General features: G+C 65.4%; 51 protein-coding genes and 1 pseudogene (2 of these 52 running past the window's edge). 23 read left to right on the top strand and 29 right to left on the bottom strand.

Going from position 1 to position 57,671, the window contains the following annotated elements:
• Positions 1-2,742, bottom strand: the 5' portion of a protein-coding gene (locus tag MB901379_RS06085) for a UPF0182 family protein (RefSeq protein ID WP_158015809.1). The gene continues 249 nt to the left of window position 1, outside the view; the window shows 2,742 of its 2,991 coding nt (coding positions 1-2,742); its start codon is at positions 2,740-2,742; its stop codon lies beyond the left edge, outside the window.
• A gap of 121 nt (positions 2,743-2,863) precedes the next feature.
• On the bottom strand, positions 2,864-3,886 hold the full coding sequence (locus MB901379_RS06080; RefSeq protein WP_158015808.1) for a YlbL family protein: 1,023 nt from the start codon (positions 3,884-3,886) through the stop codon (positions 2,864-2,866).
• A 78-nt stretch (positions 3,887-3,964) separates the two neighbouring features.
• On the opposite strand from MB901379_RS06080, the gene MB901379_RS06075 reads away from it, so the two are divergent.
• Entirely contained in the window at positions 3,965-5,383 is a 1,419-nt protein-coding gene (locus MB901379_RS06075) for a zinc-dependent metalloprotease (protein ID WP_158015807.1), read from the top strand.
• Between the two features lie 38 nt (positions 5,384-5,421).
• Positions 5,422-6,276: a cyclodehydratase gene (locus MB901379_RS06070; RefSeq protein ID WP_197717867.1), complete on the top strand. Its 855-nt coding sequence runs from the start codon at positions 5,422-5,424 to the stop codon at positions 6,274-6,276.
• A 19-nt stretch (positions 6,277-6,295) separates the two neighbouring features.
• On the opposite strand, the gene MB901379_RS06065 is transcribed toward MB901379_RS06070, so the two are convergent.
• On the bottom strand, positions 6,296-6,469 hold the full coding sequence (locus tag MB901379_RS06065; RefSeq protein WP_158015805.1) for a hypothetical protein: 174 nt from the start codon (positions 6,467-6,469) through the stop codon (positions 6,296-6,298).
• Between the two features lie 178 nt (positions 6,470-6,647).
• A complete protein-coding gene (locus tag MB901379_RS06060; protein WP_158015804.1) occupies positions 6,648-11,603 on the bottom strand; it encodes a PE family protein in 4,956 nt (1,651 codons plus the stop codon).
• Positions 11,604-11,884: 281 nt separating this feature from the next.
• Here MB901379_RS06060 and MB901379_RS06055 point away from each other — a divergent pair, with 281 nt between their 5' ends.
• Complete coding sequence (locus MB901379_RS06055; RefSeq protein ID WP_158018982.1) at positions 11,885-13,228, top strand: macrolide-binding ATPase MABP-1; 1,344 nt, start codon at positions 11,885-11,887, stop codon at positions 13,226-13,228.
• 88 nt (positions 13,229-13,316) lie between these two features.
• On the opposite strand, the gene MB901379_RS06050 is transcribed toward MB901379_RS06055, so the two are convergent.
• The 3 genes and pseudogenes from MB901379_RS06050 to MB901379_RS06045 form a co-directional block, all read right to left on the bottom strand.
• Positions 13,317-13,580 carry a WhiB family transcriptional regulator gene (locus tag MB901379_RS06050; RefSeq protein ID WP_158018981.1) on the bottom strand — a complete coding sequence of 88 codons (264 nt, stop codon included), beginning with the start codon at positions 13,578-13,580 and terminating at the stop codon, positions 13,317-13,319.
• A gap of 3 nt (positions 13,581-13,583) precedes the next feature.
• Positions 13,584-13,878 (bottom strand): annotated as a pseudogene (locus MB901379_RS25260) (hypothetical protein); the annotation flags it as partial.
• Positions 13,879-14,016: 138 nt separating this feature from the next.
• Entirely contained in the window at positions 14,017-16,116 is a 2,100-nt protein-coding gene (locus MB901379_RS06045) for an ATP-dependent DNA helicase UvrD2 (protein WP_162334332.1), read from the bottom strand.
• A 143-nt stretch (positions 16,117-16,259) separates the two neighbouring features.
• Here MB901379_RS06045 and mrx1 point away from each other — a divergent pair, with 143 nt between their 5' ends.
• Together mrx1 and MB901379_RS06035 are read left to right on the top strand one after the other, a co-directional pair.
• Positions 16,260-16,514 (top strand): mycoredoxin Mrx1, encoded by a 255-nt coding sequence (gene mrx1, locus MB901379_RS06040; RefSeq protein WP_158015802.1) that lies wholly within the window; start codon positions 16,260-16,262, stop codon positions 16,512-16,514.
• A gap of 205 nt (positions 16,515-16,719) precedes the next feature.
• Complete coding sequence (locus tag MB901379_RS06035) at positions 16,720-17,385, top strand: sensor domain-containing protein (RefSeq protein WP_232021998.1); 666 nt, start codon at positions 16,720-16,722, stop codon at positions 17,383-17,385.
• A gap of 16 nt (positions 17,386-17,401) precedes the next feature.
• Here the strand turns inward: MB901379_RS06035 and nudC are convergent, their stop codons facing one another.
• The 5 genes from nudC to MB901379_RS06010 form a co-directional block, all read right to left on the bottom strand.
• The gene (gene nudC, locus MB901379_RS06030) at positions 17,402-18,325 is read right to left on the bottom strand and encodes an NAD(+) diphosphatase (protein ID WP_158015800.1); all 924 of its coding nucleotides are present in this window, start codon (positions 18,323-18,325) and stop codon (positions 17,402-17,404) included.
• Positions 18,326-18,443: 118 nt separating this feature from the next.
• Complete coding sequence (locus tag MB901379_RS06025; RefSeq protein ID WP_158015799.1) at positions 18,444-19,514, bottom strand: potassium channel family protein; 1,071 nt, start codon at positions 19,512-19,514, stop codon at positions 18,444-18,446.
• Between the two features lie 61 nt (positions 19,515-19,575).
• Positions 19,576-22,866, bottom strand: coding sequence for an ATP-dependent helicase (locus MB901379_RS06020; RefSeq protein ID WP_162334449.1), 3,291 nt, complete (start codon positions 22,864-22,866; stop codon positions 19,576-19,578).
• An 11-nt stretch (positions 22,867-22,877) separates the two neighbouring features.
• The gene (locus tag MB901379_RS06015; RefSeq protein WP_158015798.1) at positions 22,878-26,039 is read right to left on the bottom strand and encodes an ATP-dependent helicase; all 3,162 of its coding nucleotides are present in this window, start codon (positions 26,037-26,039) and stop codon (positions 22,878-22,880) included.
• 118 nt (positions 26,040-26,157) lie between these two features.
• A complete protein-coding gene (locus MB901379_RS06010; RefSeq protein WP_158015797.1) occupies positions 26,158-27,003 on the bottom strand; it encodes a DUF6159 family protein in 846 nt (281 codons plus the stop codon).
• 324 nt (positions 27,004-27,327) lie between these two features.
• Here MB901379_RS06010 and MB901379_RS06005 point away from each other — a divergent pair, with 324 nt between their 5' ends.
• From MB901379_RS06005 to MB901379_RS05995, 3 genes are read left to right on the top strand one after another with little or no spacing between them, the layout of a single operon-like run.
• Positions 27,328-27,537, top strand: coding sequence for a hypothetical protein (locus tag MB901379_RS06005; protein WP_158015796.1), 210 nt, complete (start codon positions 27,328-27,330; stop codon positions 27,535-27,537).
• A gap of 56 nt (positions 27,538-27,593) precedes the next feature.
• Positions 27,594-28,379, top strand: a complete 786-nt coding sequence (locus MB901379_RS06000) for an alpha/beta fold hydrolase (protein ID WP_158015795.1) — start codon at positions 27,594-27,596, stop codon at positions 28,377-28,379.
• Between the two features lie 2 nt (positions 28,380-28,381).
• Entirely contained in the window at positions 28,382-28,690 is a 309-nt protein-coding gene (locus tag MB901379_RS05995; RefSeq protein WP_158015794.1) for an MGMT family protein, read from the top strand.
• Here the strand turns inward: MB901379_RS05995 and MB901379_RS05990 are convergent.
• The 3 genes from MB901379_RS05990 to MB901379_RS05980 form a co-directional block, all read right to left on the bottom strand.
• Positions 28,687-29,541, bottom strand: coding sequence for a TIGR02569 family protein (locus tag MB901379_RS05990; RefSeq protein ID WP_197717866.1), 855 nt, complete (start codon positions 29,539-29,541; stop codon positions 28,687-28,689). The two genes, MB901379_RS05995 and MB901379_RS05990, sit on opposite strands and share 4 nt — an antisense overlap.
• A gap of 50 nt (positions 29,542-29,591) precedes the next feature.
• A complete protein-coding gene (gene moeZ / locus MB901379_RS05985) occupies positions 29,592-30,770 on the bottom strand; it encodes an adenylyltransferase/sulfurtransferase MoeZ (protein WP_158015792.1) in 1,179 nt (392 codons plus the stop codon).
• A gap of 226 nt (positions 30,771-30,996) precedes the next feature.
• The gene (locus MB901379_RS05980; protein ID WP_158015791.1) at positions 30,997-32,022 is read right to left on the bottom strand and encodes a DUF3152 domain-containing protein; all 1,026 of its coding nucleotides are present in this window, start codon (positions 32,020-32,022) and stop codon (positions 30,997-30,999) included.
• A 208-nt stretch (positions 32,023-32,230) separates the two neighbouring features.
• On the opposite strand from MB901379_RS05980, the gene MB901379_RS05975 reads away from it, so the two are divergent.
• A complete protein-coding gene (locus MB901379_RS05975; protein WP_158015790.1) occupies positions 32,231-32,914 on the top strand; it encodes a TetR/AcrR family transcriptional regulator in 684 nt (227 codons plus the stop codon).
• Here the strand turns inward: MB901379_RS05975 and MB901379_RS05970 are convergent.
• Positions 32,911-33,153, bottom strand: a complete 243-nt coding sequence (locus tag MB901379_RS05970) for a DUF3107 domain-containing protein (protein ID WP_158015789.1) — start codon at positions 33,151-33,153, stop codon at positions 32,911-32,913. The genes MB901379_RS05975 and MB901379_RS05970 overlap by 4 nt on opposite strands.
• Positions 33,154-33,368: 215 nt before the next feature.
• On the opposite strand from MB901379_RS05970, the gene MB901379_RS05965 reads away from it, so the two are divergent.
• Positions 33,369-34,091, top strand: a complete 723-nt coding sequence (locus MB901379_RS05965) for a hypothetical protein (protein ID WP_158018979.1) — start codon at positions 33,369-33,371, stop codon at positions 34,089-34,091.
• 12 nt (positions 34,092-34,103) lie between these two features.
• Here the strand turns inward: MB901379_RS05965 and MB901379_RS05960 are convergent, their stop codons facing one another.
• A complete protein-coding gene (locus MB901379_RS05960) occupies positions 34,104-34,799 on the bottom strand; it encodes a ferritin-like fold-containing protein (protein WP_158015788.1) in 696 nt (231 codons plus the stop codon).
• Positions 34,800-35,059: 260 nt separating this feature from the next.
• On the opposite strand from MB901379_RS05960, the gene MB901379_RS05955 reads away from it, so the two are divergent.
• Both MB901379_RS05955 and MB901379_RS05950 read left to right on the top strand, forming a co-directional pair.
• A complete protein-coding gene (locus MB901379_RS05955) occupies positions 35,060-36,598 on the top strand; it encodes a DEAD/DEAH box helicase (RefSeq protein ID WP_158015787.1) in 1,539 nt (512 codons plus the stop codon).
• 14 nt (positions 36,599-36,612) lie between these two features.
• Positions 36,613-37,827: an Rv3212 family protein gene (locus MB901379_RS05950; RefSeq protein ID WP_158015786.1), complete on the top strand. Its 1,215-nt coding sequence runs from the start codon at positions 36,613-36,615 to the stop codon at positions 37,825-37,827.
• A gap of 51 nt (positions 37,828-37,878) precedes the next feature.
• On the opposite strand, the gene MB901379_RS05945 is transcribed toward MB901379_RS05950, so the two are convergent.
• Positions 37,879-38,679 carry a ParA family protein gene (locus tag MB901379_RS05945; RefSeq protein ID WP_158015785.1) on the bottom strand — a complete coding sequence of 267 codons (801 nt, stop codon included), beginning with the start codon at positions 38,677-38,679 and terminating at the stop codon, positions 37,879-37,881.
• A gap of 76 nt (positions 38,680-38,755) precedes the next feature.
• Here MB901379_RS05945 and MB901379_RS05940 point away from each other — a divergent pair, with 76 nt between their 5' ends.
• From MB901379_RS05940 to MB901379_RS05930, 3 genes are read left to right on the top strand one after another with little or no spacing between them, the layout of a single operon-like run.
• Complete coding sequence (locus MB901379_RS05940; RefSeq protein ID WP_158015784.1) at positions 38,756-39,355, top strand: acid phosphatase; 600 nt, start codon at positions 38,756-38,758, stop codon at positions 39,353-39,355.
• Positions 39,352-40,452, top strand: a complete 1,101-nt coding sequence (locus tag MB901379_RS05935) for an isochorismate synthase (protein WP_158015783.1) — start codon at positions 39,352-39,354, stop codon at positions 40,450-40,452. The genes MB901379_RS05940 and MB901379_RS05935 overlap by 4 nt, the downstream gene beginning before the upstream one ends.
• A complete protein-coding gene (locus MB901379_RS05930; RefSeq protein ID WP_158015782.1) occupies positions 40,449-40,931 on the top strand; it encodes a GNAT family N-acetyltransferase in 483 nt (160 codons plus the stop codon). Before MB901379_RS05935 ends, MB901379_RS05930 begins: the two co-directional genes overlap by 4 nt.
• On the opposite strand, the gene MB901379_RS05925 is transcribed toward MB901379_RS05930, so the two are convergent.
• Positions 40,883-41,314 (bottom strand): hypothetical protein, encoded by a 432-nt coding sequence (locus MB901379_RS05925; RefSeq protein ID WP_158015781.1) that lies wholly within the window; start codon positions 41,312-41,314, stop codon positions 40,883-40,885. The genes MB901379_RS05930 and MB901379_RS05925 overlap by 49 nt on opposite strands.
• A 374-nt stretch (positions 41,315-41,688) precedes the next feature.
• Here MB901379_RS05925 and MB901379_RS05920 point away from each other — a divergent pair, with 374 nt between their 5' ends.
• Entirely contained in the window at positions 41,689-42,654 is a 966-nt protein-coding gene (locus MB901379_RS05920) for a diacylglycerol/lipid kinase family protein (protein WP_158015780.1), read from the top strand.
• Positions 42,655-42,936: 282 nt separating this feature from the next.
• Entirely contained in the window at positions 42,937-43,191 is a 255-nt protein-coding gene (whiB1, locus tag MB901379_RS05915; RefSeq protein ID WP_003874607.1) for a transcriptional regulator WhiB1, read from the top strand.
• Positions 43,192-43,252: 61 nt separating this feature from the next.
• On the opposite strand, the gene MB901379_RS05910 is transcribed toward whiB1, so the two are convergent.
• Complete coding sequence (locus MB901379_RS05910) at positions 43,253-44,755, bottom strand: sensor histidine kinase (protein WP_158015779.1); 1,503 nt, start codon at positions 44,753-44,755, stop codon at positions 43,253-43,255.
• A gap of 49 nt (positions 44,756-44,804) precedes the next feature.
• On the bottom strand, positions 44,805-45,020 hold the full coding sequence (locus tag MB901379_RS05905; RefSeq protein WP_158018978.1) for a biotin/lipoyl-binding carrier protein: 216 nt from the start codon (positions 45,018-45,020) through the stop codon (positions 44,805-44,807).
• A gap of 205 nt (positions 45,021-45,225) precedes the next feature.
• Here MB901379_RS05905 and MB901379_RS25255 point away from each other — a divergent pair, with 205 nt between their 5' ends.
• On the top strand, positions 45,226-45,300 hold the full coding sequence (locus tag MB901379_RS25255; RefSeq protein WP_011728008.1) for a 50S ribosomal protein bL37: 75 nt from the start codon (positions 45,226-45,228) through the stop codon (positions 45,298-45,300).
• A 7-nt stretch (positions 45,301-45,307) separates the two neighbouring features.
• On the opposite strand, the gene rsrA is transcribed toward MB901379_RS25255, so the two are convergent.
• Both rsrA and MB901379_RS05890 read right to left on the bottom strand, forming a co-directional pair.
• Complete coding sequence (rsrA, locus tag MB901379_RS05895; protein ID WP_158015778.1) at positions 45,308-45,613, bottom strand: mycothiol system anti-sigma-R factor; 306 nt, start codon at positions 45,611-45,613, stop codon at positions 45,308-45,310.
• Entirely contained in the window at positions 45,610-46,263 is a 654-nt protein-coding gene (locus MB901379_RS05890; RefSeq protein ID WP_162334445.1) for a sigma-70 family RNA polymerase sigma factor, read from the bottom strand. Before MB901379_RS05890 ends, rsrA begins: the two co-directional genes overlap by 4 nt.
• 295 nt (positions 46,264-46,558) lie before the next feature.
• Here MB901379_RS05890 and MB901379_RS05885 point away from each other — a divergent pair, with 295 nt between their 5' ends.
• Positions 46,559-47,407: an SDR family oxidoreductase gene (locus MB901379_RS05885; protein ID WP_158015776.1), complete on the top strand. Its 849-nt coding sequence runs from the start codon at positions 46,559-46,561 to the stop codon at positions 47,405-47,407.
• A gap of 27 nt (positions 47,408-47,434) precedes the next feature.
• Here MB901379_RS05885 and MB901379_RS05880 read toward each other — a convergent pair whose 3' ends face one another.
• Positions 47,435-48,946 (bottom strand): long-chain-fatty-acid--CoA ligase, encoded by a 1,512-nt coding sequence (locus tag MB901379_RS05880; RefSeq protein ID WP_158015775.1) that lies wholly within the window; start codon positions 48,944-48,946, stop codon positions 47,435-47,437.
• 3 nt (positions 48,947-48,949) lie between these two features.
• Between MB901379_RS05880 and MB901379_RS05875 the strand changes: the two genes are divergently transcribed.
• The gene (locus MB901379_RS05875; protein ID WP_232021997.1) at positions 48,950-49,342 is read left to right on the top strand and encodes a hypothetical protein; all 393 of its coding nucleotides are present in this window, start codon (positions 48,950-48,952) and stop codon (positions 49,340-49,342) included.
• Positions 49,343-49,381: 39 nt separating this feature from the next.
• Here the strand turns inward: MB901379_RS05875 and MB901379_RS05870 are convergent, their stop codons facing one another.
• A complete protein-coding gene (locus tag MB901379_RS05870; RefSeq protein ID WP_174236992.1) occupies positions 49,382-50,146 on the bottom strand; it encodes an SOS response-associated peptidase in 765 nt (254 codons plus the stop codon).
• Between the two features lie 63 nt (positions 50,147-50,209).
• Between MB901379_RS05870 and aroA the strand changes: the two genes are divergently transcribed.
• Positions 50,210-51,493, top strand: coding sequence for a 3-phosphoshikimate 1-carboxyvinyltransferase (gene aroA / locus MB901379_RS05865; protein WP_158018977.1), 1,284 nt, complete (start codon positions 50,210-50,212; stop codon positions 51,491-51,493).
• Entirely contained in the window at positions 51,490-52,482 is a 993-nt protein-coding gene (gene rsgA / locus MB901379_RS05860) for a ribosome small subunit-dependent GTPase A (RefSeq protein WP_158015772.1), read from the top strand. Before aroA ends, rsgA begins: the two co-directional genes overlap by 4 nt.
• Here rsgA and MB901379_RS05855 read toward each other — a convergent pair.
• Positions 52,469-52,942, bottom strand: a complete 474-nt coding sequence (locus tag MB901379_RS05855) for a winged helix-turn-helix transcriptional regulator (protein WP_158015771.1) — start codon at positions 52,940-52,942, stop codon at positions 52,469-52,471. The two genes, rsgA and MB901379_RS05855, sit on opposite strands and share 14 nt — an antisense overlap.
• An 88-nt stretch (positions 52,943-53,030) precedes the next feature.
• On the opposite strand from MB901379_RS05855, the gene MB901379_RS05850 reads away from it, so the two are divergent.
• Positions 53,031-54,212, top strand: a complete 1,182-nt coding sequence (locus MB901379_RS05850; protein ID WP_158015770.1) for a thiolase family protein — start codon at positions 53,031-53,033, stop codon at positions 54,210-54,212.
• Between the two features lie 38 nt (positions 54,213-54,250).
• On the opposite strand, the gene MB901379_RS05845 is transcribed toward MB901379_RS05850, so the two are convergent.
• From MB901379_RS05845 to MB901379_RS05835, 3 genes are all read right to left on the bottom strand, one after another.
• A complete protein-coding gene (locus MB901379_RS05845) occupies positions 54,251-55,513 on the bottom strand; it encodes a fatty acid desaturase family protein (RefSeq protein WP_158015769.1) in 1,263 nt (420 codons plus the stop codon).
• Between the two features lie 245 nt (positions 55,514-55,758).
• On the bottom strand, positions 55,759-57,045 hold the full coding sequence (locus MB901379_RS05840; RefSeq protein ID WP_158015768.1) for a fatty acid desaturase family protein: 1,287 nt from the start codon (positions 57,043-57,045) through the stop codon (positions 55,759-55,761).
• An 88-nt stretch (positions 57,046-57,133) separates the two neighbouring features.
• Positions 57,134-57,671, bottom strand: partial view of a ferredoxin reductase gene (locus MB901379_RS05835; protein WP_158015767.1) — the final stretch only. 620 nt of this gene lie beyond the right edge of the window; the window shows 538 of its 1,158 coding nt (coding positions 621-1,158); its start codon lies off the right edge, out of view — the gene reads right to left on this strand; it ends in the stop codon at positions 57,134-57,136.

The raw sequence follows: 57,671 nt of genomic DNA, 5'->3' as shown, positions 1-57,671 counted from the left end.
GTTCTGCGGCGCCCCACCCTCGGTGGGTTGGATGCCGGTCGCGGCGTCACCCGCACCGGGCCCGAACAACCCGTTGAGCGCGTCGCGTACGGTCGGGCCGTATCCGACCTTGTCGTTGTACATCATTGCCACGCGGATCAGCCTCGGGTACGACGAGGCGGCGTCGCTGGCCCCCGGGGAGGCATAAACGGGTTCGACGTAGAGCAATCCCGCCTGACCCACCGGCAGCGTCAGCAAGTTGCCCCACCGGATGCGGTTTTGGTTGTCTCGTCCGATCACACCGAGGTCCTGGGATACCGCGGGATCGGTGGTGATGGCGTTGTTGGCCAGCTTGGGTCCGTTGACCTGTCCGGGAATAGTCAGCACCGTGATCCTGCCGTAGGTCGCCGGGTCCGAGCTGGCGCTGATGTAGGCGGCCAGATAGTCGCGCTTGAACCTGTTCATCGCGCTGATCAACTGGTATGACGCCGAATTATCGTTCTTAGCAATGTTTTTCGCGACGATGTAATACGGCGGCTGATAGCTGCTGGCGGTCGGATTCGGGTCTAGCGGCACGTCCCAGAAATCGGAGGTGGAGAAGAACGTCACCGGGTCGTTGACGTGATATTTGGCCAGCAGCATGCGCTGGACCTTGAACAGATCCTCCGGATAGCGCAAATGTTCGGCGAGTTCGGGGGTGATGTCGCTCTTGGGTTTGACCGTCCCGGGGAAGACCTGCATCCAGGCACGCAGGACCGGATCCTGCTCGTCCTGCTGGTAGAGCGTGACGGTGCCGTCGTAGGCATCCACCGTGGCCTTGACCGAATTGCGAATGTAGGAGACCTGCTTGTCGGGCGCCAGCTTGTTGAACGCCACCTCGTTGGAGTCGGCGGTCGCCGACGACAGCGAGGTCAGCTGGGAGTAGGGGTAGTTGTCCAACGTGGTATAGCCGTCGAGAATCCACACTAGACGCTTGTTCACGATCGCCGGGTAGACCGCGCTGTCGGTTGTCAGCCACGGCGCCACCGCCTCTACTCGCTGCGCCGGGTCACGGTTGAACAGGATCTTGCTGTTGGAACCAATAACGTTGGAGAACAAAAAGTTTCGCTCGGCGAACTTCGCCGCAAACACTGAGCGGGAAATCCAGCTGCCGATCGGCACTCCGCCGCTGCCGGTGTAGGTGTAATTCTTGGTTTCGGTGCTGGTCTCATAATCATATTCCCGGTCGGCACCGTTGCGCCCGACGATCGCGTAGTCGGCCGCCGTGTCAGAGATGACAGGTCCGTAGTAGATCCGCGGCTGATCCAACTGTGCCGGCCCGTCGGATACCACGGTGCCGTTGGCACCCACGACGTTGACCAGAAACTCCGGGTAGCCACCGTTTTGGTTGGGGTCGTTGGCGATACCCCGCACGGTATTGGCCGGCGAGGCAATGAACCCGTTGCCGTGGGTGTATACGGTGTGCCGGTTGATCCAATCTCGCTGGTTGTCGATCAGCCGGTCGGGGTTGAGTTCACGCGCCGCCACGACGTAGTCGCGCAGGTTACCGCCGCGGTCTAGGTAGCGGTCGATGGACAACTGGTCGGGGAAGTAGTAGAAGTTCTTCCCCTGCTGAAACTGGGTGAATGCCGGGCTGACAATCGTGGGGTCAAGCAGCCGAATGTTGGAGGTCGTCGCGCGGTCGGAAGCGACCTGCTGCGCGGTGGCCTGGCCATCACCGGCGTAGTTGCGATATGTCACCACGTCCGATGTCAAACCGTAGGCCGCCCTCGTCGCGGTGATGCTTCGGCTGATGTATTCGCTTTCCTTTTGCGCGGCATTGGGTTTGACGCTGATCTGCTCAACGATCATTGGCCAGGCGGCGCCGACGATCAGCGACGACAACAACAGCAACACCAGTCCGATGGCGGGAATCCGCAAGTCGCGCAGAACGATAGCGGAGAACACCGCGGCGGCGCAGATCAACGCGATGGCCATCAGGATCAGCTTCGCCGGCAGCACCGCATTGATGTCGGTATACCCGGCGCCGGTAAATGGCTTGCCACCGCGAGTGTGCGACAGCAGCTCGTAGCGGTCGAACCAATAGGCGACGGCCTTAAGTACCACCAGTAAACCGACCAGGCTGACCAATTGGATGCGGGCCGACCGGCTCAGCGCACCGCTGCGCCCCGACAACCGGATGCCACCGAACAGGTAGTGCGCCACCAGATTTGCCACGAACGCCAGAAAGACCGCCACGAACAGGTAGCTGAGCAATAGCCGGTAGAACGGCAGCTCGAACGCGTAGAAACCCAGGTCCTTGCCGAACTGCGGATCCCGTAGCCCGAAATCGCCACCGTGCAAAAACAGCTGAATTCGAACCCAGTAGCTCTGCGCGACGATGCCAGCGAGCAGACCGATGGCGACCGGGATGCCGATGCCCACCAGCCGCAGCCGGCTAACCACGACGGCGCGATAGCGCGCCACGGGGTCGTTCTCGCTGTTCGGCACGAAAACCGGGCGGGTGCGGTAAGCCAGCGCCAGCCCAGCGAACACGATGCCGCCGACCAAGAAGCCCGCCACTAAAAACACTAGGAACCGGGTCACCAGCACGGTGGTGAACACCGACCGATAACCCAGCTCGCCGAACCACAGCCAGTCGACGTACGCGTCGATCAGGCGTGGACCGGCAAGCAGGACAACGATCACCGCCAATGCGATCAAGATCAGAACCCGGCTTCGCCGAGTCAGCTTCGGCATCCTTGCGGTGGGCCGCATCCCCACTAGCTACGCTCCCTGCTCAGTTTGGCTAGCACCGTTTGGCCCACGGCCGTTCCACAGGACGTTTCCCGATCGGCTGCTAGCGATCTGTCTAGACGATCCCAACTTTACGCATCTCACGGCGCTAGCAACTCGGCGTTGGCGCCCCCGATGTCATCGCGTGCAACGCGTCCACCGCTTGGCTGAGCGTTTCGACCTTGACCAGGCGCAAGCCACTCGGGGTATCGGAGGCCGCCTCGTAACAGTTCTTGGCAGGCACCAGGAACACCGTGGCGCCGGCGGCCCGGGCGGCGGCCATCTTGTGGGTGATGCCCCCAATGGGGCCGACCTTCCCGTCCACACCGATGGTTCCGGTCCCCGCAATAAACCGCGACCCAGTCAAATCACCGGTGGTCAGCTTGTCCACAACGGCCAAACTGAACATCAGTCCGGCTGACGGGCCACCCACGTTGGCCAGGTGGAAGTTGACGACGAACGGCGCCCACGGCGCATCGAGCACCGCGACTCCCATGAAGCCGTAGTCGCGATCCTTGTTGGAACCGAGAGTGATCTGCGCAACACCGGCCGGCTCATTCTTGCGACGGTAGTCGATGACGACCACTTGGCCGGGCTTGGTGTTCTTCAGCACCGCCGTGAACTGCTCCACGTTGGCTACCGCGGCGCCGTTGACCGCGTCGATGGCGTCTCCGGCCTGCAGCTTGCCCGCCGACGGTCCGGGATCGGTGACCTTGGCAACTGTCACCGCCTCCGGATACTTCAGATAGCCCAGGGCTGCGTACTCCGCGTCCTCTTCGGAGTTCTTGAAGTCGGCATTGTTGGCTTTGTCGACCTCCTCACGCGATTTGCCCGGCGGGTAAACCAGGTCACGCGGCACCAGCTGTTCTTGCCCCGACAGCCATAGCGTCATGGCTTCGCCCAAGGTCAGAGCGTCACGCTGAGACACCGTCGTCATATTGAGGTGACCCGAGGTCGGGTGGGTTTGAGTTCCCACAATCTGGACTACCTGCTGGCCGTCGACCTCGCCGAGGGTGTCGAAGGTGGGGCCCGGCCCCAGTGACACAAACGGCACCGTCACCACCGCGAGCAACACCCCGAACACCACGATGGGCACCAGCGCGACCATCAAGGTCAAAATCCGCCTGTTCACGCCGCATACACTAGACGGGTCCGGCCGCGGGCAATTCAGCTGCAAGCATGACGGCGGATCGCGCTTTCTATTCCCCCGATGGGTACGGTTGACCCTATGGGTGACGTGCCGTTCGGCTTCTCGTCCGGAGACGACTCCCCGGAAGATCGATCTGGGGGCGACAAGCGCAGGAGCAACGAACCCGATTTCGGATCGGGTGGCAACCCGCTGGGCCCGTTCGGCATCAGCGGGGATTTCGGCATGGCCGACCTGGGGCAGATCTTCACCCGACTGGGCGAGATGTTCGGCGGCGTGGGCAGCGCGATGGCCGCCGGAAAGAGCTCAGGACCGGTGAATTACGAGCTGGCCCGCCAGGTCGCGGCCAGCTCGCTCGGTTTCGTTGCGCCCATCCCCGACACGACAAACTCAGCGATAGCCGATGCAGTCCACCTGGCCGATACGTGGCTGAACGGTGCGACCTCGCTGCCCGCCGGCACCACCAAGGCGGTGGGGTGGAGCCCCACCGACTGGGTCGACAACACCTTGGAGGTCTGGAAGCGCCTGTGCGATCCAATGGCCCAGCAGATCTCGTCGGTGTGGGCCTCCTCGCTGCCCGACGAGGCCAAAAGCATGGCGGGCCCGCTGCTATCGATGATGTCGCAGATGGGCGGTATCGCGTTCGGTTCGCAGTTAGGCCAGGCCCTGGGCCGGCTCTCGCGCGAGGTGTTGACCTCCACCGATATCGGTCTGCCGCTGGGGCCCAAAGGTTTGGCCGCGATCCTGCCCGACGCTGTCGAATCATTTGCCTCGGGGCTCGAGCAGCCCCGCAGCGAGATCATGACGTTTCTGGCCGCCCGGGAAGCTGCACACCATCGCCTGTTCAGCCATGTTCCCTGGCTGGCCAGCCAGCTGTTGGGCGCAGTCGAGGCCTATGCCATGGGCATGAAGATCGACATGACCGGCATCGAGGAACTAGCACGCGATTTCAATCCGGCGACACTGGCCGATCCCGCCGCCATGGAGCAGCTGCTGAGCCAGGGGGTGTTCGAGCCCAAGGCAACGCCGGCGCAAACCCAGGCGCTGGAACGTCTCGAGACGCTGCTCGCCCTGATCGAGGGCTGGGTCCAGACCGTGGTGACCGACGCGTTGGGCGAACGGATTCCGGGGACCGCGGCTCTCAGCGAGACCCTGCGCCGGCGTCGGGCCAGCGGCGGGCCCGCCGAACAGACCTTCGCGACGCTGGTGGGGTTGGAGCTGCGGCCGCGCAAACTGCGTGAGGCCGGCGCCTTGTGGGACCGTCTGACGCAAGCAGGCGGTGTGGACGCCCGCGACGGGGTTTGGCAACACCCGGACCTGCTGCCGGTGGCCGAGGATCTCGACGACCCGGCCGCGTTCATCGACCGAGTCATCGGCGGTGACACCAGCGGGATCGATGAAGCCCTTTCCGACTTGAAAGCCGAACTCGACCGCGACATCCGCAACACCGAGGGCCCCGATTCCGGATCTGTGGATAACTGAGCGAGGTGTCCACGCCCGGCGTGGCACATTCTCAGGTCATGCCCCAGACCGCGCTCACCTTGTTTTCGTTGGATCCGGCGATGCCAGTGCTATTGCGTCCCGACGGCGCCGTGCAAGTGGGATGGGCCCCGGGCCGGGCCGTGCTGGTTCATCCACCGAACGGCCTGGCCGCGACGGCCTTGGCGGCGCTGCTGCGGAGCATGCGATCACCAATGGCGCTCACCGAACTGCAGCGCCACGCCGCCGACCGCGGGTTGGCGGATGGGAGCAAAGTCGCTGGCCTCATCAGGCAGTTGCTCAGCGCGGGCGTCGCGACTCGCGAATGTCGCCCGGCCAAGGGCCGCACACCATCGATCCGAGTGCACGGTCGCGGACCGCTGTCGGACCTACTGGTGCAGGCGTTGCGCTGCTCGGGTGCCCGCGTTAGGCAGAGCAGCCAACTGCATGCGGGGGCGACCCCCGCGGCCGCGGATTTGGTGGTGTTGTCCGACTACCTGGTCGCCGATCCGCGGCTGGTGCGCGATCTGCAAGGCGAGGGTGTTCCTCACCTTCCCGTTCGGGTGCGCGACGGCACCGGGTTGGTGGGACCGCTGGTCATCCCGGGGGTGACCAGCTGCCTCGGGTGCGCTGATCTGCACCGCACCGACCGGGACGCCGCGTGGCCGGCCATCGCTGCACAGCTGCGCGACGCCGTCGGGGTGGCTGATCGGGGAACGCTGCTGGCGACGACGGCGCTAGCGCTCAGTCAGGTCAACGGGGTGATCGCCGCGGTGCGCGGACAGCAGACCCCTCCCGAACCACCCTCGGCGCTGAACGCGACTTTGGAGTTCGACCTGAAAGCCGGCTCCATCGTGGCGCGGCACTGGACCCGGCACCCGTTGTGCTCGTGTTGACGCCGGCCCCTAGGCCCGCCTAGCCCAGCCGGCCCTGCTCCGGGACGTTTGTCGAGATCGACGCATACGCTCTGGCCAAGTCGTCCAACACCCCCTCGGTCAGACTGCCCTCTTTGCGGTGCTTGTCCAACGTCTCGATGATCGCCCGGAACAGGGCGTCGGCGGCGTCGTGTTGCGTTTGTTTTGCTGCCATAGCTTTCTGCGCTCCACCCTTCGAACGTGAGTTGCGACGAGTCATCGGGACCCGCAAGACATTACATAGTGCATGCATTGCGCGTTCGCCGGTGCCGCGACGAGGCGACACGCCACGCCCACGAGCGGTTGGGCCCGACTCGTCCTGCGTGATTTGACGGGCGCACACGAGCTGGACGCTACGGTGACGGCACCCCGCCGGGGCCGCCGGAACCACCCGAACCACCGGAACCACCGCCAGAGCCAACCGTGCTTGGACTGCCGGCCTGACCCAAACCCCCGGCACCTCCAAGTTTCGTCGAAATCCCGTTGCTGCCCTTACCGCCGGTGCCACCGGTGCCACCGGTACCGCCGGTACCACCCGACCCGATGCTGCCGGTGCCACCCGAACCGCCATTGCCGCCGCTGCCGCCGGTGCCGCCGTTGCCAAGGGCGGCATCGCCTCCGTTGCCGCCGTTGCCGCCGTGTCCACCGAAGCCGCCGTCGCCGCCTAAGGCGTACCCCGGGCCACCGATGCCGCCGTTACCGCCGGCACCGCCCGCACCACCGGCGATGCCCTGCCCAATGCTGGTGCCGCCATTGCCACCCGCACCACCGGGCCCGCCGGCACCGGCAGCGCCGGTGAATGCCGCGCCGCCGCCGTTACCCCCGTTGCCGCCCACGCCGCCGACGCCGCCGGTGGAACCTGGGCCGCCGCTGCCGCCGTTGCCGCCGTAACCGCCTGGGTTACCCCAGTTACCGTCGCCGCCGTTACCGCCGTTACCGCCGGCCCCGCCGAGACCGGCGGCCCCGTCGCCAGCGCCGCTGTGGCCGCCTAGGCCGCCGCTGCCGCCGTTGCCGCCGTTGCCGCCGGTGAAGCCGTCGACCTGACCGTCGCCGCCGTCGCCGCCCTTGCCGCCGTTCCCGCCGGTGCCAGCGGCGCCGTCGCCGAGCGAGCTGTGGCCAGCGTCGCCGCCGTTGCCGCCGCTACCGCCGTTGCCGCCCGCGGTGCCCGTACCGTCTTCGCCGTAGTCGCCCTTCCCGCCATTGCCGCCGTTGCCGCCGTTGCCGGCGGCGCCGTCGGCGATGGTGCCGTGGCCCCCGTTGCCGCCATTGCCGCCATAGCCGCCGGCGCCGCCGTCGAAGCCCGCACCACTGTCAATGTGGCCGGCGTTGCCGCCGGTACCGCCGTTGCCGCCGGCGCCGCCGATAGCACCGTTGCCGCCGTTACCGCCACGACCACCATCGCCCCGGAAGCCAGTAAGTACGTCACCGTCGCGATCACCGCCGTCGCCGCCGTTGCCGCCGTTGCCGCCGTTGCCGCCGGTACCGGTAATGGTGCCGGTGTCGCCGGTCTTGCCGGTGCTCGAGCCGGTGCCGCCATGGCCGCCGGCCCCGCCAGCGCCGGCGTGACCGCCATCGCCACCATTGCCGCCGTCGCCCGTGAGCCCGGCCACCAGGTGAATTCCATTGCCGCCGTCGCCACCGTCACCGCCGTTGCCACCGTGGCCGCCGTTACCGCCGTCGCCACCGGCGCCCATGGTGCCGTTGTGTCCACCCGGTGAGCGGGCGCTTCCGGCGGCCCCGCCGTTACCGCCGTTGCCGCCCGCGCCGCCGGTGACCCCGTTGGCCCCGTTGCCTCCGGACTCACCGCGGGCGGTATCAGCGCTATCCGTGCGGGTGCCGTCGGCGCCGTTGGCGCCGGCCGCGCCGGCACCGCTGGTGCCGCCGGTGCCGCCCTTACCGCCGTCACCACCGTTACCGCCGTCACCGCCGAGCAATCCGCTAGCCCCGCCGGCCCCGCCGACCCCACCGGTACCACCGGTACCCCCGACCCCGCCGACCTGGGCGTTGTCCGAACCCATCGAGCCATTCCCGCCGGCACCCCCGTGACCGCCGTTACCCCAGTCACCGCCATCGCCGCCGTTCCCGCCGCCACCACCAGAAATACCGTTAAGACCCGTGGTGCCCCCGGGAGCGATGGCATCGGCGCCGCGCCCCCCGTTACCGCCGTTACCACCGCTGTGTGGGCTAAGACCGTCGCCGCCGGTCTGACCGGGAGTGGCACCGCTACCGCCCTGCCCGCCGGCTCCACCAAAACCGGGGTTACCGCCGTCACCACCATCCCCGCCTTTACCGCCGTTGACGGCCATCTCGCCAGCCGAGCCGTTCCCACCGTCACCAGCGATCCCGCCGGCACCACCGTTGCCGCCATCCCCACCGACACCCGTGGCGCCGGCCTTACCGCCAGTGATGGTGTTAGCACTGCCCCCAGCCCCACCGTTACCACCGACCCCACCGGCCCCACCGCGACCACCGTCCCCACCGGAGCTGCCATCTGAACCCGCAAAAGCACCGTCGGCCCCGACATGACCGGCGCCACCGGTGCCGCCATCACCGCCGGCGCCGCCCTTACCGCCGGCCCCGCCATCACCGTGGAAGGCGCCGCCGTTGCCACCTTTACCGCCGTTACCACCTGCAGAACCATCACCGCCGGTGCCGCCGTTATCACCCGGATTTGGCCCAGCCGACCCGTCGGTGCCGGTAGCGCCATGACCACCATTACCCCCGGCCCCACCATTGCCGTCGAACCCACCATTGCCGCCGTCACCGCCATGACCCCCGGCCACACCCGCCGAGAAGCTATCCGCGCCATTCCCGCCGGCCCCACCATTGCCCCCGCTGGTCGGAGTGGCGCCGCTAGCGCCCTGCCCCCCGGTCCCCGCAGCACCGACTCCGCCGGCCCCGCCACCACCACCGGCACCCCGATTACCGCCATCGCCGCCATCACCACCGGCGCCCTGGTTCACACCGAGACTGCCCTGCCCACCAGCCCCCCCATCGCCAGCAACCCCGCCGCCCCCACCAGCACCGCCAACGCCACCCACACCATGAGCGGCGTCCCCGCCGGCACCGCCAACCCCGCCCCTACCGCCGTTACCACCATCCCCGCCATCGGCCCCCGCCGCCGTCATACCGCTTCCACCGGCCCCACCTTTAGCCCCAGCCCCGCCGTTACCGCCGTCCCCACCATCACCGGCGTCGACCCCACCAGATCCGCCGTCCCCACCGGCCCCGCCATTACCGCCGTTAACCCCGTGCCCACCCACGCCCCCCGGCACGGCATCACTACCGGCCATCCCGGCCATGCCGCTCCCGCCATCCCCACCACGCCCACCATCACCGACACGCCCGCCATCTCCACCACGCCCACCAGCCCCACCAGCGCCACCCGCGGTGGTGGCATCCGCACCCGCCCCACCACGACCGCCATCACCGCCACTGGTCGGACTACTGCCCTCAGCACCATGGGCACCCGCGGTGGAGCCCGCACCACCAGCCCCGCCCGCACCCCCCGCACCGGGATCACCGCCAGCCCCGCCGGCCCCGCCGGTCCCAAAACCCGCCCCCGGATCGACCAGCATGTTGCCGTGCCCACCGGTGCCCCCATTACCGGCCACCCCGCCAGCACCACCCTGACCGCCAGCCCCACCAGCGCCTTGACCACCCCCGACATACCCCGCCGCCAACGCCGCACCGCCCTGGCCGCCATCACCACCGTCACCGCCAGACCCGCCCGCAGCGCCGTTACCCCCATGCCCACCAACCCCACCAGCAACATGCGACAACGAACCGTTGGCGCCGTTACCGCCATCACCCCCGTTGCCGCCAGACCCCCCAGCCCCACCAGCCCCACCGTTACCGGCCTCGACCCCACCCGCGCCGCCGTCCCCGCCGTGCCCGCCAGCCCCACCGCCGGTACCGCCTTGACCATCAGCACCCGAGGTGACACCCGACTCACCGTCGGTCCCGGCCAAACCGTTACCGCCGTCCCCACCACGACCACCATCACCGAAGCGCCCGCCATCCCCACCACGCCCACCAGCCCCACCATTGCCGCCTGCGGTGATGGCGTCCGCGCCCATGCCGCCAGCACCGCCGTGCCCACCACCACCGTCAACACCACCAGCCCCGGTCGCCCCCGTAACCGACCCGAACCCCCCAGCGCCACCAACCCCGCCTACCCCGGCATTACCGCCTTGACCACCAGCCCCGCCAGCACCAAACCCGCCCCCCGTGACCGGGCTAACCGCCATATCACCGTGCCCACCATCACCACCATCACCAGCAAACCCACCAGCCCCGCCCGCACCACCGGCCCCGCCCACCCCCGCAACACCAGCACGACCAAACACGCTGCCCGCCGTACCACCAGCACCACCATTACCCCCAGCACCACCAGCCGCCCCGGACCCGCCGTCACCACCAGAACCCCCACTGCCACCCGCCACACTCGACGTCAATCCGCTAGCACCGGCCCCACCATCACCACCAGCACCACCCACACCACCCGCACCACCGACCCCACCGCTACCGCACACCACCCCGCCACGCCCCCCAGCCCCACCATGGCCCGCATCCCCACCAGCCGCACCCGCAGTACCCGAACCCCCCGCAACCAGACTTGACACACCCGCACCACCAGCCCTACCGACACCCCCAGCACCCCCCACACCGCCATCACCAAACCACCCCGCATCCCCACCAGCCCCACCATTTCCGCCGACCCCACCCGCACCGCCCGCACCCCCATTACCGAACAACCACCCCCCAGCACCCCCAACACCGCCCGCAGCGCCCACCCCACCCGCGCCCCCAACCCCACCCGAACCGATCAACCCCGCAGCCCCACCAGCGCCACCAGCTTGGCCCGCCGCACCCGACCCGCCAGCTCCCCCATTACCGAACAACAACCCACCAGCGCCACCAACGGCCCCACTCCCCGGCGCCCCACTAACCCCATCACCGATCAACGGACGCCCCACCAACGCCAACGTCGGCGCATTCACCACACCCCACACAACACGCTCCACATTGGCCACCTCAGCCTGCACATAGGCACCCACACCCCCGCTCAAGACCTGCACAAACCGGTCATTGAACGCCGCCATCTCAGCACTAATCGCCTGATACTCCCGACCAAACGTGCCGAACAACCCCGCAATCGCCGCCGACACCTCGTCCCCGGCCGCCGGCAACACCAACGACGTCGACACCGCCGCCGACGCATCCGCCACCCCAACCGAGGCCCCAATACCAGCCACCCGAGCGGCCGCATCCGCCACCAACTCCGGCACCACCGTCACAAAAGACACACCGCACCTCCTGGCCGTACAACCCCCGGCTAACAACTACCGACGAAACGATCCGACAGCGATGCGAAAAACCCGCCACGCCACCCCCACAGCGGACACACACCCCACCATCTCCCGACCCCAACCCCCCACCCAACGGCAAAACAACCAGTCACACCATGCACACTGCACAAACACCCACCAGCACGATCACCGACGCCGCAAACCCCGCCCACCCACACCCGCACGGCTCGCCATCGACCCAGTTGTGGCCGGATCGACACCCCGACAACTCAACCGTCATGGATGATGGGTACGTGTCAGAGATCAAGCGCGGCCGTGCCGCGCGCAACGCCAAGCTGGCCAGTATTCCGGTCGGCTTTGCTGGTAGGGCAGCGTTAGGGTTCGGCAAGCGGTTGACGGGCAAGTCGAAAGACGAGGTCAACGCCGAGCTGATGGAGAAGGCCGCCAACCAATTGTTCACGGTCTTGGGCGAGCTCAAGGGCGGCGCAATGAAAGTCGGCCAGGCGTTGTCGGTGATGGAAGCGGCCATCCCCGAGCAATTCGGAGAGCCGTACCGGGAAGCCCTGACCAAGCTGCAAAAGGACGCACCACCACTGCCCGCCGCCAAGGTTCACCGGGTACTGGACGCGCAACTGGGCACCAAATGGCGGGAGCGGTTCAGTTCGTTCGACGACACTCCCATCGCCTCGGCCAGCATCGGACAGGTGCACAAGGCGGTGTGGTCTGATGGCCGCGAAGTCGCGGTCAAGATCCAATACCCGGGTGCCGATGAAGCCTTACGGGCCGACCTCAAGACCATGCAACGGATGGTCGGCGTCCTCAAACAACTGTCACCGGGCGCCGACGTCCAAGGAGTCGTCGACGAACTGATCGAACGCACCGAGATGGAACTTGACTACCGCTTGGAGGCACAGAATCAACGCCTGTTCGCCAAGGCGTACGCCGGTCACCCGCGCTTGCTGGTACCACATGTGGTGGCAAGCTCGCCGAAAGTGGTGATTCAAGAGTGGATCGACGGTGTGCCGATGGCGCACATCATTCGCCACGGGACGCAAGAACAGCGCGACCTCATCGGCACGCTGCTCCTCGAACTCACCTTCGATGCGCCGCGCCGGGTGGAGATGCTGCACGGCGATGCCCACCCGGGAAATTTCATGCTGTTGCCCGACGACCGGATGGCCGTCATCGATTTCGGCGCCGTAGCACCACTGCCCGGCGGCTATCCCATCGAGCTGGGGATGACGATCCGGCTGGCGCGCGACAAAAATTATGACCTGCTGTTGCCCACCATGGAGAAGGCCGGGTTCATCCAGCGTGGACAACAGGTCTCGGTGCTCGAGATCGATGAGATGCTGCGCCAATACGTCGAGCCCATCGAGGTCGACGTCTTCCACTACACACGAAAGTGGCTGCAGCGCATGACCGTCAGTCAGTTTGACCGATCGGTTGCGCAGATCAAGACGGCGCGGCAAATGGACCTACCGCCCAAGCTGGCCATACCGATGCGGGTCATCGCGTCGGTGGCCGCGATCCTGTGCCAGCTGGATGCCCACGTGCCGATCAAGGCCCTCTCCGAGGAACTGATTCCCGGCTTCGCCGAGCCGGATACCGCTGCAGTCTGATCGTCAGCAAAGCGCGACCACCGACACCGTCGCTCACGGTCGAGAACCGTTGCAGTGGTCGCACTTTCACCGCGATCTCCAGCATCCGCTAAGCAGCAACCTTGCGAGGACGCCCACGCGGACGCTTGCGACTGACGACCTCGCCTCGCTCGAATATCTCCCCGCCCCAAACTCCCCATGGCTCGGCCCGTTCCAGCGCCGCAGCCAGGCACTGACGCCGGATCGGGCAGTTCGCACACAGCGTCTTGGCACGCTCGAGATCGGCGGGCGTATCGGCGAACCATAAGTCGGGGTTACCGACATGACATGGCAACACCGGCAACTTCTGTCTGGGGACTGTCAGTGCCGACATGTCCTTCCTCACCTGCTTCCTGGTCTGGGACTGTCCTTTGAAGGTGATCCGGACCAGGTTGCGGGGCGGCAGACCCAAAAACTTGGCCACGGATCCTTGTGACTCGGGTCCGTGGCCTGTTGACGAAAATCGGGCTGCTACGTAGTACCTACGTTGGGCTCCGATCCACGGACGCGTAAGTCGCGGCGGCGGCGGCGACACGATGCTTGCCCGCTGCCGCCGACGGGGCGGTGCGAGCGGCAGGGGGGGTTCCAGCGGTCAACACCGGGTCCGCCACGCCTACACCGAACGCATTCATGTTCTTCACCGTGACTACCCTCCTCTCGTACCGCGCGTGCCGAAGCCAGCATCCAGCGCCAGCATCAGAAGACTTGTTAGAGGGTAAACGGTAGCAGCCGGCACTAACAACCTATTTTTGACCTGGGGGTTTGCCCAGTCAACGAGCTTGTCGAACCAGCTCCAGCACGTCGGCCCCGTACTGTTCGAGTTTTCGGGCGCCGATACCCGGTATCGCGATCAGAGCCGACTCATCGTCAGGTAGCAGCTCGGCAATCGCAATCAGGGTGTTATCACTGAAAACGATGTAGGCGGGCACGTTCTGCTCCTTAGCGACATTTAGCCGCCAGGACTTGAGCTGCAACAGCAAGCCCTCGTTGACGTCTCCGGCGCAGGTTTCGCATCTTCGCAACATGACAGCCGCCGGAGTGGTCAGCTCCTTGTTGCACACCCGGCAACGCGTCGCAACCCGGTTGCGACGCGGCTTGCTCGGCCCCGGATCGACCCGCGTTTGCGGCGCAATGCCGTTCAGGAAACGCGACGGCTTGCGGCTCTGGCGCCCACCTGCAGCGCGAGCCAGCGCCCAGCTGAGCGTCAAATGTACTCGCGCCCTGGTAATTCCGACGTAGAGCAGTCGACGCTCTTCCTCGACAGGTTCGCTCTGGGGACCGTGCGCCAACGCGTGTGAAATGGGAAGCGTGCCGTCAACCAATCCGACCAGGAACACCGCATCCCATTCGAGGCCCTTGGCCGCATGCAGGGAGGCAAGCGTGACGCCTTGCACTACCGGTGGATGGCGTGCGTCGGCGCGGGTCCGGAGCTCGGCCAGCAGTCCCGGAAGCTGCAGTTGGGGACGCTGCGCCACCTCATCGTCGACCAGTTCAGCCAAAGCGGTCAGGCCCTCCCAACGCTCCCGGGCGCGGGTGCCGACGGGCTCTTCGGCCGTCAATCCCAACGGTTCCAGGATTGCGCGAACCACGTCGGGCACCGCCCCCTCGACACCGCGGTCGGCGGCTCGCTGCAACGCCACCACCGCCTGCTTGATCTCCTGGCGGTTGAAAAATCCCTCGCCACCACGAACCTGGTAGGCGATTCCGGCCTCGGTCAAGGCTTCCTCGTAAACCTCGGACTGCGCGTTGACGCGGTACAAGATGGCGATCTCGGATGGAGACACACCGGATTCGGTCAGCCGAGCGATCGACGCCGCCGCCGCGGCCGCTTCTGCTGCCTCGTCAGGATACTCGTGAAACGACGGGGCCGGACCGGGTTCACGCTGACCGGACAGCTGCAGCTTGCTGCCAGCGACACGGCCCCTGGCGGCGGCGATCACCCGATTGGCCAGCGACACCACCTGCGGGGTGGACCGGTAGTCACGCTCGAGACGCACGACGGTGGCGTCAGGAAACCTGCGCGAGAAGTCAAGCAGGAAACGCGGCGAGGCGCCGGTGAACGAGTAGATGGTCTGGTTGGCATCCCCCACCACCGTCAAGTCGTCGCGGTCCCCCAACCACGCCGAAAGAACCCGCTGCTGCAGTGGGGTAACGTCCTGGTACTCATCGACCACGAAACAGCGGTAGCGATCCCGGAACTCCTCGGCCACCGCGGCATCATTTTCGATAGCGGCCGCGGTGTGCAAAAGCAGATCGTCGAAATCCAGTAGCGTCACGCTTTCATCGCGAACTTTCAACGACTCGTATTCGGAGTAGACGACCGCGATTCGCCCGGCATCCAAAGGCGTGTCTCGGCCCGCCGCCGCCACCGCGGTCGGGTACTCCTCGGGACCGATCAACGATGCCTTGGCCCACTCAATCTCGCCCGCAAGGTCACGGACGTCATCGGTGCTGGCGTTCATCCTGGCACGGCTGGCAGCGCGCGCCACGATCGCGAACTTGCTGTCCAATAGTTGCCAGCCGATATCGCCCACCACCCGTGGCCAGAAATACCGCAGTTGCCGGTGGGCGGCCGCGTGAAAGGTCAGCGCCTGCACAGAGCCCACACCAGAGCCGGTCTGGGCGGCAGCATCCAGCGCTCGCAGCCGAGAACGCATCTCCCCCGCCGCACGCTGAGTAAAGGTCACTGCCAGCACCTGACCGGCGGCGACATGACCACCGGCGACAAGCTGGGCGATCCGGTGCGTGATCGTGCGCGTCTTTCCGGTCCCGGCGCCTGCCAGCACGCAGACCGGTCCACGTGCAGCCAGCACGGCTTCGCGCTGTTCGTCGTCCAGCTTGGCGGTCATTGAGTCTGCGACCATCAGCATGGTGTCCATCTTGGCAGCGGTGGCCGACAAACCGGGCGTTTCGCCACGCCGCGGGCGGCATCGTCGCAGGGCTCGACCACATCGCCCAGCTCCTCACCGCCCGCCACGCGGGCGGCATCGTCGCAGGGCTACCTTTACCACCTATGACCAACGCTGCGCTCACCATCTACACGACGTCATGGTGTGGCTACTGCCTTCGGCTCAAGACCGCGCTCAATGCCGAGGGGATCTCCTACCACGAGGTCGATATCGAACGAGACCCGGCAGCTGGAGAATTCGTCAGCTCGGTCAACCGCGGCAACAAAACCGTTCCGACGGTGAAGTTCGGCGACGGGTCGACGCTGACCAACCCGAGCGTTGGTGAGGTCAAAGCGAAAATGACACAGCACAGCGGCTAAATTCGCGCCGCCGCCCACCGCCTGCGCGCCGACACGACGAGCCAGCCGCGCCATTGGCACCCGGCAGGGGGCGACTCGCCGGTAGCATGGCGCCAACACCAACCGCGGACGGGTGGTCCGCAGAAAACGGCTATCGACGATGGGGCCCAGAGGCGCAAAGCACGAAATCGGAAGATCCGCAACGAGCTGGTTCAAGCGGCGACCGGTGATCATTGGCACCACCTTTGTCGGCGCGATCAGATCAGTCGTTGTCGTCTGCGCTGCGCTGGCCGCAATCGCGGCTTGTTCTCATCACGGGACATCAGCCAAGCCGAGTACCACCACCACGCAGCCCAAGGGCGTCGATGCACTGATCGTCAGCGTCGAAGAGGTGCGAAGGATCGCCGATTTTGAGGAACTCACCGCACATGAGCGTGCCGACGTGCGCAATCCGCCGCCAGGTGACCTGAGTGCTCCCGGTCCGTGCCGGGCGGCGGGGACCAGTGATCTCACTTTCGCCAGTGGATGGCTGGAATTCCGCAGCGCGGGCTACAGCGGGGTTACCGACGACATAGCCCCCGGTGGCCGGGCCCTGGTCGATTCCGTAAGCCAGGCCGTCGCGATCTACCCCGATACCCATGCGGCCCGCAACGCGCTCGATCAACTGGGGAACTCGCTGAAGGCCTGCATGGCACTGCAGGACCCGGCCTACAACTTCAAGGTGGATAGGCCGGACGCCACAACATTGCGGATCACCGACGAAGGATGGAGCCACCTGTATCGCGCGCAGGATGCGGTGCTGATATCCGTCGGGGTGCTGGGTATCGAGCCGGCTGAGCGGATCGCGACTACGGTTCTTGACATCATCACCGACCGCATCAAGCAGCAGTAGCGCAATTCGGACCAGCTCAGCAGCGCGCCGCCCAGGATTCGATGATCACGCGGGCGATCGAAACCGAGCCCGGGAGTAGCAATTTTGACTTCGACGCGGTTGTCCAGTCGCCGGCGTCCAGCGCTGCACGTACCTCACCGCGGGTGAACCAAGCGGCCTCCGCAATCTCTCCGTCGTTGAACGAAAATGCTTGATCAGGGTCACCCAGGGCATGAAAACCGACCATTAGCGAACGCGGGAACGGCCAGGGCTGACTGCCCAGATAACGTACATCGCGGACGGTCAGTCCGATCTCCTCACGAATCTCGCGCGCGACGCACACTTCGAACGACTCGCCGGCCTCAACGAACCCAGCGAGCAGCGAGAACATCCCGTCCGGCCATACCGCCTGGCGGGCCAACACGGCGCGGTCACCACCATCGTGGACCAGCACGATCACCGCCGCATCGATACGTGGGAACTCCTCATGGCCGGTAAGCACGTTGACCCGCGACCATCCACTCCTGGCCGGCTTCGTCGGGCTGCCATCCAACGGACTGAAGCGCGAACTGTCATGCCAGTTCAACAACGCCATCGCCGACGCCACCAACTGGCTGCTGGTGTCGTCGATGATCCTGCCAAGCCTGCGCAAGTCCACCACCTCGGCGTGCACGCTCGGGTCTGCGGGCGGCACAAGCGCATCCCGGATCGCCCAGACGTGTCGACCGCTGGCAATGCGACCCAGGAACACCGCCTCCGGCGGCGGCGCATCTGCCAGCGCAGCTGCCGCACCCAGCACTACCTGGCCATTTGCGACCAGCACCTGATTGCGCGAATCCACCCGCAGCAGCGCGGCGTCGGCCCATCCCCTAGCCGCCGCCTCGATGTCCGTCCGCAAGTGGTCGGCCCGGTCGGCACCAACCCGCGAAAGCAGCGGCACGTCCCGCAACTGGAAGTCCACCCTAGGTCCTAACGTCCCGGTAGCGACCCGCCGCACTCGGACGCGCCGAGCTCGCGATCGCCACTAGTGCCCCGGTGGCGACCCGCCGCACTCGGACGCGCCGAGCTCGCGATCGCCACTAGTGCCCCGTATTGCGTATGTAGAGCAGACGGTCGTTGGCCTCGATAGCGTCCACTTCAGGTGCACCTATCCGCAGTAGCTGCCCGCCACGTACAACCCCAAGCACGATGTCCCGCAAATGCCGCGGCGATCCGCCGATCTCGCTTGGCTCCACTTCGCGTTCAGCGATGGCTAGCCCGGCATCGGGAGTCAGCAGGTCCTCGATCATCTGCACGACGCTGGGCGTGGTGGTGGCAAGACCGAGCAACCGACCAGCGGTCTCAGAGGAAACCACCACCGAGTCCGCTCCTGACTGCTCCAACAAGTGCTGATTTTCGGCCTCACGGATAGAGGCCACGATCTGGGCCTTGGGGGAAATCTCACGGGCCGTCAACGTCACCAGCGCGGCGGTGTCATCGCGGCTGGCGGCAACGATGATGGAGGCCGCATGCTGGGCGCCGGCGAGGCGCAACACATCTGATTTGGTGGCATCTCCGTGCACGGTGACCAGCCCTGCGGCCGCCGCGCGTTCCAGGGCCGCCTGCTCGGTGTCAACGACGACGATCTCGCCGGGAACCACCTCGTCGCCGAGCATCGCGCTGATCGCCGTTTTGCCCTTTGTCCCATAACCGATGACAACGGTGTGGTTGCGCACCCTGCTCCTCCAACGCTGGATCTTTAGTGCCTGACGCGACGTTTCGGTGACCACCTCGAGCGTCGTCCCGACCAACAAAATCAGGAACGCGATACGCAACGGCGTGATGATCAAGACATTCGCCGCCCGCGCCGCTTCCGAAACGGGCGTGATATCCCCGTATCCCGTGGTCGAGAGAGTCACCGCCGAGTAGTACACACAATCCAGAAACGACAGGCTGTCGCCCTGAGAATCGTGGTAGCCGTCGCGATCCACATAGACCGTGATGGCACCGGCCAATAACGCCACCAAGGCGATGGCCACCCGGCGCGAAATGATGCGAGCGGGACTGGCCTGCCCCTGCGGGATGCGCAGTACACCGACAAGCGCGTAGCTGGGCTGGACGGTCAGCCTCTCATCGAGTCGCCGCGCCCGCCGCCAGCTACCTCTAGCCACGGGAATCCGTCATGGACCACCCCCAACGCACGACACAGGCACGACGAATATGTAACCACGATCAAGTGGTGCCAGGGCGACCGGAGTCGGCCATCAACGCCGCTAGTTCAGCGGTATCGGGCAGCTCATCCGGAACGATGGTGGTTCCGTTGCGCACGTAGTAGAAAGCCGTACGCACCGCCGATTCCGGACATCCGCTCAGGGCGGCCCACGCCAACCGGTAGATAGCCAGCTGGACTGCGGCTTGCCGCATGGCTTCAGACCCGCGCGGCGCCTCACCGGTCTTCCAGTCCACCACAGTGACACCACCATCAGAATCGGCGAATATCGCGTCGATGCGGCCGCGCACCACGGTGTCACCGATCGGCATTTCGAACGGCACCTCTACCGCGATCGGGGTGCGAGCAGCCCATGGCGATCCGGTAAACGCTGCCTGCAACTCTGCCAGCTCCGCAGCGTTACCCACATCGGAGTCAACCGCGCCGGGGAGGTCGCCCAAATCGAACAGCAACTCCGCTCCGTAGAATTGCTGGACCCAGGAATGAAAAGCGTTGCCCAACAACGCATGCGGATCTGGACGCGTTGGCAGTCGATGCACCAGTCGCGGTGTAGCCCCCGCAGGGTCGCGGGCCAGCTCCACCAAACCACTGACCGACAACTGGCGGGGCAATTTCCGCACCAGCGGTTGGTCCGCCAGTGCCCGCTCTGCCAACAACGCATCGACGTCGGCGACCCACTCCTCGCCGTTCGCAGCAAGACCTGCCAATGCGGTTGACTCGGCCGACATCGCCTCGGCTACCAATGCGGCCCCACGTTCGACGTCACAGCGCCGTGCCGCCAGCGGATCATCAGGCCAATTGGCCTCAACGGCATGGTCCCGCAACGGGTTAAGTTCACCCTCAGCCGGCGCGGGCGCCCAATGTTCCACAATCCCGCACGGATCGCCGGATTCGGCAGAACGGTCGATGATGTCCTTGATTTCGCACAAGAATTCCGACGGCCCACGTGGTTTGATCCCGGTGACGCCCCAGTGGTGGCCGGATACCAACAGGGTGTCCTCGGCCCGAGTGACGCCCACATACAACAGCCGACGCTCCTCATCCACGCGGCGCTGATCGAGCTGACCACGGTGCTCGGAAATCTTGTCTGACAGCTGTTTTCGGTTGGTCACAGCCGAGATGTCCAGAACCGGGACACCCAGCGCCCCGACAGCGGCGCGGTCACCACGCAGTAGCGGTGGTAACTCACCTGGATCGGTCAGCCAGGTACCTTTCGACCCGCTCGATGGGAACACGCCACCCGACAGGTGCGCCACCGCCACCACTTGCCACTCCAACCCCTTGGCGGCATGCACCGTAAGCACCTGGACCCTGTCTCGAGCAACCGTCAGCTGAGCGGGCGCCAACCCATTCTCGACGTCGGCGGCCGTGTCTAAATAGGCGAGTAGGCCCGCTACCGACGCCTTGGTGGACATCTCGGTAAGTGAGCTTGAAGCGGTGGCGCGCTCGGCGTAGCCGGCAACCACGTCTGAGAACGCATCGAGATGCTCAGCACCGAGCCACTCCCCGCCAGCTCCCCACGTGGCGCGGGCTTCGCAGTCGACCCCAAGCACGCGACGCACCTCGGCGATCAGATCGGGCAGTGAATGATCAAGATGTCCGCGCAGCAGATTCAGTTCGGCGGACAGCGCGCTTATGCGCCCGTAGCCCGTCTCCGAGTACCCCTCCGCTGGGCCCGGGTCGCAGATGGCGTCGGCCAAACAGGCGGTGTCGACGTCAGGGCCGGCCGCCATCGCCACCACTTCCGGCGACAGCGACTCGCTCGACCGCGATCCGACAGCCAGATCCAGCGCACGTCGCCACAGCGCGGCAAGATCGCGGGCGCCAAGCCGCCACCGGGGGCCGGTCAACACCCGCATCGCCGCGGCGCCGGCCGTCGGGTCGACCACCAATCGCAGCATGGCTACAACGTCGGCGACCTCCGGAACGAACAGCAGGCCGGCTAGCCCGACGACTTCCACCGGGACTCCCCGGCTACGTAGTGCATCGGCGATGGGTGCCGCATCGGCGTTGCGGCGCACCAGCACCGCCGCGGTGGGCGGGCTGACACCATCGACCTGAGCTTGTCGATAGTGCCCTCGTAATTGATCAGCGATCCACTCACGTTCGGCGCCTACATCGGCAAGTAACGCGCAGCGAACGGTCCCAGGAGCGGCGTCCGGCCGCGAGCGCAGTGCGTGCACCGCGACGGATCTGCGCCGGGCCGGTGCCGATATGGCGTTGGCCACATGCAGCGCACGCGGCGGGTTTCGCCAGCTGGTTCGCAGCTCGAGGACCGGAGCGGGAGTGCCATCGGCCAGCGCGAAGTCGGTGGAGAACCGCGGCAAGTTGGTCGCCGAGGCGCCACGCCAGCCGTAGATCGATTGAATCGGATCACCGACCGCGGTAAGGGCTAGCCCGTCGTCGACTCCGCCGCCGAACAACGACGACAACGCGACACGCTGGGAATGCCCGGTGTCTTGGTACTCATCGAGCAACACCACCCTGTAGTGGTTTCGCAGATCCTGACCAACCTGCGGGCACGTTGCCGCCAGCCGCGCCGCAGCGGACATCTGCATTCCGAAGTCCATCACCTTGTCGGCGCGCATGCGCTCACGCAACGCATCGAGCAGTGGCACCAGCTCGGCGCGCTCGGTCTGGGTGGCCAGCATCCGCAGTAGCCACTGGCTGGGTCCGCGATCACGCTGGTAGGGGCCAGCCGGCAAGGCATGAACCAACCGTTCCAGCTCAACGTGCGTATCGCGGAGCTGCCGGGTGTCCACCAGGTGCTCGGCGAGCTGACCCCACAGCCGCAACACCATCGAGGTGACCGCCGCTGGGGTTTTCTCGATATGTAGGTCACCGCGATAACCAGTGACCACATCGAATGCCAGCTGCCACAGCTCTGTTTCGCCGAGTAACCGAGTATCGGGCTCAACCGGCAGCAACAAGCCGTAATCACGCAACAACGAGCCCGCAAACGCATGATACGTGCTGATCACCGGACTGCCCGCGGCGTCGCGCGCTGCCGGGTCAGGGTCGAGGCCGGACAACCGGGATAACCGGGACCGGACGCGACGCAGCAGTTGGCCGGCCGCCTTTCTGGTGAATGTCAGTCCGAGTACCTGTCCTGGCGCGGCGTAGCCGTTGGCGATCAGCCACACCACCCGCGCCGCCATCGTCTCGGTTTTGCCGGCGCCAGCACCGGCAATAACCACTAACGGGCCGGGCGGTGCCGCTATCACCGCCGCCTGTTCATCGGTGGGCGGGAGAACACCTAGAGCACAAGCTAATTCGGCTGGGCTATAGCGCATCGACACCGAGCTCACGGCGTTGTCCCTTCGGCGTGGGCGGGACAAAACGGTCGTATCGGGCAGTGTGAACAACCGTCGTTGCGCCGGGCGATGAATTGCGGTCCGGCCGCAGCGTGGGCCGCCTGCCGGACCAGATTGCGCCAGTGGTCGCCGACGGCCGGTGTCAGCGGATCCTGCTCCCGTTGGGCAGCGCCAGTTATCCCGTTCTTCCCCGGATACACCAGCCGGGCGCCGCCGGGCCCGCTGCCCGTATCCACCATGCCCTCAGCCACCGCAAGCTGATACAACGCCAGCTGCGCGTGTTGTTGCGAATCGTCTTTGCTGACCGGCGTCTTGCCGGTCTTGATGTCAACGATCACCAGCCGACCAGCAGCGTCGCGTTCGAGCCGATCAACCCGGCCGCGCAACCGAATCGCTCCGCCGTCATCGCGCGATATCTCGAGGACGCCGTCAATGTCGACCTCGACACCGACCTCGGTCAGTTCGGCACGGGTCTGCGTTCGCCACTCGACAAACGTCTGGATCATACTTCGGTGCCGGACCAGCTCATTGGTCGAATACCAGTCGGCATCGAAAGGCAGGTGCTGCCATAGCCTGTCCAGCTCTGCCAGCAGTTGGGATTCCGTCTTGCCGGTCTCGGCGAACAGCGCGTGCAGCACCGAACCGACCGTGGACCGCAGCTCACGCGGGTTGGTTCCGCCGTGACGCTCGGCCAGCCAGCGCAGGGGGCAGTCGTTGAGAGTCTGAAGTGTCGATGGCGTCAAGGTGACGACGTCGTCGGGACCATAAAGCCGATCACTGGTGCTAACCGGAATCAAACCGTGCCATCCTGCCGGATCCGCCCCTGGAACACCGGCCTTGGCCAAGCGAGCTAGTTGTGTTGCCGCACATGCTCGATCGGCATCGCAAACGACGCCGTCGGGCGCGCACACGACACCGCGCAGCCGACCCACCACCGCCGCGGCCGACAAGACGCGCGGCACCGAAACCGGCTGCGCCGCATCGGGTCCGGCGTCACCATCAGCCCACTGCGAGAGTTCGTAGAAGAACGCCGACGGTAGTTCAACCTCTTGCCCGCCGGCAGCACCGTCGCTATCAACGGCCGTCACCAACAATCGGCGCCGCGCCCGGCCCATCGCGGCTATTAGCAGCCTCCGTTCCTCGGCGAGCAGCGGTGCCCGCACAGAGGTGTCGGCGGCGACGCCGTCGAGTTCGTCGAGCAGCCGCTGGGTTGCCAACACTCCGCCCCGCGGAATCGTGTTGGGCCACAGCCCGTCCTGCAATCCGGCGATAACTACCAAATCCCATTCGTGCCCTAACGCAGCGTGCGCACTGAGCACCTTCACTTGCTCTGTCGGCACCGCCGGGTCGGAGCTCACGCGCGGCAGCCGTAGCGCCGCCACATGGTCGATGAGTCCCCGCAACGAAGCGCCGGGGGTGTGCGAGACGTACTGGTCGGTGATGTCGAACAACGCGGTAACCGCGGCCAAATCGCGCGTGGCCTGGACGCCCGCCGGGCCATTGCGCTCGCTGGCCGCCAGCCAGCGAGTTTGCAGACCCGATCGATGCCACGCCGCCCAAAGCGTGTAGCGCGGATCCTGGCCTTCGCGATGGCAGCGTGCGGCCGCGTCCAGCACGGCGCGCACCCGCCGTACCGCTCCCGCCTTCGGACCCGGCAGCTGCGAGCCGCCACCTCTCGGTCGTTCCGGGGACAGCACCGCCACCAGCAAGTCGGCAAAGGACTTTGATGAGCGGTCGATCGCGCCTCGCAGCAGCGTGCGACGCAGCTGGCGAAGAGAGACTGGATCCACACGACCGATGGGCCCGGTGAGCAGGGATAGCGCCTGATCGCCGTCGAGCCCGTCAGCGGTCGCGGCCAATACGGTAAGCAGCGCACGCGTCGCCCGCTCTTCGCAGAGCGACCCACCAATTGCGGGCATCGCCACTGGAACACCGGCGGCGGCCAACGCGCGCGGCAACCGCGCGGCGGCCCGCGGGATGGACCTGACAATCACGGCCATCTGCGACCACGGCACCCCATCGATGAGGTGTGCCCGGCGCAGAGCATCGGCGATCATCGCCGACTCGGCATGCGTTGAGGCGGCAAGTCGGACGCTAACCGACCCGTCGTCACTGCCGCTGCCCTCGATCCGCCTGCCGGCACTACCGCCCGGCAGTCGGCTGGCAACGCCGCTGATTGCCGACGCCACGGCGGCTGCGCAGCGATACGACACCGTCAGCGTCACCGACGGATCCGTATCAAGGGGACCGCCGAGCAATCCCGCGGACTCACCACCCCGAAAACCGAATACCGCCTGGTTGGGGTCACCGGCGACCAAGGCAAGGTGAGTGCCCGCCGCCAACATGCGGATCAGCCGGGCCGCTTGCGGATCGAGTTGCTGTGCATCGTCGACCAGCAGGACCCGGATCCGGGCACGTTCGGCGGCCAACAACTCGGGATCGACCGCAAAGGCCTCCAACGCCGCCCCGACCAGTTCGGCGGCGCTCAATGCCGGCGCCGTCGCCTGCGGCGTTGCCGTCCCGACCGCCGCGCGCAGCAACATCACCTGCTCATACTGTTGGGCGAATCGACCGGCGGCGATCCACTCAGGACGCGCGCACCGACGGCCCAGCCGCTCCAGCTCGTACGGGTCCACGCCGCGTTCGGCGCAGCGCGCCATAAGGCTTCGCAGCTCGTTCGCGAATCCCGCGGTGCTCAGCGCCGGCCGCAGGTGGAGCGGCCAGGCGGATCGCTCCGCCGACGCGTCGGCAAGGTCACCGGCGAGCAGTTCCCGGATAATGGCGTCCTGTTCGGCACCGGTGAGCAGGCGCGGAGGTGCGCCCCCCGCACGCTCGGCCGCCCGCCGCAATACCGCGTAGGCGTAGCCGTGCACGGTGCGTACCAACGGCTCGCGGACCGCGGCCCGGCTCGATCCGGTGGCGCTCGACCGCAGCAACACAGACGTCAACGCGCTGCGCGCATCCATCCCCATCCGACCGGAACCGGTAAGCAGCAGAACCGATCCCGGATCGGCGCCCGCGGCGATATGAGCGACCGCGGCATCGACCAGCAGGCTGCTCTTGCCCGTCCCCGGGCCGCCCAGGACACGGACCAGGCCCCGCAATCCCGGCGCCAGAACCCCACGCGCCTGGGCATCCCAGCTGAGTGACATAGCGGCATGCAATCACAGGGGTCCGACAAGTTGACGCGACCACTGGCTGGCAACCGCAAATCTAGCCAAATTGCCTAGTTCATAGGCGGTTTCAGGTCCCCAGCCGCCGCCGCTGCGACTAACGCCGCTGGAACGCGGCCTGCAGCAGCTGGCCGTCGAACCCGACCGGCGCCTGACCGCTGACCGCGTACTGATAGACAGCAACGCGGAAGATCTGGCCCAACGCACTTGAGATCAACGACACGATGATGATGGCCGCGACCGTGATGGCCACGACGACCGCAGCCAGCACCGGCTGGCCGATCGCCAAAAAACCGATGGCTCCCCCGGCGCCGGCAACCACGATCGCGATACTGACCAGCCAAATCACCACCGTTATGGTGGCGGCTCCGGTAGCGCTTTCCCCCCAACGCGCTTTGACGACGGCCGCCGAACGCTTGAGCGATGCAATTGGTCCAGTGCCTTCGAGCGCCACTACCGGGACCACAAAAAATGTCGCAATCGCCCATGCGGCACCGGTCAGCCAAACCGCGATCTTGCCCAATAGTGGTAGGCGCTCCTCGAGCGCTCGCAGGATCAGACCCACCGTGGTGGCCACGAAAGTCCAGCCGAGGATGGGGCCAAGCCGATGCATCGCAGCGATGACTCCCTCGCTCACCTTGGTGTCCTCGCCGCGCATGGAACGCACCGCACATGCCGCCAAGGCCACATTGAAGAAGATGGCGATGAACGTCGACAGGTACGCCGTCGCCAACCCGGCGATGTAGAAAATCGGATCACGGCTATCCACCTGCTGGCCGTCAAACACCCCGCGCACAATCAACGTCGGGGCCCAAATCGCCGCCGTGGCCAGGATCGCGAAGACGGTCGACAGCAGCGGGAAGATCATCAGCGGCGACAAGTCGCTCTTTAGCACTCGCCAACTCTGACCGGTCAGCGCCCAGCCGCGTTTGATGCTGCCCATTGATGCTCCCCGTGGATTCGTTGGCCCTGTGCGCTTTGGGCGGCGAATGCGTTCGCTGGCGCGTCAGGCGTGAGTGGTTATCGTAGCCTCCGAGTTCGACACCGCGGCCGGTGTCAGCCCGGCGATTCACGCACCGATGAGCTAGAACACCGCAGGGTGTGCCGCGTTGGTCGCATTGCGCGTGAATCTTGGCGTTATCCGTCGAATAATTGAGCAGGAAGACCCGAACAGCCACCCGGAGGTAGACGATACGCAGTCGCACCGCCTCAACCTGCAAGCCGATCAGCCGGCGCACGCCGGATAACTACGGCAGGAGTATCGATCATGGGCAATGCTGAAGTAGCCGGTCCGCACGATGCGGTTCCTGAAGCCGACGCGGCGGACCAGAGACTGGAAGCCGGTTTCGACGACGAAGCCGGGTTGGACACCACATATTTGAGCAACGCCAGAGAACGGGATGCCAACGAGGCCGACGTGATCGACCAGGCCTACATAGTTCCGCCCCAGGACGACGACCTCGATATCGATCGCTGATCGCCCTCACCCCGACCTGAACGGCCGGTCGCGGCTCGACCTGGCACCATCGACACGTGACACCCGACCTCAACGTGCATGCCTATGGTCCGGCCGGCCCGGCGCAGGTACTGACCATCCACGGAGTGACCGAACACGGGCAGGCGTGGGAATTCTTGTCCGGCCACTTGCCCGAGGTAAGCATCGCCGCGCCCGATCTGCTGGGCCACGGCAGATCATCGTGGGCCGCGCCGTGGTCCATCGACGCCAATGTTTCCGCGCTGGCCGCATTTCTCGATCACCAATCGAACGGGCCGGTGGTGGTGGTTGGACACTCTTTCGGAGGCGCTATCGCACTGCATCTGGCCGCCCGTCGTCCAGACTTGGTAGGCGCCCTGATACTGCTCGATCCGGCGGTCGGCTTGGATGGCGCGCGAGTGCGCGAAGTGGTCGATGCGATGGTGGCGTTTCCCGATTACCCGGACCCCAGCGAGGCGCGGGCGGAGAAGGCAACGGGCGCCTGGGCCGATGTGGATCCCACCGTGCTCGACACCGAACTCGAGGAACATCTCATCGAATTGCCGAACGGACGCTATGGCTGGCGGATAAGCCTGCCGGCAATGGTGTGCTATTGGAGCGAATTGGCGCGCGATATCGTGCTACCCCCGGCGGGAACCCGGACCACACTGGTGCGGGCGGTGCACGCCGATCCGCAGTATGTCAGCGACGAACTCATCGCAGCACTGCGAGAACGCCTGGGAACCGAGTTTGATCTTCGGGACTTCGAGTGTGGACACATGGTGCCCCAGGCAAAGCCCACCGAGGTTGCCGCATTGATCCGCGCACACCTCAATAGGTCCTGACCATGGCGCCGGTCACCGACGACCAGGTCGAGCGGGTGCGCTCACTGGTCGCCGCGATTCCATCGGGACGAGTCGCTACATACGGTGATATCGCTTCTGTCGCAGGTCTTTCCAGTCCACGCATAGTCGGCTGGATCATGCGGACCGACTCAATGGATCTGCCTTGGCACCGGGTGATCACTGCGTCCGGCCGCCCAGCTCGACACCTCACCACGCGGCAGTTGGAACTGCTGCGAGCCGAAGGAATACTCAGCATCGACGGCAAAATCGCACTCGCGCGGGTGCGCTACCAATTCCCGCCAGGTGCTTAAAGGATCAACCGGACCAACGCCGCGGTACGGGCCAGACCCGGAAACGCCTCGGCCGAAGAACGTGGATGCAGAACATGCACCGATAACCGAAAGATTAAGGCACGCAACAACATTTGTGGCCATTCGGGGAGCGCGCTCCACCGCTCGACGAGTCCGTCGTCGGCGTCTCCCCAGGACAACGCGTCGACTACCGCCACCCCAGCCGCCCAGGAAGCGGGCCGCCAATATGGCGTAATGTCGGTGATCCCTGGCGCAGCCGTGCCAATGAAAAGCACAGTGCCATAGAGATCTCCATGCACCACCTGGTTAGGGCTCCGGGTTGGCTTGCGCAGCGTTGCCAGCTGATTGACGAGCTCAGCGGAGTGCTCAGCGTCCACGGTCGCGGGGGCCGAACGCGCCCCCGGTGGAATCGACTGCAGTGGGCGTTCCTCCCACGCTGCGCGGTCGGCAGCAATGAAGACGTCGACATCCGCCCACGGCGTGGCAGGACCCTGAGTCAGGAATCGCGGCCGCTCCAACTTGTTGGTGGCCTCGTGCAGCCGAACCGCCGCCGAGACAACCTCATCGTGCCGGGGCTCCGGGGTGCCAGCTACGAATGTGTCTGCCCGCCAGCCGGAAACCACGTACCTTCCGTCGGTCGAGCGGACCGGCCGGGCCAAGCGCACCCCGTCGACAAACAAGGTCTCGCGGACCCGGGCCGACCAGGCCGCGCGGGCGTTGTCGGCTGCCATCGACAACACAACTTCGCCGCAACGCCATCCGCCTTCCCAGCTGGACCCCAACGAGGCGGGCTGCACACCGGTCAAACCAAATGCCGCCAACACGTGCTCGGGCGGCGGCTCGACACTCACACGAGTCAGCCTAGTGGAGGCCATCTGGGCTACCAGGGCCCGTATCCGGCTTAGTACATCACCATGCCGGGCTGCATCTGCTTGGCCCAGGCCACGATCCCGCCCTGTAAGTGGACAGCGTCGGCGAAACCGGCCTTCTTCAACACCGCCAACGCCTCGGCGGAACGCACACCGGTCTTGCAGTAAAGCACCGGTTTGCGGTCCTGCGGCAGCCTGGCCAGACCCTCACCGGAGTTGATCAACGACTGCGGGATCAGTTGGGCACCATCGATGTGCACAATCTCCCACTCCACGGGCTCGCGAACGTCGATCAACGCCAGTTTCTTGCCGGAGTCCATCAGCTCACGCAGCTCCTGCGGGGTGATGGTCGAGCCACTGGCCGCCTCGGCCGCAGCAGCCGATGCCACGCCGCAGAACTGCTCGTAGTCGATCAGCTGGGTGATCTTCGGCGTCGACGGGTCTTTACGAATCCTGATCGTGCGATAGGTCATCTCCAGCGCGTCGTACAACATCAATCGACCCAGCAGCGGTTCACCCAGCCCAGTGATCAACTTGATCGCCTCGGTGCCCATGACCGACGCGACGGACGCACAGATAATGCCCAGCACACCGCCTTCGGCACAGGACGGCACCAAGCCGGGAGGCGGCGGTTCGGGGTACAGGTCGCGATAATTCAGGCCTACCCCGCCCGGGGCGTCCTCCCAGAACACCGATACCTGGCCCTCGAAGCGGAAGATGGAGCCCCACACATAGGGCTTGCGGGCCAGTACCGCGGCATCGTTGACCAGATACCTGGTGGCAAAGTTGTCGGTGCCGTCCACGATGAGGTCGTATTGCCTGAACAGCTCGATGGCGTTGTCGGGTTGCAGTCTGACCTCGTGCAACCGAACGTCAATCAGCGGGTTGATGGCTTCAATCGAGTCGCGCGCCGATTGAGCCTTGGACCGCCCAACGTCAGCCACCCCGTGGATGATTTGGCGCTGCAGATTCGACTCGTCGACGACGTCGAAGTCGACGATGCCGATGGTGCCCACCCCCGCGGCCGCCAGGTACAACAGGGTCGGGGCCCCAAGACCCCCGGCACCGATTACCAACACACGCGCGTTCTTGAGTCTCTTCTGCCCGTCGACACCCAGGTCGGGAATGATCAGGTGGCGACTGTAGCGCGCCACCTCTTCGCGGCTCAGCGTTGCCGCAGGCTCAACCAACGGCGGAAGCGATGTCGACACCGAACATCTCCTCGGTCAGCTTCGAATTTGACGTCGATGCATGTCCTTCACAACCATCACAGCAGTTGCGGGGATCGACGGCAATGATCTGCGCCGGATTTCAACGGCCAGCACGTTCCTGCCCGCCTCCTCAGCACGCCGCAAATGCGGCGTGCATCGTCGCCGGGCTAGACCCAATTGCCCGCCTCCTCAGCACGCCGCAAATGCGGCGTGCATCGTCGCCGGGCTAAGCGATTGGGTATGGCCACGGATTAAAACGGCAAGTCTTGCCGTCCGCCTTGACAAAGTCGGGGTCAAATTGGGCCGCGTCGTCGTTAGACGTGGAAAACGTTTGTTGCATCATCACCGGCGCCAGGCCGCCCTGTTTGTCGCACGCTTCGTGACGCAGATACCCGATGGCATGACCAACCTCGTGATTAATCACATACTGCCGATACGAGCCGATATCGCCTTCGAACGGCACCGCTCCACGCACCCAGCGTGCTTCGTTGATGAAAACTCTTGCTTCCCGATTGGCACCGAACGACGGGTTGTAGCAGGACGTCTCCAGCCGGAATTCGTAGCCACACCCTTCCCGCACCGTCAGCGGCGACACCAGCGAAACACGGAAGTCGGGCTTTCCGGTATCGACCCGGATGAACGCAAATTGCGGATTGTGGGTCCAGCCCTTGGGATTGGCCAACGTCTGGTCGACCATCTGCGCGAAGGCGTCGTCGCCGCCGTACATTGTCGGATCGAGCCCGTTCTCGATCTCGACGGAGTACCTGAACACCTTGGCCGTACCCTGGCCCACCTGCGGCGTCGTACCCGGAACCACCCGCCAGGACTTGTCTCCCCCCTGGGTAAAGGGGCCACCATCGGGAAGTGTGCCGGCTGGCAGGTTCGCGTCGAACGCGGCCAAACCGCGCGGCGGGGTGTCGATGATCGCCGTGCCAACCGACCCGATCGATGGCGGTTCATGAACGGTCTCGGCCGCCGCCGGCTTCGGCGCCGCGGTTCCGGTCACGGTCTGATACACCACCACCACGGTGAGCACCAACAGCACCGGCAGCGCATACGCACGCCACCCGTAGGTCGACACGAACCGTCCCACCCACGTCTGCTTGCGCCATTGGCGGGGCCGCTCGCGATCTACCCGGACACGTCCAGCACCCTGGCCGAGGGGGTCCCGCTGGGCCCGTAACGGTTCACGCCACTCATCACGTAGCACAGGTACTCGACCTGCGCCGTGCAGTGGGGGTGGCGAAGTCATTTCCCCAGGATGGCACAGTCGGCCCGCAGTACCAGTCCTGGCGCGCCCGAATGTGCCGTCCGACCACGACCGATCGGCACCGTATCGGCGCGGCGGCGGCACCGATCGGGTGAGTTCGAGTCGGCACAGCGGCGCGGGTAGTAATGTCGTTGCGACAAACGGTAAGGCCGCGGGGATGGCAAGTGGCCGACAAGCAGATTGAGGACCGATGAGCGATGTCGCCAAGGCGGCGCAACAGCGTGCCGTGAGACCGGCCGAACGCGTGCGGCCGGTCCAAGGTGCGGCCCCGAACCGGCGCGGTAACCGACTTCCCCGAGACGAACGCCGCGGCCAACTGCTTGTGGTTGCCAGCGACGTCTTTGTCGACCGCGGCTTCCATGCGGCCGGCATGGACGAAATCGCAGACCGGGCAGGCGTTAGCAAACCCGTTCTGTATCAACACTTCTCGAGCAAACTCGAACTTTACCTGGCGGTGCTTCATCGGCACGTGGAGAACCTGGTCTCCGGCGTCCAGCAAGCGCTGCGCACCACCACCGACAACCGGGGGCGCCTGCATGCAGCGGTTCAGGCGTTCTTCGACTTCATCGACCACGACAGTCAGGGTTATCGGCTCATCTTCGAGAACGACTATGTCACCGAACCCGAGGTGGCAGCCCAGGTCAGAGCGGCCACCGAGTCATGCATCGATGCGGTGTTCGCCCTGATCAGCGCCGATTCCGGACTCGACCCGCATCGCGCCAGAATGATCGCGGTGGGCCTGGTCGGCCTGAGCGTCGACTGCGCCCGGTACTGGCTGGATTCCGACCGTCCGATCACCAAATCGGACGCGGTCGAGGGCACGGTCCAGTTCGCCTGGGGCGGACTATCGCACGTGCCGCTAGCTCGTACTTAGCCCTTCGCGGCATCGACTCCGATTCCAAAACCCACCCGCCGGGCGTCGGAGACCCCGATCTCGACGTAGGCGATCTTGGCCGCATGAATCAGAAACCGACGGCCCCGCTCGTCATCCAGGCCCAACAGGGAGTCGTCGCTTAGCGCGGCGCTGACCAGTTCTTCGACTTCACCGGGCGTCTGCGGACTGGAGAACACCAGCTCGCGCGGACTGTCCGTGATCCCGATCTTGACCTCCACGAGGGCCCCTTCCGTTGGTATTCCATCGCTGGCGCTTGAGCAGCAGGCTAGTAGACGCGCCTGGCGCACCCCGACGCACATAGGCCGCGTGGCCCCAATCGGCTGTTCACGGTAAGCGAAACCGGGCCCGGCCGTTCATCACGATTAGGTTTAACCTGGCCCGACACGCCACACGACCCCTGACCGCTCCTCGATGCGTCGATACCATCGGCCTCATCAGCAACACGACTCACACCCTCTACGACAACTTTCGCGACGTCCAGGACTATCCGGACGACGAAGGTTACGACGACGGAGCCGACTACGGCGGCTACGAGGAGTTGGCTTGGCCTGCCGACCGTCGGTGGCGCCCCGTCGTCGCAATTCTTGGCGCGGTGCTTGCTCTGGGCGCCGTCGCGACCGCGGTCATCATCAACAGCGGCGACAGTGCGACCACCAAGGCCACAGTCGGACCACCCGCACCGCGCACGGTGATCTCTACCACGCCGCACGCCACCGCCCCGCCCAGGACCACAACCAGCAGCGCGCCCAGCACCAGGCCCACCACGTCGCAGCCCCAACTCCCGCGGGAAACCGTGACCACGGTGACACCGCCAAGCTCCGCACCAATACCGCCCCCCGCCGCCGCGCCGCCGCGAGCCAACCCACCCCCGTCGGCCGCGCTCAGTCCGCGGACGGTTTTCTACAGCGTGACCGGGTCCAAACAGCTCCTCGACATAGTGAACGTGGTCTACACCGACGCCCGGGGCTTCCCGGTCACCGAGTTCAACGTGGCCTTGCCGTGGACGAAGATGGTGGTCTTGAATCCCGGCGTGCAGACCGAGTCGGTCGTTGCGACCAGCATCTACAGCCGTCTGAACTGCGGGGTTCTCAACGCCCAGGGGCAGCTGGTGGTCGCTTCGGCCAACAACTCGATCATCGCGACGTGCACTCGCTAGACCGATCGGCGATCAGCTAAGTCCCAGTTCGCGCATCCGTTGATCGTGCGTCTGCTGCAGCCGATCGAAGAACGAGCTCAGCTGGCCCAGGCCACCGGTACCCGAAACCACCAGGTCGACCAGCTCATCGTGGTCGGCCAGCACGAATTGGGCCTGCGTGATGGCTTCACCCAGTAGCCGACGAGACCACAACGCCAGTCGGCTGCGCTGTTTGCCGCTGGCGGTCACCGCGGCGCGCACCTCGGCGACGACAAATTGGGAGTGCCCGGTCTCTGCCAACGCGGCCCGCACCACGCCGGCCACCTCGTCGGGTAGCCCGCCGGCGATCTCCAGATACAAGTCCGCCGCCAGCGCGTCCCCTACGTAGGTCTTGACCAAGGCCTCCAACCAGGTACTCGGCGTGGTGAGCCGGTGATAGTTCTCCAGCGGCGACACGTATTTCGCCATCGCCGGAACCACGTCCACACCGCGACTTTCCAGGGCGTCTCTCAGCAGCTCGTAGTGGCCCATCTCGGCGGCCGCAATGCTGGCCATCGAGATGCGCCCCGCCAGATTGGGCGCCATCCGCGCCTCGTCGGTCAGCCGGTAGAAGGCCGCCACTTCGCCGTAGGCCAACAACGCGAACAATTCGTTGACGCCTGGATGATCCGCTGACAGCTGTGGCCTGGTCGGATCGGCCACCTGGTCGGCGGATGAGGGCGAAGTCATGGCAACACTCTAGTCGCCGGGGACGGTTCCAAGCGGGTGGCCGCTGGAGGACCGGGTATCATGGTCATTTGGTAGTGGCCGTATCTCTGTGCTGCCGCTGCCGGGAAATGTGCGTGCACGTAGCTGGCCCCGCCCAATGGAGCGGTGGGCCGGCCGCTCGGCGAAGTATCGGAGTCGGAACTCGTGTGCGCGTGAACTGCGACAGAGAAACACGACACCAAACCGACCGATACCGTCACCGAAAGGCCCTTCACCCGCGTATGACCGCACTCAAAAGCACAACCGAAATAACATTTGCCACAATCGGAGTCCGCGACGAAATTGCGCGGGCACTGAGCGAAAAGGGCATTGAACGCCCCTTTGCTATCCAAGAACTCACCCTGCCCCTCGCGCTTGCGGGTGACGACCTAATCGGCCAGGCCCGCACCGGCATGGGCAAGACCTTCGCTTTCGGCGTTCCGCTACTGCAGCGCATTACCTCCGCAACCGGGGTCCGAGCACTGACCGGCACCCCGCGAGCACTGGTGGTCGTGCCCACCCGCGAGCTGTGCTTGCAGGTCACCGAGGACCTGGCGCTGGCGGCCAAGTATCTGACCGCCAGCACCGAGGACGGCGGCGAGCGTGCGCTGTCGGTGATCTCGATCTACGGGGGCAGGGCCTACGAACCGCAGATCGACGCGCTACGCACCGGCGTCGACGTCGTCGTCGGCACCCCCGGCCGGCTACTGGACCTATGCCAGCAGGGTCACCTTCAGCTGGGCGGGTTGTCAGTGCTGGTGCTCGACGAGGCGGATGAGATGCTCGACTTGGGCTTTTTGCCCGACATCGAGCGCATTCTGCGACAGATCCCCGCGGACCGGCAGTCGATGCTCTTTTCCGCAACCATGCCGGACCCGATCATCACCTTGGCCCGTACCTTCATGAGCCAGCCCACGCACATCCGCGCTGAGGCACCGCATTCCCTGGCCGTACACGACACCACCGAGCAGTTTGTCTACCGCGCGCACGCGCTGGACAAGGTTGAGCTGGTCAGTCGGGTGTTACAGGCCCGCGAGCGTGGCGCGACCATGATCTTCACTCGCACCAAACGCACCGCCCAGAAGGTCGCCGACGAGTTGAACGAGCGCGGCTTTGCGGTCGGCGCGGTGCACGGCGACCTTGGCCAGGTGGCGCGCGAAAAGGCGCTCAAGTCGTTCCGCAACGGCAACATCAACGTGCTGGTCGCCACCGATGTGGCGGCGCGCGGAATTGACATCGATGACGTCACCCACGTCATCAACTACCAGTGCCCCGAAGACGAGAAGATGTATGTCCACCGCATCGGGCGCACCGGCAGGGCCGGTCGCACCGGAGTCGCGGTCACCCTGGTGGACTGGGACGAGCTGGCCCGTTGGACGATGATCGACAAAGCGCTGGGCCTGGGCTCCCCTGACCCGGCCGAGACTTACTCGAGTTCGCCGCACCTCTACGCCGAGCTATCTATCCCTGCCGAAGCTAGCGGAGCCGTTGATTCGCCCCGCAAATCGCAGGCCAAGAAGCGTGCCATCGATCAAGCCGGCCAGCAAAGCGAGAAATCCGGGCGCGCGCGCTCGGGCTCCAAGCGTCGGCGCACCCGCGGCGGCAAACCGATCATCGGGCACCCCACCACCAGCCCGGTGGCCAGCACCGAGGCCGCCACGGAAGCGGGTTCGGGTTCGGGGTCCAGCTCCCCATCGGGCAACGCGGGGACAACGCGACGCCGCCGTCGGCGTCGCCAGCCCGCGGGCGTTCAAGACAACACCAGCGCATCGGCCAGCTGAGTCTCGGCTGACGCATGGTCAGACCCGAGCGACGCACCAGAGGCGATCTTCTGGCCGCTGCGGCCATCGTAGTTGTCGTTGCGGTGGTTGCGGCGCTCATCTGGTGGACCAGTGATGCACGGGCGACCGTTAGCCGGCCCGCCGCCGTTCCGGCGCCCAACCCGACCCTGGCCCAAGACGTCCCGGCCGCACTTTCGCAGCTGTGGACCGCGCCCAGCCCCGCCACCCGGGTACCGGTGGTGGCGGCGGGGACCATCGTTACCGGGGAGGGACGCCAGGTGCAGGGGCGGGATCCTGTCACCGGGGAGGTGCTTTGGAGCTATGCCCGCGACACCGATCTGTGCGGGCTGACCTGGGTCTACCGCTACGCGGTCGCGGTCTACCGAGACGACCGCGGATGCGGTCAGGTGAGCACCATCGACGGGTCCACCGGCCGCCGCGGGCCCGCCCGTAGCAGCTACGCCGATCCGCAGGTGCGCCTTTCCTCCGACGGCACGACGGTCTTGTCGGCCGGCACTACGCGGCTGGAGCTATGGCGTTCCGACATGGTCCGGATGTTGTCCTTCGGCGAGACGGACGCACGGGTGAAACCCGCAAACCGCGGCCTGCACTCCGGATGCACGCTGGAGTCGGCCGCCGCGAGCTCTTCGGCCGTCGCGGTTCTCGAGGCCTGCACGAACCAGGCGGATCTGCGGCTTGTCCTGCTGCGCCCGGGTAAGGAAGAGGACGAACCCGAACAACGAATCGTGGCCGAACCCGGTGTTCGCCGGGGATCGGGTGCTCGCGTGCTGATCGTCTCGCACAACAACACCGCGGTGTATTTGCCGTCACCACAGCCTCGGATTGAGGTGATCGACGAAACCGGCACCACCGTGGCGACCACACTGCTACCCAAGCCGCCACCGGCCTCGGCCGTCGTGTCGCAGACCGGCAACTTGGTGACGTGGTGGACCGGCGATGCACTGATGGTTTTCGATGCGGGCAAACTGACCCCGCGCTACACCATCGCCGCCGGCGAAACGACGGCACCGTTGGGACCGGGCGTGCTGATGGCAGGTCAGCTGCTGGTACCGGTCACCGGCGCAGTCGGCGTCTACGATCCGGTCAACGGCGCGAACATACGCTACATCGCGGTCGAGCGGCAGCCGAGCAGTTCAGCCGTGATCCCCGTCGTTTCGGGTTCGACGGTGGTTGAGCAACGCGGCGACGCGGTGGTGGCGTTGGGCTAACCCGCCGCCACGGCGCGGCAACGCCGAGAATCCGAATCTCGCCGACCCCGGTTAAGCCTCTACCGCGAAGGTAGGCAGTGCCTTGCCGGATTTCCAGTGCTTAAGCAGCGCCTGCGCCAATTCCCGATAAGCGATCGCGCCCTTGTTCTTACGCCCGGCCATCACCGAGGAGCCCGAAGCGCTGGCTTCGGCGAATCGCACCGTGCGCGGGATCGGCGGCGCCAGCACCGGCAGGTCGTAGCGATCGGCGACGTCGAGCAGCACGTCACGGGTGTGCGTGGTACGAGGGTCGTACAGCGTGGGCAAGGCGCCCAACATTCGCAGTTGCGGGTTGGTGATCTGCTGCACATCGGCGATCGTGCGCAAGAACTGCCCGACACCGCGGTGCGCGAGAGTCTCACACTGCAACGGAACGATCACCTCGTCGGCGGCGGTCAGCCCATTGAGTGTGAGCACACCCAGCGACGGTGGGCAATCGATGATGACGACATCGAACTGGTCCGAGAGTTTGGCCAACGCTCGTTTCAGCGCATATTCCCGACCGGCCCGCATCAACAACATCGCCTCGGCCCCGGCCAAGTCGATGTTGGCGGGAAGCAGCGTCATGCCCTCCATCGTCGACACCAGCGCGGCGTTGGGCTCGACTTCCCCGAGCAGCACCTCGTGCACAGAAACCGCGAGTTTGTCCGGATCGTGGCCCAGCGAGAAAGTCAAACAACCCTGCGGATCCAGATCGACAAGCAGCACTCGCCGTCCCTTGTCCACCATCGCCGCACCGAGCGAGGCGACCGTTGTTGTCTTGGCCACCCCACCCTTCTGGTTGGCCACCGCCAGTACCCGGATCTCCGTCACAGTGCCATCCTGGCATGTGCCCGGCATTGTGGCTGGGGCAACTGGCCCGGCATGTCGTCGGGCACAATCGGTCGACATGGGCGTGCACAATCACCAACTGATTTTGCTCCGACACGGCGATACGGAGTGGTCGGAATCGGGTAAGCACACCGGGCGAACCGATATCGCGTTGACCGAGGACGGCCGAGCGCAAGCGGAGCTGGCCGGCCGGGCGCTAAACGAACTCGACCTCGACAGCCCGCTGGTGATCAGCAGCCCGCGCAAGCGGACCCTAGCCACCGCCGAATTAGCCGGCCTGAAGGTGGACGAGGTCTCTGAGCTGGTTGCTGAATGGGACTACGGTGCATACGAAGGCCTAACTACCCCACAGATTCGCGAATTCGAGCCGGATTGGCTGGTCTGGACGCATGGCTGCCCGGACGGGGAATCCGTCGCGCAAGTCAGCGAGCGCGCCGACCGAGCAGTCGACATTGCGTTGGAGCACATGACCTCCCGCGATGTGGTAATCGTCGGTCATAGTCACTTTTCCCGGGCCGTGATCACCCGTTGGGTCGAATTGCCGCTGGTCGAAGGCACCCGCTTCTTCATGCCCACCGCGTCGATCGCCATCTGCGGGTTCGAGCACGGGTTGCGCCAACTGAGCGCGCTCGGAATGAAAGGGCATCCGGCCAATTGAGCCCCAGCGAACCACCCTTCGCGCTGCTCGGGCCCAGAGGAAATCTGGTTGCCAGCGGTGTGTGCAAGCAATACGGCGATGTGCCGGCGGCGCGAGCCGCTTTGCGCGCCGGGAAAGCACCAATGCTGTTGGGGGCGTTACCTTTCGATGTTCATAGACCCGCCGCCTTGATGGTGCCGACGACGGTGCAGCGCATGGACAGCCTGCCCAACTGGCGAACCGACCCACTGCCCAGGGTGCGCATCAGCGCCGCCGTGCCGCCCCCGGCCCAGCACCGCGCCCGAATCAGCCAGGCGCGGGAACAACTTGCCGCAGCTGACAATTCGCTGAGCAAAGTGGTGCTGGCTCGCGCCTTGCAGCTGACCGCCGATGCGCCGCTGGACGCTCGCGTCATCGTGCGCAGACTGGTAGCTGCCGATCCCACCTCATACGGGTACCTCGTGGACCTGAGCGCCGCCGGCGACGACTATGTGGGGGCAACCCTCGTGGGCGCCAGCCCAGAACTGCTCGTCGCCCGACTCGGCGACCGAGTCACTTGCCAGCCCTTCGCCGGCTCGGCACCCCGCGCCGCCAACGCCGACGTCGACGCCGCCAACGCAGCGGCGCTGGCCGGCTCGGCCAAGAACCGTCACGAGCATCAATTGGTCATCGACGCACTGCGCGCCGCCCTGGAACCCCTATGCGACGACCTCGAAATTGCTGCAGAGCCCAGATTGACCAGCACCGCAGCGGTTTGGCACCTGTGCACGCCGGTGACCGCGCGACTGCGCGACACCTCGACGACGGCCCTCGATCTGGCGGTCGCGCTACATCCGACGCCTGCGGTCGGCGGTGTGCCGACGACCGCCGCCACCGAACTGATCGCTGCGCTCGAAGGCGACCGCGGCTTCTACGCGGGCACCGTCGGTTGGTGTGACGCGCGGGGGGACGGTGATTGGGTGGTATCTATACGTGGTGCCCACCTATCAGCCGATCGTCGCACCGCGCTCGCCCACGCTGGCGGCGGAATCGTCGCCGAATCCAATCCCGATGACGAGGTCGACGAAACCACAACAAAATTCGCCACAATACTGAATGCCTTGGGAGTGGAGCAGTGACCGACAATATCCGCGTCGCAACACCTGAAGATATCGCCGAAATTACCGCCATGATCCACGAACTCGCCAAGTTCGAGCGAGCTGCCGATCAATGCACCGTGACTGAAAAGCTAATGTCAGCAGCGCTTTTCGGCCCTTCGCCAACGGTACGAGGACACGTCGTCGAGAGCGATGGTCAGATCGCGGCCATGGCTTTGTGGTTCCTTAGCTTCTCCACCTGGGACGGCGTCGCCGGGATTTATTTGGAGGACCTCTATGTGCGGCCCCAGTTTCGCCGCCGGGGTTTGGCCCGTGGGTTGCTAGCAACCCTGGCTGATGAATGTCTTACCAACGGCTACACCCGGCTGGCCTGGTCGGTATTGAACTGGAACCGCGATGCCATCGCCGTCTACGACAGCGTCGGCGGTCAGCCGCAGACGGAGTGGACGACCTATCGGGTGTCCGGCCCGGAGTTGGCCGCGCTGGCCGGGCCGCGCTGATCATCGCCGGCGGCCCAGCGCACGGACTGCGGGCTGAACAGCATTACCAGCACCGCCAGCGCCAAGATGCCCACCGGTATGCCGAACGCCGGGCGGTTCGAGCTGACCGTCAGGTACCACGCCACGGGCAGTAGCAACAGCTGGGTGACCACGGCCAGTCCGCGTCCCCAACGCTTGCCAGCCACCAGAGCGCAGCCGCCGGCCAGGACCCCGCTGCCGACGAGAACAAACCACACTGCGGTACCGAGACCGCTGACCACACGCTGATCGGCACCCGCAAGCCCCCGCACCGTCAACACCGCGGCCATCACCAGCGCCGCCACGCCTTGAACCGCAACAATCAATCCGGCACGGCGCACGGTGGTCGGGGCGCGAGCGGTCACCAGATCAGCGTAGCCATGGCGCGGTGAACCGTTGCGCTGCCTGTTCGTTGACGCTCATCGAGCGACCCACCCCACCCAGACAATCACACGGGATGCAGCCGTCACATGCGTCCCTCCCCCGGGCGGCACACTTTTTGCCCGCCTTTGCGCGACAACCATCGGCATTCCGACAGATTCCGCCGTGGCTCAGTCGTTGTCGCTCCTAGGCGGGCACAACGCACATCGCCCCTGGCAGAGGCCAAAGTGGCCAATGTGACAACACCGTTCCACAGTGTCCCAACCCGGCCCGCATCGTCGCACGGCCTACCCCAATTGCCGCCCTCCTCAACGGCCCAACCCGGCCCGCATCGTCGCACGGCCTACGCTCATGAACCATGCGTGCCGTGTTGATCGTCAACCCCACCGCCACTTCCATCACACCGGCCGCCCGAGACCTGGTCGCGCACGCGCTCAAAAGTCGCCTCCAACTCACCGTTGAGCACACCAAACACCGCGGTCACGGCGCCGAACTTGGGCACGCGGCCGTCGCCGCCGGGGTGGATCTTGTTGTCGTGCACGGCGGGGACGGGACGGTCAGTGGAGTAGTCAACGGCATGTTGGGCCGCCCTGGCTCGCCGACCGCGGGCCGGATACCTGCCGTGGCCGTGGTACCTGGTGGTTCAGCCAACGTGCTGGCCAGGTCACTGGGTATCGCGCGCGACCCCATCGCGGCCACCAACCAGCTAATCCAGCTGCTCGACGACTACCGCCGGCGGCCTCAGTGGCGCCAAATCGGACTCATCGATTGCGGTGAACGCTGGGCGGTATTTAACACTGGCATGGGCATCGACGCCGAGGTGGTCGCCGCGGTGGAGGCCGAACGCGACAAAGGCGGCAAAGTTACCGCCGGACGATACATTCGGACGGCCGCACCCACCCTGTTGCGCTACACGCGCCGCGAACCCACACTTACGCTGGAACTTCCGGGCCGCGAACCGATTCCGGGAGTCAGCTTCGTCTTCGTGTCCAACTCAAGTCCCTGGACCTTCGCAAACAACAAGCCCATATGGACCAATCCGGACTGCACCTTCGAGACGGGACTCGGGTTGTTTGCCCTGACCACCATGAAGACCTTCCACACCCTACGGATCGTGCGGCAGATGTTCGCCAAACGACCGAAGTTCAACTTCAAGCACCTCGTCACCGACGACGACGTATCTTGCCTGCGTGTTACCAGCACGGCCGCTCCAGCCGCCTGTCAGTTCGACGGCGACTACCTAGGAGTGCGTCAAACCATGACGTTTCGGGCGGTTCCCGACGCGTTGGCAGTCGTCGCTCCGCCGCCAAAAAAGCACCTGTGAACTGGGCGAACCTAAGATGTGACAAGCTCGCGATGCAAATGTGGGGGGAATTTGGGCCCGCAGTGTAGTACAACTGAGTAAGGGCTTTCGTAAGAGATCATTGACGTGAGATAGCCCACGCACTTACGTAACACTATTGACATCTGTTGAGCCTGTGAAACGATCAAAAGGTTGCATGCAGAGAGACATGTAGAGGTACGGAAACCTTTCTTGTGCACGCGTTAACAGCCAAGGAAAATAGCCCGTGCGCAGTGCTGCGCACTTAGTGAGGAGTAGTGACTAATGGATTGGCGCCACAAGGCGGTCTGTCGTGACGAAGATCCGGAGCTGTTCTTTCCGGTAGGAAACAGCGGTCCGGCCCTCGCGCAGATCGCTGACGCGAAACTGGTCTGCAATCGATGCCCGGTAACCACGGAATGCCTTGGCTGGGCTTTGAACACTGGTCAGGACTCAGGCGTCTGGGGAGGCATGAGCGAAGACGAGCGACGCGCGCTCAAGCGCCGCAACGCCCGGACGAAGGCCCGCAGCGGAGTCTGACAGACGTAGCACGTAGCTGTACGGCCCCGACAAAGTCGGGGCCGTACTGTTGCGCGGTGGATTACAGCAGCAGCCGGCCCCGACGACCGATCGGTACCCGCAGCACCACGTCGGTACCCCGTTCTGGGGCCTGCCGCATTCCCAACGAACCGTCGAGTTCAGCAGACACCAAGGTCCGCACGATCTGCAGGCCCAGGCTGTCCGACTTTTCCAAGCTGAATCCTTCGGGCAGCCCGCGTCCATCGTCGTGCACCACCACGTCGAGCCAACGTGCCGAACGCTCCGCACGAATCGTCACGGAGCCTTCCTGTGCCCGCGGGTCGAACGCGTGCTCAATAGCGTTCTGCACCAGCTCGGTGATCACCATGATCAGGGCTGTGGCGCGGTCGGAGTCCAGCACGCCGAGGTGACCAACTCGATTGATCCGGATCGGCCTGTCCACCGATGCCACATCGTTCATGATCGGCAAGATCCGGTCGATGACCTCGTCAAGATTTACCTGCTCGTCCACCGACATGGACAAGGCATCATGGACCAACGCGATCGACGACACTCGGCGCACCGACTCGATGAGGGCCTCCCGGCCTTCGGCATTAGTGGTCCGCCGGGCCTGCAGCCTCAGCAGCGCCGCCACGGTCTGCAGGTTGTTTTTTACCCGATGGTGGATTTCTCGGATCGTCGCATCCTTGGAGATGAGCGCTCGGTCCCGGCGCTTGACCTCGGTGACGTCACGAATCAGTATCGCGGCACCGGCGCTGGACCCATGCACCACCAGCGGCAAAGTCCGCAACAGTACAGTGGCGCCACCGGCATCGACTTCCATGCGCATGCTCGGCCCGCCGTTCAGCAAGTCCCGTACATGCTCGGCCATCTCCTCGGCCTCAAACGGATCCGAGATCAGCGGCCGGGTTACCTCGACCAGCTTGTGCCCCTCCAAGTCGGTGGTCAGGCCCATCCGGTGATAAGCCGACAGCGCATTGGGGCTCGCGTACGCAACCACGCCGTCGACATCCAGACGGATGAAGCCGTCACCCGCCCGCGGGGTGGAACGTGACATCGCCACGTCGGCGACGTCGGGAAAAGTACCCTCAGCCAACATCTGCAGAAGGTCGACGGCGCAGTCGCGGTAGGCCGTCTCCAGGTGCCCGGACGCGCGCTCGGCCGCGACCGCGGTTTGATGCTGTGTCAGCACCGCCACCACCTGATCGCCGTACCGAACCGGGGATGCCTCGATCGTAGGACCAGAAAGTTGATCCGAATGCTGTTGGTCTGCAGCGCTTTCCCGCCTGGCCATGCCTGACACGAAGGCTTCGGCAACCAGCGGCATGCTGGCGGCGGCGACGACTCCGGCCACCGCGTCGGCCTGCAACACTGTCGGCGCGGTATTCGGCCGGCACTGCGCCACACACACCAGAGCGCCGTCGTCCCGGCGAACCCACATCAAATAGTCGGCAAATGACAAGTCGGCAAGGAGCTGCCACTCCCCCACCACCGCATGCAAGTGGTCGACCGCATTGCCTGGCAATACGGTGTGTTCGGCCAGCAGATCACCGAGAGTGGACATCAGATAACTCCAGAGTCGCTCCCGGATGGCGGGTATGAACGAATCAACGCTAGCTGATCACGGCAATGAGATCGCCGGCCTGAATGACGTCCCCCACCGCCACGCTCACCTTGCTCACCGTGCCGGAGACTTCCGCCAAGACCGGAATCTCCATCTTCATCGATTCCAGCAGCACCACAATGTCACCCTTGCCGACCTGGTCGCCTTCACTGACCACCACTTCGAGCACGCTGGCCACGATCTCGGCTCGAACATCCTCGGACATCTTCACCCCACTCGCTTCGGCCATTGCGCACGCTGATTGCTGATCCATCGAACCTCCGTCAGGCTCATGTATATCGAACCATAAGGCCGTGGGCTTGTTGCGGCGCGCGGCCTACTGCGGCCACACCGCCGGACACGTGAGAGACTGGCTGCAACCGCGCGGCCCCTAACCGCCCCGCACCCTGACCAAACACGGAGGTTCCCCCATGGCCAAGCGTGGCCGTAAGAAACGCGACCGCAAGCACAGCAAGGCAAACCACGGCAAGCGGCCGAACGCTTAACCACTCATCACGGGCCACCACGGATGATGGTGGTCCGGCTGATCTCCAGCCGTAGACGTTCGCGCAGGCCCTCCGGCGCCTTTTCCCCTTTGCACTTGGTCGCGATCAGCAGTTTGATCCGCTCCTCGAGCCCGTAATGCTTCAGACATCCGGGGCACGCCTCGAGGTGCTCGCGCAGCTTTTGGCGACTCTCCGGGGTGCACTCACCGTCAAGCAGGGTCCATACCTCGGCAATCACCTCTGCACAGCCCAGGTAGCCGTGGGAGTCTTCGCTGTCCGAGTACGAATCGGTTGAGCTGGGAAAATCGCTCATGATGACACCTCCTCATGGGCCTGCTCACCGCGGATAAAGCCCCGGTCTTTGGCCACATCTGCCAGCAGCGCGCGGAGCTGACGTCGGCCGCGGTGCAGCCGCGACATCACCGTCCCGATCGGTGTGTCCATGATTTCGGCGATCTCCTTGTATGGAAAACCCTCGACGTCGGCGTAATAGACGGCCATGCGGAATTCTTCCGGCAATGACTGCAGAGCCGTTTTGATCTCCACGTCCGGCAACAACTCCAGGGCCTCGACCTCGGCGGAACGCAGCCCGGTCGAGGAATGCTCGGCGTTGGCCGCCAGTTGCCAGTCGGTGATCTCTTCAGTTGGATATTCCGCCGGTTGCCGTTGCTTTTTGCGATAGCTGTTGATGTAGGTGTTGGTCAGGATCCGATACAGCCAGGCCTTCAGGTTGGTGCCCTCCCGGAAGGAACGGAACCCCGCGTATGCCTTCACCATCGTCTCTTGCAGCAGGTCCTCGGCATCGGCGGGATTGCGTGTCATGCGCAGCGCGCCACCATACAACTGGTCCAGCAGGGGTATCGCGTCGCGCTCGAAGCGAGCCGTCAGTTGCGCGTCGGTCTCCTCGGGCGACCTGGGCTCGGGAACCTCCGACCCGGTCACGCCATCGATGTCATCAGCCATCTTGCTTAACACGATCCCTTCGGTCGAGGTATCACCGGACAGCGCCGGTACCGACGCCGACTCCGCTCGGAGACCATCCAACCGCTCGTCGTCCAATAGACTCGCCGCAGTTGACACCGGGCTCCCTCCTCTCAATCTAAAGGCCGCGACCGACAAGTGTCCGCTTCGGTTAACGGCTGGCAGGGACGTGCTATTTCCCGTCCCCAGTCATCGGCGCACCGTGGGGTCTTGCGGTGGGCGCATTACCGCCGATCCCGCAGTTCACGCCGATCGACGGTGGCGTTAGTGTGGCGCCATGTCCCTTAACGGCAAGACCATGTTCATCTCCGGAGCCAGTCGTGGTATCGGCCTCGCGATCGCCAAACGGGCCGCTCAGGACGGTGCCAACGTCGCGCTGATCGCCAAGACCGCCGAGCCTCACCCGAAGCTGCCTGGCACGGTGTTCACCGCGGCCAAAGAGCTCGAGGAAGCGGGCGGACAGGCGCTGCCAATCGTCGGGGATGTGCGCGATCCGGACTCCGTCAGTGCCGCAATATCGAAGACCGTGGAACAGTTCGGCGGCATCGATATCTGCGTTAACAACGCCTCGGCCATCAACCTCGGGTCGATCACCGACGTGCCGATGAAGCGTTTCGACCTCATGAACGGCATCCAGGTACGCGGCACCTATGCGGTGTCGCAGGCATGTATCCCGCATATGAAGGGGCGGGAAAACCCGCACATCCTGACGCTGTCGCCACCGATATCGCTGGAAAAGAAGTGGCTCAAGCCCACTGCTTACATGATGGCCAAGTTCGGTATGACGCTGTGTGCGCTGGGGATCGCCGAGGAGATGCGCGACGAGGGCATCGCGTCAAACACCCTGTGGCCGCGCACTCTGGTCGCCACAGCTGCGGTGCAGAACCTGCTTGGCGGCGACGAGGCGATGAGCCGTGCCCGCAAGCCTGACGTGTATGCCGATGCGGCCTACGTGATCCTGAACAAGCCCGCTCGCGAATACACGGGAAACTCGGCACTGTGTGAGGATGTGCTGGTGGAATCGGGCGTCACCGACCTCTCGATCTACGACTGCGTGCCGGGCGCCCAACTGGGCGTCGACCTGTGGGTAGAAGAGGTCAACCCGCCGGGTTATCAACAGCCCTGAGCACCACCCGCGGCGTTTACGCCACCGCTAGCGGTCGACTTCTGGTGTCGGGGGACTGATTTCGCGTTTGACGACCTTGCCAGTGGGCCCCTTGGGCAGGGCATCGACCAGCCAGACGAGGCGCGGGTACTTGTATGCGGCTACGCGGGCCTTGACGTAGTCGCGGATTTCATCGGGCTCCGCAGTCACGCCCTTTTTGAGTGCAACCGCGGCGCCGATTTCCTCTCCCAGGGAGTCATGGGCCACCCCGATGACCGCGGCTTCGGCCACAGCCGGGTGCTCATAGAGCACTTCTTCGATCTCGCGGGGATAGACGTTGTAGCCGCCTCGAATGATGAGATCCTTTGTGCGATCGACGATGTAGAAGTATCCGTCGTCGTCGACGCGTCCCACATCACCGGTGGTCAGCCAACCATCGGGTGTGATCGTGGTTTTGGTCGCGTCAGGTAGATTCCAATATCCCTTCATCACGTTGTGGCCGCGAATCTGAATTTCGCCGCGCTCCCCTTGCGCAACTTCAGCTCCGTTCAGGTCAACCACCCGCATCTCGACGCCGGCGATCGGGGTGCCGATGGAACCCACCTTGCGGACCCGTTGCGGGTGGTTGAACGAAGCCGCCGCGGAACTCTCCGACAGACCGTAGCCCTCGAGAATGGTGCAGCCAAAAGTCTTTTCGAAGTCGGTGAAAACTTGCACAGGCAGTGAAGCACCGCCGGAAACACACGTGCGCAGTGTCTGCGTCGCCGTGGGAGCGGTCTGGTCCGCCAAGCCGAGTAACGCCGAATACATCGTCGGGACGCCCTCGAAGACCGTGACGGCGTCCCGCGCGATCACCTCAAATGCCCGACGTGGGTCAAACCGCGGCATGAGTGTCAGGGTCGCACCGGCAAGTACAGCCGCGTTGAGGCCACAACTTAGGCCGAAGACGTGAAATAGCGGCAGACAGCCCATCACCACGTCGGCTGGCCCGATCTCGATCAGGGTGCGAACGCAGATCTCGGCGTTGCACCCGAGGTTGCCGTGAGTGAGCATGGCTCCCTTGGGCTTCCCGGTGGTGCCGGATGTGTGCAGAATGACCGCGACGTCCTCGTCGTCGCGAGCTTCCGGAGACCGTCGCGCGGGCAGATCGTCGATCAGTGCGGCCAACTCGGCGTCGTCGACAACCCAGCACCGCGCGTTCACCTCAGCGGCGCCCGCGGTGGCCTCGTCGGCAAAAGCGGGGGTCGCGAACAGCGCCGCGGCTCCGCTGTTGGCCAGGTAGTAGGTCACCTCCCGAGCCTTCAGCAGCGGGTTCATCGGCACCGCGACCGCCCCTCGGTACCAGATCCCGTACAGCGCGATGGCAAATGCTGGCGTATTGGCCAGCATCACGCCCACCCGATCCCCGGGCTCAATCCCGGACCGTTCCAACAGCGTCGCCACGCGCGCCGCGGCACGATCGAACTCCCAGAAAGTCAACCGCAAATCGTCGCAGCGCAGCGCGATCCGGTTTGGGTGTCGGTCTTTCGATGCGACGAGGTGGGCGCTGAGGGCGGTCACGATGTGCTCCAGGTGGTCTTTGGACGGGTGCTACCAATGGTGACGGTTGCCCAGTGGGGTTCTTTCGTCTCCAGAGCACAAACCTGCGTCCACATTTCGTCTACTGGCAACAATCCGAAAACGTGGACTGGCCGCTACCTTTTTCGGGAGCGCGGCGCCGCGCCAACGAACCATCCAGCACCACAAACTATCTCAACCAATCCGAACCGTTCCTTCCAGAAAGGTGACCATGAAATGATGCCGTACTTGACCATAGCCGGAATGATGGCTCTTGTTTTGTTCCCCGTGCTCCTGCCGGCGATCATCACGCTGATGCACTCGGTGACCCAGCCCGGCCCCGCGCGGACCTCGGCGCACCCGCCGCTTCCGGTCACTACCGGGCGCGAAGCCCGCTGACTCCCGTCCGCGGCGTCTGCCCAACCGTGGCGCCGCGGCCTACAGCACGGTGATCTGTTCCAGTTGCGGCCCGACTGGCTCCAGCAACTCGGGCCCGTTATTACGCACGCTGTTGACCAGCGTCGACACCTGGCGCTGCGCGGTGTCGCGGGCATCCCGAGGATGAGTGAGCAGCTCTTGATCCAAGGGAGCGTCGGGGTTTAGCCAGGCATCCCAGTCGCTTTCGGCCAGCATCAGAGGCATCCGATCGTGGATCTCGGCCAATTCGCCCACCGCGTCGGTGGTGATAATTGTGCAGCTCAGCAGCGGGGCGGCAGCTGGTGCAGGTTTCCACACCGACCACAGCCCGGCCGCGAACAGCGGCTGGCCATCGCTGCGATACAGGTAGAACGGCGTCTTGCCGGCCTTTCGGCGCGGTGCCGGGTCGCGGTTGACGCGCCACTCGTAATAGCCGTCCATTGGCACCAGGCAACGCTTGGATTTCGCGCTCGCACGGAAGGCCGGTGAGGTGGCGACCTTGTCGGCACGTGCATTGATCAGCAGTGGACCCTTGCCCCCCGGCGTCCCGTCCGGTCCGGCCTTGACCCAAGGCGGGATCAAGCCCCAGCGCATCAGCCGGACGCGGCGAGTGGGCTGATCGTCCGGCTCGCTGTGCCGGGTCACCACGGTCGCGACCATGGTGGTGGGCGCCACGTTGTAGTTGGGGCCATCGGGACTCGCCCCGGTGCCGGTGGCCTCATCGATGGCCTTGATCTTCTCGGCCAGCAGAGCCGGATCCGTGGTGACTGCAAACCGTCCGCACATGACTCCCATGGTGCCCAATACCCACGACGGCCGCTGACACGGCAGGATGAAGCGGTGAGCAGCATCGAGGGATGGCCGGCCCCATTTGCGCTGACGCCGGTGCGGGCGACGGTGACCGTGCCGGGCTCGAAATCGCAGACCAACCGCACCCTGGTGCTTGCGGCGCTGGCAGCGGCGCAAAACCAGGGGCTCTCCACCATCGCCGGAGCGTTGCGCAGCCGCGATACCGATCTGATGATCGGGGCCCTGCAGACATTGGGCCTGCGTGTCGACGGGACCGGTTCGCGGCTTGCGGTCGACGGCGGAATTGACCCCGGCCCGGATGCCCGGGTTGATTGTGGCCTGGCCGGCACGGTCTTGCGGTTTGTTCCACCGCTGGCGGCGCTGAGCTCGGTCCCGGTCACCTTCGACGGTGATGAGCAGGCTCGGGCCCGCCCCATCGCGCCGCTGTTGGATGCGCTGCGTGCCCTGGGCGTCCCCGTCGAGGGGACGGGCCTGCCTTTTCGAGTTCGGGGCTCGGGTTCGGTCGCCGGCGGAACCGTTTCCATCGATGCATCGGCGTCGTCGCAATTTGTGTCGGGCCTGCTGCTGTGTGGGGCATCGTTCACCGACGGCCTGACGGTGCGGCACACTGGGTCGACACTGCCATCCGCGCCGCACATCGCGATGACGGTGGCGATGCTGCGCCAGGCCGGCGTCGACGTCGACGATTCGGTCCCCGATCGCTGGCGAGTGCGCCCCGGCGCGGTCAAGGCCCGCCATTGGGACGTAGAACCAGACCTCACCAACGCGGCAGCGTTTTTGGCCGCAGCGGTGGTCAGTGGCGGCACCGTGCGCATCACCGGCTGGCCGGCGGAAAGCGTCCAGCCGGTCGATGACATCGTGGCGATCCTGCGAACATTGAATGCTGTTGTTTCCCAGGATGATTCATACCTCGAGGTGCAGGGGCCGGCGGTATGTAGCGGTTTCGATGTCGACCTGCGTGCGGTCGGAGAGCTCACGCCAACGGTGGCAGCGCTGGCGGCGTTAGCGGATCCTGACTCGGTGTCCCGGCTGACCGGCATCGCCCATCTGCGCGGCCATGAGACCGACCGGCTGGCCGCGCTGAGCACCGAGATCAACCGCTTGGGCGGCAGCTGCCAGGAAACGTCCGATGGTCTGGTGATCACCGCAACGCCGTTGCGGCCCGGGATATGGCGAGCGTATGCCGATCATCGGATGGCCATGGCGGGCGCCATCATCGGGCTGCGGGTGGACGGGGTGGTGGTCGATGACATCGGCGCCACCACGAAGACGCTTCCGGAGTTTCCACGGTTGTGGGCCGAGATGGCCAAGGGGTCCGGTTGAGGCCAGGCGACTACGACGAGTCCGACGTCAAAGTCCGCTCGGGTAAGGGGTCTCGACCGCGGACCAAGACTCGGCCAGAGCATGCCGACGCTGAGGCCGCCATGGTGGTCAGCGTCGACCGCGGTCGCTGGGGATGTGTGCTGGAAGGTGATCCAGATCGTCGCATAATCGCCATGCGAGCGCGCGAACTGGGGCGCACGCCGATCGTCGTCGGCGACGCTGTCGACGTGGTCGGCGACCTATCCGGGCGCCCGGATACGCTGGCCCGCATCGTGCGCAGAGGGCCGCGACGAACTGTGTTGCGACGCACCGCCGATGACACCGACCCCACCGAACGGGTGGTGGTCGCCAACGCCGACCAATTGCTGATCGTGGTGGCGCTGGCCGACCCACCACCGCGCACCGGATTGGTTGAGCGGGCGTTAATCGCCGCCTACGCGGGCGGCCTGCTGCCGATTCTGTGCCTGACCAAGACCGACCTGGCCCCGCCCCAGCCGTTCGCCGAGCACTTCGTCGATCTGGACCTCAAGGTGGTCAACGCGGGTCGTGACGATCCCCTGCTCGCGGTGGCGGATTTGCTCGACGGCGAGATCACCGTCCTGCTCGGACATTCCGGAGTCGGCAAGTCGACGTTGGTGAATCGTCTTGTTCCCGAAGCTGATCGGGCGGTCGGCGAGGTCACCGAGATCGGCCGGGGCCGGCACACCTCGACGCAGTCGGTGGCGCTGCCACTGTCCGGCGCGGTCCCGGGCTCCGGCTGGGTCATCGACACCCCCGGAATCCGTTCGTTCGGGTTGGCCCACATTGAGCCCCACGACGTGCTGTTGGCATTTTCCGACCTGGCCGTTGCGATCGGCGACTGTCCGCGCAGTTGCGGGCACATGGGGCCGCCGGCCGACCCCGAGTGCGCGCTGGACGGCATGTCCGGTGCGGCCGCGCGGCGCGTTACCGCCGCCCGGGGACTGCTCGCCGTGCTCAAGGAGGCGTAACCAGCCGCATGCCGAGTTCGTCGGGGGGCACTCGATGCCCGTGCGCGCAACGGATTTCAATCCGCGCGTCGGCTCCACAGCCCAGATGGGTCAGGTGAAGCCGGTCGCCCCCCGGCAGGTGCCGCTGCCCCCACTGGAACAGCGCGAAAACCACCGGCATGAAGTCCAGGCCGGCCTCGGTGAGCACGTACTCATCGCGACTGCGCTGCCCGGGTTCCCGATAGGGGCGGCGGGCCAGCAATTTGAGATTCACCAATTCACCCAGCCGCGCCGAAGTGGCGGCCTTGGTGATGCCCACACGGCGGGCGAAGTCGTCAAACCGGGTGGTGCCGTAGTAGGCCTCGCGCATGATGAGCATCGCGGATTTGGTGCCCACAACCGCCATTGCCCGTTCGATCGGGCACTGGCCGACCGCCGACCAGCCGTCGCGGTCGGCCAGGGGGCCCTCCAGCATTGTCATGAAGATCACCCTCCGATCCAGGTTGCATGGAGTATACCCAGCTGTTATAGCTAGGTATAGCGATAGATACTCAGCTCAAGGAGGAGCCATGGCCCTGGACCGCGACGCCGTCATAGTCGGCGCTGTCCGTACCCCGATCGGAAAAGGCAAGGCCGGCGGGGCACTGCACGATGTGCTGCCCGCCGACCTGCTAGCGCACAGCCTGCGCGAACTGGTCGCACGCACCGGCGCGGACCCGGCGCAGATCGATGACGTGATTGCCGGCGCGGTGACCCAGGTCGGCGACCAGGCGGTCAACATCGCGCGCAACGCTCTCCTGGGCGCAGGTCTCCCGGAGTCGGTGCCCGGCGTCACCATCGACCGGCAGTGCGGCAGCAGCCAGCAAGCCATCAGCTTTGCCGCCCAGGGTGTACTGGCCGGCGCCTACGACCTGGTGATCGCCGGCGGCGTGGAATCGATGAGCCGGGTGCCGATGGGTGCCTCGGTGCTGCCGGGGTCCAACCCATTCGGCGCGGATATGGCCCGCCGCTACCCGGAAGGGCTGGTGCCCCAGGGCATCAGCGCCGAGCTGATCGCGGCGCGCTGGGGATTCTCACGCACCCAGCTGGACGAGTTCGCCGCGGCCAGTCACGACAAAGCCGCCCGGGCCACCAAGGACGGGCTCTTCGACCAAGAGCTGATCGCGATCGCGGGGCTGGATCACGACGAAATCATCCGACCCGGCACGACGGTCGACACGTTGTCCGCGCTGCAACCGGCGTTCTACAGCGATCCGATGAAAGCCCGGTTCCCACAGATCAATTGGTCGATTACCGCGGGCAATTCATCGCCGCTGTCCGACGGCAGCTCCGCGGTCCTGATCACCAGCAGCGACGTAGCCAAGAAGCTGGGGCTGCGCCCGCTGGCCCGCATTCACACCACGACCGTGGTCGGGTCCGACCCGCTCTACATGCTGACCGGGATCATCCCGGCCACCGAGAAGGTGCTGCGCCGGGCCGGTTTGAAGTTGTCCGATATCGACCTGTTCGAGGTGAACGAAGCGTTCGCGCCGGTCGTGCTGGCCTGGGCGCAAGACGTCGGGGCCGAGCTGGCGAAAACCAATGTCAACGGTGGCGCTATCGCTATCGGCCACCCGTTGGGAGCCAGCGGCGCCCGCATCATGACCACGTTGGTCAATGCTTTGGCGCAGCGCGGCGGGCGCTATGGGCTGCAGACGATGTGTGAAGGTGGCGGCATGGCCAATGCCACCATCATCGAGCGGCTGGGGTAGCGAGGCAGCGCCACCCCCACCGAGTCCCGACGGGCGCCCTACACCGGCATCCGCCCGGACCGCCTGGCGCGCCGCCAGGCACGCGTCGCCGCAATCGCGGTCTTCAGGCCGCGGCGACGGCCGGTCGCCGGATCGGTGCCGGCGAACCCCGGCTCCAACACAGCGAACATCGCCTCGCTACGCGTCTCGGGTGCGTCGTGGGTGTCGGCGCGCAGAAATTTGTTCGGCAGCGAAAGCTTGGCCAGTGTCCGCCACGTCTTGGCGTACTGCATCGGAAACGAGCCCGTAGTGTACGGCAGGTCGTATTTGTCGCAGACCGCACGCACCCGCACCGCGACCTCGGCCAGTCGGTTGCTCGGCAGCTCGGGGTACAGGTGGTGCTCGATCTGGTGGCACAGGTTACCGCTCATGAACCGCAACACCGGCCCGGCCTCGAAGTTGGCGCTGCCCAACATCTGTCGTAGGTACCACTGCCCCTTCGTTTCACCGACCATGTCCGTCTTGGTGAATTTCTCGGCGCCATCCGGGAAATGCCCGCAGAAAATCACGGCATTCGACCACACGTTGCGGATCACATTGGCCACCGCGTTGGCCGTCAACGCCGATCGGTAGGTCGCACCCGGCGACAACGAGGTCAACGCCGGGAACGCCACATAGTCCTTGAACAGCTGACGGCCGGCCTTGCCGGAGAACTGCCGCAACCGAACCTTGGCCGCTTCGCGATCAACATCGCCCTTGAAGAGGTCGCGAACCATCAAGTGGCGCAGGGCTATGCCCCACTCAAATCCGATCGCTAGCAGAGCGTTGATGGGAAGGTTCAAGATGTCGCGCCATCTCCAGCGCTGGTCGCGGGTGACACGCAACATGCCATAGCCGACATCGTGATCCATGTCGAGGATGTTGGTGTACTTGTGGTGTACAAAGTTGTGGGTGTGGCGCCAGTGCAAGGATGTCGGAGCCATGTCCCACTCCCACGTCGTGGAGTGAATCTCCGGATCGTTCATCCAGTTCCACTGCCCGTGCATGACGTTGTGGCCGATCTCCATGTTCTCGATGATCTTGGCCGTGGCGAGGGTTACCGTGCCGGTCCACCACGCGGATCGCTTCGAGCTGGCGGCGAGCAGCAGCCGGCCGCTGACCTCCAGAGCGCGCTGCAAAATGATGCTGCGGCGGATATAGCGCGCATCCCGCTCGCCCAACGAGTCTTCCACGTCCTGGCGTATCGCGCCCAGCTCAATAGCCAGGTTTTCGATGTCGGCGTCCGTCAGATGCGCGAAAACGTCGACGTCAGTGATCGCCACCTTTCACCTTTCTGCTGTGCAACCGCACGCCAAGACGATGCTAAATCCACGGCCTCGCAGGCTGCTCGGGTAATGCGAGCATTTCAACACACATTCACCTGACGCGCGCGATATGCGGGTACGGACCCGCGTTCCGGGTTGGCTCCATTTCCGATCGCGACATCGAGTCGGACATCGCAAACGCCGCTCTGCGCTGCGGCTACCAGCCAACCGGCCCGCCTCGAGATCGAGCCTGACCGTGTCGGTCAAGCCACCAAATCGTTTGCGCCGCCATCTCTTAACGCTGAAACATGCTTGCTGCGCCGCCAGCTCCGCACGGTCGCAATCGCGGTCTTGAGGCCGCGACGGCGGCCGGTCGCCGGATCGGTGCCGGCGAAATTCATCTCAAGGTGAGCGAACATCCGCTCGCTGCGGGTCTCCGGAGCGCTGTCGGCACTCTCACGCAGGTACTTGTTCGGCAGCGAAAGCTTGGCCAGAGTGCGCCACGTCTTGCCGTACTGCACCAGGAATGAACCTGTGGTGTACGGCAGGTCGTATTTGTCGCAGACCGCACGCACCCGCACCGCTGCCTCGGCCAGCCGGTTGCTCGGCAGGTCCGGGTACAGGTGGTGCTCGATCTGGTGGCACAGGTTACCGCTCATGAACCGCAACACCGGCCCGGCCTCGAAGTTGGCGCTGCCCAGCATCTGTCGTAGGTACCACTGCCCCTTCGTTTCACCGACCATGTCCGTCTTGGTGAATTTCTCGGCGCCATCCGGGAAATGCCCGCAGAAAATCACGGCATTCGACCACACGTTGCGGATCACATTGGCCACCGCGTTGGCCGTCAACGCCGATCGGTAGGTCGCACCCGGCGACAACGAGGTCAACGCCGGGAACGCCACATAGTCCTTGAACACCTGGCGGCCGGCCTTGCCGGAGAACTCGCGGATCCGGGCCTTGGCGGTGTCGCGATCCAATCGACCCTTGACGAACTTGCCGATCTCCAAGTGCTGCAACGCAACGCCCCACTCGAAAGCGATCGCGAGCAGAGTGTTCCACACCAAGTTGAAGATGTTGTACCGCTTCCAGCGTTGGTCGCGAGTGACGCGCAACATGCCGTAGCCCACGTCGTCGTCCATGCCGAGGATGTTGGTGTACTTGTGGTGCACGAAATTATGCGTGTAGCGCCAGTGCTTCGACGAGCCGGTCATGTCCCACTCCCACGTGGAGGAGTGAATTTCCGGGTCGTTCATCCAGTCCCACTGGCCGTGCATGACGTTGTGGCCGATCTCCATGTTCTCGACGATCTTGGCCACGCCGAGAGTCACGGTGCCGGCCCACCAGGCGGAGCGCCGCGAACTGGCGGCAAGCAGCAGCCGACCGCCGACCTCCAGCGCCCGCTGGGCGGCGATGGTTCGCCGGATGTAGCGCGCATCGCGCTCGCCACGGGAATCTTCAATGTCCTGGCGGATGGCATCGAGCTCCACAGCCAGGCTCTCGATATCGGCGTCCGTCAGATGTGCGAATGCGTCGACGTCGGTAATCGCCATCGCCTTCTCCCTGCCTTGTGCGGTCGTGGAGCAATACCTGACCTACGCTATCGTAAGCTACGTAACCGTAGGTTACCAGCCGGTAGCTTTAGATGTCGATCACACAGTCGCCGGATGCTGCGCTAACGCAGGTCTGAACCCGGCTTCCGGGGTCATGTTCCTGCCCGGTGCGCAGGTCCCGGACGTGACCTTGCACCAGGTCGACCACACACGACTGACAAATGCCCATGCGGCAACCGAATGGCATCTGCACACCGGCGCCCTCGCCGGCGTCCATTACCGACGTCGCGGCATCGGCGTGCACGCTGCGGCTACTGCGGGCAAACGTGATCGTCCCACCCGCACCCGCGGGCGCCGCCTTGGACATCGCGAATCGCTCCAGGTGGAGGTGGTCGTCTAAGCCGGCCGAGTGCCACACCTTTTCGGCCTGATTGAGCATGACTTCGGGTCCGCACGCCCACGTCTGGCGCTCGTGCCAGTCCGGCACTTCGGCGCCGAGCCGGGACAGGTCGAGGCGCCCCTGATCGCGCGTCTTGCGCAGCGTCAACCGGTAGCCCGGATGCTCGTGAGCCAGTGCGGCCAGCTCCGCGCCAAACATCACGTCGGCTTGAGTGGGCGCCGAATGC

Source organism: Mycobacterium basiliense (assembly GCF_900292015.1).
In the GTDB taxonomy this organism is placed as follows: domain Bacteria; phylum Actinomycetota; class Actinomycetes; order Mycobacteriales; family Mycobacteriaceae; genus Mycobacterium; species Mycobacterium basiliense.
This window is presented reverse-complemented; position numbering and strand designations above follow the sequence as displayed.

Excerpts from the sequence above, each read along its gene's own strand:
- MB901379_RS06075 (WP_158015807.1), top strand. The coding sequence starts at position 3,965 with ATGGGTACGGTTGACCCTATGGGTGACGTGCCGTTCGGCTTCTCGTCC.
- MB901379_RS06070 (WP_197717867.1), top strand. The coding sequence starts at position 5,422 with ATGCCCCAGACCGCGCTCACCTTGTTTTCGTTGGATCCGGCGATGCCA.
- MB901379_RS06065 (WP_158015805.1), bottom strand. The coding sequence starts at position 6,469 with ATGGCAGCAAAACAAACGCAACACGACGCCGCCGACGCCCTGTTCCGG.
- MB901379_RS06055 (WP_158018982.1), top strand. The coding sequence starts at position 11,885 with ATGGATGATGGGTACGTGTCAGAGATCAAGCGCGGCCGTGCCGCGCGC.
- MB901379_RS06050 (WP_158018981.1), bottom strand. The coding sequence starts at position 13,580 with ATGTCGGCACTGACAGTCCCCAGACAGAAGTTGCCGGTGTTGCCATGT.
- MB901379_RS06045 (WP_162334332.1), bottom strand. The coding sequence starts at position 16,116 with ATGCTGATGGTCGCAGACTCAATGACCGCCAAGCTGGACGACGAACAG.
- mrx1 (WP_158015802.1), top strand. The coding sequence starts at position 16,260 with ATGACCAACGCTGCGCTCACCATCTACACGACGTCATGGTGTGGCTAC.
- MB901379_RS06020 (WP_162334449.1), bottom strand. The coding sequence starts at position 22,866 with ATGCGCTATAGCCCAGCCGAATTAGCTTGTGCTCTAGGTGTTCTCCCG.
- MB901379_RS06015 (WP_158015798.1), bottom strand. The coding sequence starts at position 26,039 with ATGTCACTCAGCTGGGATGCCCAGGCGCGTGGGGTTCTGGCGCCGGGA.
- MB901379_RS06010 (WP_158015797.1), bottom strand. The coding sequence starts at position 27,003 with ATGGGCAGCATCAAACGCGGCTGGGCGCTGACCGGTCAGAGTTGGCGA.
- MB901379_RS06005 (WP_158015796.1), top strand. The coding sequence starts at position 27,328 with ATGGGCAATGCTGAAGTAGCCGGTCCGCACGATGCGGTTCCTGAAGCC.
- MB901379_RS05995 (WP_158015794.1), top strand. The coding sequence starts at position 28,382 with ATGGCGCCGGTCACCGACGACCAGGTCGAGCGGGTGCGCTCACTGGTC.
- MB901379_RS05980 (WP_158015791.1), bottom strand. The coding sequence starts at position 32,022 with ATGACTTCGCCACCCCCACTGCACGGCGCAGGTCGAGTACCTGTGCTA.
- MB901379_RS05975 (WP_158015790.1), top strand. The coding sequence starts at position 32,231 with ATGAGCGATGTCGCCAAGGCGGCGCAACAGCGTGCCGTGAGACCGGCC.
- MB901379_RS05960 (WP_158015788.1), bottom strand. The coding sequence starts at position 34,799 with ATGACTTCGCCCTCATCCGCCGACCAGGTGGCCGATCCGACCAGGCCA.
- MB901379_RS05955 (WP_158015787.1), top strand. The coding sequence starts at position 35,060 with ATGACCGCACTCAAAAGCACAACCGAAATAACATTTGCCACAATCGGA.
- MB901379_RS05950 (WP_158015786.1), top strand. The coding sequence starts at position 36,613 with ATGGTCAGACCCGAGCGACGCACCAGAGGCGATCTTCTGGCCGCTGCG.
- MB901379_RS05940 (WP_158015784.1), top strand. The coding sequence starts at position 38,756 with ATGGGCGTGCACAATCACCAACTGATTTTGCTCCGACACGGCGATACG.
- MB901379_RS05920 (WP_158015780.1), top strand. The coding sequence starts at position 41,689 with ATGCGTGCCGTGTTGATCGTCAACCCCACCGCCACTTCCATCACACCG.
- whiB1 (WP_003874607.1), top strand. The coding sequence starts at position 42,937 with ATGGATTGGCGCCACAAGGCGGTCTGTCGTGACGAAGATCCGGAGCTG.
- MB901379_RS05910 (WP_158015779.1), bottom strand. The coding sequence starts at position 44,755 with ATGTCCACTCTCGGTGATCTGCTGGCCGAACACACCGTATTGCCAGGC.
- MB901379_RS05905 (WP_158018978.1), bottom strand. The coding sequence starts at position 45,020 with ATGTCCGAGGATGTTCGAGCCGAGATCGTGGCCAGCGTGCTCGAAGTG.
- rsrA (WP_158015778.1), bottom strand. The coding sequence starts at position 45,613 with ATGAGCGATTTTCCCAGCTCAACCGATTCGTACTCGGACAGCGAAGAC.
- MB901379_RS05890 (WP_162334445.1), bottom strand. The coding sequence starts at position 46,263 with ATGGCTGATGACATCGATGGCGTGACCGGGTCGGAGGTTCCCGAGCCC.
- MB901379_RS05885 (WP_158015776.1), top strand. The coding sequence starts at position 46,559 with ATGTCCCTTAACGGCAAGACCATGTTCATCTCCGGAGCCAGTCGTGGT.
- MB901379_RS05870 (WP_174236992.1), bottom strand. The coding sequence starts at position 50,146 with ATGTGCGGACGGTTTGCAGTCACCACGGATCCGGCTCTGCTGGCCGAG.
- MB901379_RS05855 (WP_158015771.1), bottom strand. The coding sequence starts at position 52,942 with ATGACAATGCTGGAGGGCCCCCTGGCCGACCGCGACGGCTGGTCGGCG.
- MB901379_RS05850 (WP_158015770.1), top strand. The coding sequence starts at position 53,031 with ATGGCCCTGGACCGCGACGCCGTCATAGTCGGCGCTGTCCGTACCCCG.
- MB901379_RS05840 (WP_158015768.1), bottom strand. The coding sequence starts at position 57,045 with ATGGCGATTACCGACGTCGACGCATTCGCACATCTGACGGACGCCGAT.